The 57,671-nt window shown below is 44.3% G+C and carries 52 protein-coding genes (2 of these 52 only partly in view); 28 read left to right on the top strand and 24 right to left on the bottom strand.

The features are described 5' to 3' along the window. The 6 genes from rpsA to gyrA all read right to left on the bottom strand — a co-directional run. Positions 1 to 851: the 5' portion of a 30S ribosomal protein S1 gene (gene rpsA, locus AC0VYG_RS08650; RefSeq protein WP_475431909.1), read on the bottom strand. Its footprint begins 832 nt before the window's first position; the window shows 851 of its 1,683 coding nt (coding positions 1–851); its start codon is at positions 849 to 851; the stop codon falls past the left edge of the window. A 174-nt stretch (positions 852 to 1,025) separates the two neighbouring features. Beyond that, positions 1,026 to 1,712, bottom strand: a complete 687-nt coding sequence (cmk, locus tag AC0VYG_RS08645) for a (d)CMP kinase (protein ID WP_475431908.1) — start codon at positions 1,710 to 1,712, stop codon at positions 1,026 to 1,028. Positions 1,713 to 1,731: 19 nt separating this feature from the next. Next, positions 1,732 to 3,939, bottom strand: a complete 2,208-nt coding sequence (locus tag AC0VYG_RS08640; RefSeq protein ID WP_475431907.1) for a prephenate dehydrogenase/arogenate dehydrogenase family protein — start codon at positions 3,937 to 3,939, stop codon at positions 1,732 to 1,734. A 55-nt stretch (positions 3,940 to 3,994) separates the two neighbouring features. Further along, positions 3,995 to 5,116: a prephenate dehydratase gene (gene pheA / locus AC0VYG_RS08635; RefSeq protein WP_475431906.1), complete on the bottom strand. Its 1,122-nt coding sequence runs from the start codon at positions 5,114 to 5,116 to the stop codon at positions 3,995 to 3,997. A gap of 2 nt (positions 5,117 to 5,118) precedes the next feature. Next, positions 5,119 to 6,201: a 3-phosphoserine/phosphohydroxythreonine transaminase gene (gene serC / locus AC0VYG_RS08630; protein WP_475431905.1), complete on the bottom strand. Its 1,083-nt coding sequence runs from the start codon at positions 6,199 to 6,201 to the stop codon at positions 5,119 to 5,121. A gap of 71 nt (positions 6,202 to 6,272) precedes the next feature. Beyond that, positions 6,273 to 8,972, bottom strand: a complete 2,700-nt coding sequence (gene gyrA / locus AC0VYG_RS08625; protein WP_475431904.1) for a DNA gyrase subunit A — start codon at positions 8,970 to 8,972, stop codon at positions 6,273 to 6,275. Between the two features lie 383 nt (positions 8,973 to 9,355). Here gyrA and ubiG point away from each other — a divergent pair, with 383 nt between their 5' ends. Beyond that, a complete protein-coding gene (gene ubiG / locus AC0VYG_RS08620) occupies positions 9,356 to 10,081 on the top strand; it encodes a bifunctional 2-polyprenyl-6-hydroxyphenol methylase/3-demethylubiquinol 3-O-methyltransferase UbiG (protein WP_475431903.1) in 726 nt (241 codons plus the stop codon). Between the two features lie 31 nt (positions 10,082 to 10,112). Further along, positions 10,113 to 10,865: a YciK family oxidoreductase gene (locus AC0VYG_RS08615; protein ID WP_475431902.1), complete on the top strand. Its 753-nt coding sequence runs from the start codon at positions 10,113 to 10,115 to the stop codon at positions 10,863 to 10,865. An 87-nt stretch (positions 10,866 to 10,952) separates the two neighbouring features. On the opposite strand, the gene AC0VYG_RS08610 is transcribed toward AC0VYG_RS08615, so the two are convergent. Beyond that, positions 10,953 to 11,585: a hypothetical protein gene (locus AC0VYG_RS08610; protein WP_475431901.1), complete on the bottom strand. Its 633-nt coding sequence runs from the start codon at positions 11,583 to 11,585 to the stop codon at positions 10,953 to 10,955. A gap of 136 nt (positions 11,586 to 11,721) precedes the next feature. Then, on the bottom strand, positions 11,722 to 12,924 hold the full coding sequence (fabV, locus tag AC0VYG_RS08605; protein WP_475431900.1) for an enoyl-ACP reductase FabV: 1,203 nt from the start codon (positions 12,922 to 12,924) through the stop codon (positions 11,722 to 11,724). A 180-nt stretch (positions 12,925 to 13,104) separates the two neighbouring features. Here fabV and AC0VYG_RS08600 point away from each other — a divergent pair, with 180 nt between their 5' ends. Continuing rightward, positions 13,105 to 14,343 (top strand): glycosyltransferase family 4 protein, encoded by a 1,239-nt coding sequence (locus AC0VYG_RS08600; protein ID WP_475431899.1) that lies wholly within the window; start codon positions 13,105 to 13,107, stop codon positions 14,341 to 14,343. A 27-nt stretch (positions 14,344 to 14,370) separates the two neighbouring features. Here AC0VYG_RS08600 and AC0VYG_RS08595 read toward each other — a convergent pair whose 3' ends face one another. The 4 genes from AC0VYG_RS08595 to AC0VYG_RS08580 all read right to left on the bottom strand — a co-directional run bounded on the left by AC0VYG_RS08595 (position 14,371) and on the right by AC0VYG_RS08580 (position 16,862). Further along, on the bottom strand, positions 14,371 to 14,565 hold the full coding sequence (locus AC0VYG_RS08595; RefSeq protein WP_475431898.1) for a DUF1289 domain-containing protein: 195 nt from the start codon (positions 14,563 to 14,565) through the stop codon (positions 14,371 to 14,373). A gap of 5 nt (positions 14,566 to 14,570) precedes the next feature. After that, positions 14,571 to 14,732, bottom strand: coding sequence for an oxidoreductase-like domain-containing protein (locus AC0VYG_RS08590; protein WP_475431897.1), 162 nt, complete (start codon positions 14,730 to 14,732; stop codon positions 14,571 to 14,573). Between the two features lie 93 nt (positions 14,733 to 14,825). Beyond that, positions 14,826 to 15,542 (bottom strand): YebC/PmpR family DNA-binding transcriptional regulator, encoded by a 717-nt coding sequence (locus tag AC0VYG_RS08585; protein ID WP_475431896.1) that lies wholly within the window; start codon positions 15,540 to 15,542, stop codon positions 14,826 to 14,828. Between the two features lie 147 nt (positions 15,543 to 15,689). Then, positions 15,690 to 16,862, bottom strand: coding sequence for an aminotransferase-like domain-containing protein (locus tag AC0VYG_RS08580; RefSeq protein WP_475431895.1), 1,173 nt, complete (start codon positions 16,860 to 16,862; stop codon positions 15,690 to 15,692). A gap of 381 nt (positions 16,863 to 17,243) precedes the next feature. On the opposite strand from AC0VYG_RS08580, the gene AC0VYG_RS08575 reads away from it, so the two are divergent. From AC0VYG_RS08575 to AC0VYG_RS08565, 3 genes are read left to right on the top strand one after another with little or no spacing between them, the layout of a single operon-like run. Further along, positions 17,244 to 18,569 (top strand): ATP-binding protein, encoded by a 1,326-nt coding sequence (locus AC0VYG_RS08575; RefSeq protein ID WP_475449904.1) that lies wholly within the window; start codon positions 17,244 to 17,246, stop codon positions 18,567 to 18,569. Between the two features lie 21 nt (positions 18,570 to 18,590). Beyond that, positions 18,591 to 19,268, top strand: a complete 678-nt coding sequence (locus AC0VYG_RS08570; RefSeq protein WP_067016176.1) for a response regulator — start codon at positions 18,591 to 18,593, stop codon at positions 19,266 to 19,268. Positions 19,269 to 19,328: 60 nt separating this feature from the next. Beyond that, positions 19,329 to 20,279 carry an AEC family transporter gene (locus AC0VYG_RS08565; protein ID WP_475431893.1) on the top strand — a complete coding sequence of 317 codons (951 nt, stop codon included), beginning with the start codon at positions 19,329 to 19,331 and terminating at the stop codon, positions 20,277 to 20,279. Between the two features lie 86 nt (positions 20,280 to 20,365). On the opposite strand, the gene AC0VYG_RS08560 is transcribed toward AC0VYG_RS08565, so the two are convergent. Beyond that, positions 20,366 to 20,998, bottom strand: coding sequence for a YiaD family glycine zipper/OmpA-like lipoprotein (locus tag AC0VYG_RS08560; RefSeq protein WP_475431892.1), 633 nt, complete (start codon positions 20,996 to 20,998; stop codon positions 20,366 to 20,368). A 245-nt stretch (positions 20,999 to 21,243) separates the two neighbouring features. Between AC0VYG_RS08560 and AC0VYG_RS08555 the strand changes: the two genes are divergently transcribed. The 4 genes from AC0VYG_RS08555 (at position 21,244) to AC0VYG_RS08540 (ending at position 25,393) form a co-directional block, all read left to right on the top strand. Further along, entirely contained in the window at positions 21,244 to 22,131 is an 888-nt protein-coding gene (locus AC0VYG_RS08555; protein WP_475431891.1) for a helix-turn-helix transcriptional regulator, read from the top strand. A gap of 21 nt (positions 22,132 to 22,152) precedes the next feature. Further along, positions 22,153 to 22,689 carry a flavodoxin gene (locus tag AC0VYG_RS08550; protein ID WP_475431890.1) on the top strand — a complete coding sequence of 179 codons (537 nt, stop codon included), beginning with the start codon at positions 22,153 to 22,155 and terminating at the stop codon, positions 22,687 to 22,689. Positions 22,690 to 22,921: 232 nt separating this feature from the next. Beyond that, on the top strand, positions 22,922 to 23,236 hold the full coding sequence (locus AC0VYG_RS08545; RefSeq protein WP_475431889.1) for a DUF3301 domain-containing protein: 315 nt from the start codon (positions 22,922 to 22,924) through the stop codon (positions 23,234 to 23,236). Between the two features lie 261 nt (positions 23,237 to 23,497). Continuing rightward, entirely contained in the window at positions 23,498 to 25,393 is a 1,896-nt protein-coding gene (locus AC0VYG_RS08540; protein ID WP_475431888.1) for a methyl-accepting chemotaxis protein, read from the top strand. Between the two features lie 133 nt (positions 25,394 to 25,526). On the opposite strand, the gene gltX is transcribed toward AC0VYG_RS08540, so the two are convergent. Both gltX and xni read right to left on the bottom strand, forming a co-directional pair. Beyond that, the gene (gltX, locus tag AC0VYG_RS08535) at positions 25,527 to 27,008 is read right to left on the bottom strand and encodes a glutamate--tRNA ligase (RefSeq protein WP_475431887.1); all 1,482 of its coding nucleotides are present in this window, start codon (positions 27,006 to 27,008) and stop codon (positions 25,527 to 25,529) included. Positions 27,009 to 27,191: 183 nt separating this feature from the next. Continuing rightward, a complete protein-coding gene (gene xni, locus AC0VYG_RS08530; RefSeq protein ID WP_475431886.1) occupies positions 27,192 to 27,971 on the bottom strand; it encodes a flap endonuclease Xni in 780 nt (259 codons plus the stop codon). Positions 27,972 to 28,098: 127 nt separating this feature from the next. Here xni and AC0VYG_RS08525 point away from each other — a divergent pair, with 127 nt between their 5' ends. Both AC0VYG_RS08525 and AC0VYG_RS08520 read left to right on the top strand, forming a co-directional pair. Then, a complete protein-coding gene (locus tag AC0VYG_RS08525) occupies positions 28,099 to 29,352 on the top strand; it encodes a hypothetical protein (protein WP_475431885.1) in 1,254 nt (417 codons plus the stop codon). A 194-nt stretch (positions 29,353 to 29,546) separates the two neighbouring features. After that, positions 29,547 to 30,887 carry a TolC family outer membrane protein gene (locus AC0VYG_RS08520; RefSeq protein WP_475431884.1) on the top strand — a complete coding sequence of 447 codons (1,341 nt, stop codon included), beginning with the start codon at positions 29,547 to 29,549 and terminating at the stop codon, positions 30,885 to 30,887. A 115-nt stretch (positions 30,888 to 31,002) separates the two neighbouring features. On the opposite strand, the gene AC0VYG_RS08515 is transcribed toward AC0VYG_RS08520, so the two are convergent. Further along, positions 31,003 to 32,301 (bottom strand): M18 family aminopeptidase, encoded by a 1,299-nt coding sequence (locus tag AC0VYG_RS08515; protein WP_475431883.1) that lies wholly within the window; start codon positions 32,299 to 32,301, stop codon positions 31,003 to 31,005. Positions 32,302 to 32,426: 125 nt separating this feature from the next. Here AC0VYG_RS08515 and AC0VYG_RS08510 point away from each other — a divergent pair, with 125 nt between their 5' ends. The 5 genes from AC0VYG_RS08510 (at position 32,427) to AC0VYG_RS08490 (ending at position 38,052) form a co-directional block, all read left to right on the top strand. Beyond that, the gene (locus tag AC0VYG_RS08510) at positions 32,427 to 34,496 is read left to right on the top strand and encodes a carboxy terminal-processing peptidase (protein WP_475431882.1); all 2,070 of its coding nucleotides are present in this window, start codon (positions 32,427 to 32,429) and stop codon (positions 34,494 to 34,496) included. Positions 34,497 to 34,758: 262 nt separating this feature from the next. Then, a complete protein-coding gene (gene ybfE / locus AC0VYG_RS08505; RefSeq protein ID WP_475431881.1) occupies positions 34,759 to 35,121 on the top strand; it encodes a LexA regulated protein in 363 nt (120 codons plus the stop codon). Between the two features lie 96 nt (positions 35,122 to 35,217). Then, positions 35,218 to 35,796 (top strand): thymidine kinase, encoded by a 579-nt coding sequence (locus AC0VYG_RS08500; RefSeq protein ID WP_475431880.1) that lies wholly within the window; start codon positions 35,218 to 35,220, stop codon positions 35,794 to 35,796. Between the two features lie 3 nt (positions 35,797 to 35,799). After that, the gene (locus tag AC0VYG_RS08495; protein ID WP_475431879.1) at positions 35,800 to 36,702 is read left to right on the top strand and encodes a recombination-associated protein RdgC; all 903 of its coding nucleotides are present in this window, start codon (positions 35,800 to 35,802) and stop codon (positions 36,700 to 36,702) included. A 174-nt stretch (positions 36,703 to 36,876) separates the two neighbouring features. Then, complete coding sequence (locus tag AC0VYG_RS08490) at positions 36,877 to 38,052, top strand: cation diffusion facilitator family transporter (RefSeq protein WP_475431878.1); 1,176 nt, start codon at positions 36,877 to 36,879, stop codon at positions 38,050 to 38,052. A gap of 76 nt (positions 38,053 to 38,128) precedes the next feature. On the opposite strand, the gene AC0VYG_RS08485 is transcribed toward AC0VYG_RS08490, so the two are convergent. Further along, positions 38,129 to 39,556, bottom strand: a complete 1,428-nt coding sequence (locus AC0VYG_RS08485; protein ID WP_475431877.1) for a DNA recombination protein RmuC — start codon at positions 39,554 to 39,556, stop codon at positions 38,129 to 38,131. Between the two features lie 53 nt (positions 39,557 to 39,609). Between AC0VYG_RS08485 and AC0VYG_RS08480 the strand changes: the two genes are divergently transcribed. Genes AC0VYG_RS08480 through AC0VYG_RS08470 form a run of 3 tightly spaced genes read left to right on the top strand, consistent with a single transcriptional unit; the run spans position 39,610 to position 43,679 of the window. Then, on the top strand, positions 39,610 to 40,227 hold the full coding sequence (locus AC0VYG_RS08480) for a YigZ family protein (protein WP_475431876.1): 618 nt from the start codon (positions 39,610 to 39,612) through the stop codon (positions 40,225 to 40,227). Positions 40,228 to 40,229: 2 nt separating this feature from the next. Further along, positions 40,230 to 43,055 (top strand): RNA polymerase-associated protein RapA, encoded by a 2,826-nt coding sequence (gene rapA, locus AC0VYG_RS08475; protein ID WP_475431875.1) that lies wholly within the window; start codon positions 40,230 to 40,232, stop codon positions 43,053 to 43,055. Between the two features lie 6 nt (positions 43,056 to 43,061). Further along, the gene (locus AC0VYG_RS08470) at positions 43,062 to 43,679 is read left to right on the top strand and encodes an RluA family pseudouridine synthase (protein ID WP_475431874.1); all 618 of its coding nucleotides are present in this window, start codon (positions 43,062 to 43,064) and stop codon (positions 43,677 to 43,679) included. 325 nt (positions 43,680 to 44,004) lie between these two features. On the opposite strand, the gene AC0VYG_RS08465 is transcribed toward AC0VYG_RS08470, so the two are convergent. Beyond that, entirely contained in the window at positions 44,005 to 44,304 is a 300-nt protein-coding gene (locus tag AC0VYG_RS08465; protein ID WP_475431873.1) for a type II toxin-antitoxin system RelE/ParE family toxin, read from the bottom strand. Between the two features lie 8 nt (positions 44,305 to 44,312). Continuing rightward, positions 44,313 to 44,555, bottom strand: coding sequence for a type II toxin-antitoxin system Phd/YefM family antitoxin (locus AC0VYG_RS08460; protein WP_475431872.1), 243 nt, complete (start codon positions 44,553 to 44,555; stop codon positions 44,313 to 44,315). Between the two features lie 185 nt (positions 44,556 to 44,740). On the opposite strand from AC0VYG_RS08460, the gene AC0VYG_RS08455 reads away from it, so the two are divergent. Next, a complete protein-coding gene (locus AC0VYG_RS08455) occupies positions 44,741 to 45,295 on the top strand; it encodes a GNAT family N-acetyltransferase (protein WP_475431871.1) in 555 nt (184 codons plus the stop codon). Positions 45,296 to 45,370: 75 nt separating this feature from the next. On the opposite strand, the gene AC0VYG_RS08450 is transcribed toward AC0VYG_RS08455, so the two are convergent. From AC0VYG_RS08450 to AC0VYG_RS08440, 3 genes are all read right to left on the bottom strand, one after another. Continuing rightward, on the bottom strand, positions 45,371 to 47,155 hold the full coding sequence (locus AC0VYG_RS08450; RefSeq protein WP_475431870.1) for an ArnT family glycosyltransferase: 1,785 nt from the start codon (positions 47,153 to 47,155) through the stop codon (positions 45,371 to 45,373). Between the two features lie 196 nt (positions 47,156 to 47,351). Then, entirely contained in the window at positions 47,352 to 48,092 is a 741-nt protein-coding gene (locus tag AC0VYG_RS08445; protein WP_475431869.1) for an alpha/beta fold hydrolase, read from the bottom strand. A gap of 22 nt (positions 48,093 to 48,114) precedes the next feature. After that, positions 48,115 to 49,128 carry a DUF2817 domain-containing protein gene (locus tag AC0VYG_RS08440; RefSeq protein WP_475431868.1) on the bottom strand — a complete coding sequence of 338 codons (1,014 nt, stop codon included), beginning with the start codon at positions 49,126 to 49,128 and terminating at the stop codon, positions 48,115 to 48,117. A gap of 160 nt (positions 49,129 to 49,288) precedes the next feature. On the opposite strand from AC0VYG_RS08440, the gene AC0VYG_RS08435 reads away from it, so the two are divergent. Further along, complete coding sequence (locus AC0VYG_RS08435) at positions 49,289 to 49,720, top strand: hypothetical protein (RefSeq protein ID WP_475431867.1); 432 nt, start codon at positions 49,289 to 49,291, stop codon at positions 49,718 to 49,720. A 9-nt stretch (positions 49,721 to 49,729) separates the two neighbouring features. Here the strand turns inward: AC0VYG_RS08435 and AC0VYG_RS08430 are convergent, their stop codons facing one another. After that, positions 49,730 to 50,650, bottom strand: coding sequence for a histone deacetylase family protein (locus AC0VYG_RS08430; RefSeq protein WP_475431866.1), 921 nt, complete (start codon positions 50,648 to 50,650; stop codon positions 49,730 to 49,732). A 72-nt stretch (positions 50,651 to 50,722) separates the two neighbouring features. After that, positions 50,723 to 51,832, bottom strand: a complete 1,110-nt coding sequence (locus tag AC0VYG_RS08425) for an HD-GYP domain-containing protein (RefSeq protein WP_475431865.1) — start codon at positions 51,830 to 51,832, stop codon at positions 50,723 to 50,725. Between the two features lie 132 nt (positions 51,833 to 51,964). Between AC0VYG_RS08425 and AC0VYG_RS08420 the strand changes: the two genes are divergently transcribed. From AC0VYG_RS08420 to lnt, 6 genes are all read left to right on the top strand, one after another. Continuing rightward, positions 51,965 to 52,456 carry an EVE domain-containing protein gene (locus AC0VYG_RS08420; protein ID WP_475431864.1) on the top strand — a complete coding sequence of 164 codons (492 nt, stop codon included), beginning with the start codon at positions 51,965 to 51,967 and terminating at the stop codon, positions 52,454 to 52,456. A gap of 127 nt (positions 52,457 to 52,583) precedes the next feature. After that, a complete protein-coding gene (gene miaB / locus AC0VYG_RS08415) occupies positions 52,584 to 53,939 on the top strand; it encodes a tRNA (N6-isopentenyl adenosine(37)-C2)-methylthiotransferase MiaB (protein ID WP_475431863.1) in 1,356 nt (451 codons plus the stop codon). Positions 53,940 to 53,951: 12 nt separating this feature from the next. Next, positions 53,952 to 55,061, top strand: coding sequence for a PhoH family protein (locus tag AC0VYG_RS08410; RefSeq protein ID WP_475431862.1), 1,110 nt, complete (start codon positions 53,952 to 53,954; stop codon positions 55,059 to 55,061). Further along, entirely contained in the window at positions 55,061 to 55,525 is a 465-nt protein-coding gene (ybeY, locus tag AC0VYG_RS08405) for an rRNA maturation RNase YbeY (protein WP_067016088.1), read from the top strand. The genes AC0VYG_RS08410 and ybeY overlap by 1 nt, the downstream gene beginning before the upstream one ends. A 12-nt stretch (positions 55,526 to 55,537) precedes the next feature. Further along, positions 55,538 to 56,404 (top strand): HlyC/CorC family transporter, encoded by an 867-nt coding sequence (locus tag AC0VYG_RS08400; RefSeq protein WP_475431861.1) that lies wholly within the window; start codon positions 55,538 to 55,540, stop codon positions 56,402 to 56,404. 1 nt (position 56,405) lies between these two features. Then, positions 56,406 to 57,671 carry the 5' portion of an apolipoprotein N-acyltransferase gene (lnt, locus tag AC0VYG_RS08395; RefSeq protein WP_475431860.1) on the top strand. 303 nt of this gene lie beyond the right edge of the window, so 1,266 of the gene's 1,569 nt are visible here — the first part of the coding sequence; its start codon is at positions 56,406 to 56,408; its stop codon lies beyond the right edge, outside the window.

The raw sequence follows: 57,671 nt of genomic DNA, 5'->3' as shown, positions 1-57,671 counted from the left end.
ACTTTAGCAGTAACTTTGGTACCTTCTGGGTAACGTGCTTTGATAGCAACCCATGGATCTTCACCCAATTGTTTAAGACCTAAAGACACACGGTTACGCTCGCGGTCAAACTTAAGTACTTTAACATCGATTTCATCGCCAACAGCAATGATTTCACTTGGGTGCTTAATGCGTTTCCAAGCCATATCAGTGATGTGTAGAAGACCATCAACACCACCAAGATCAACGAACGCACCGTAATCTGTAAGGTTCTTAACGATACCTTTAACTTCTTGACCTTCCTCAAGAGAAGCAAGAAGTGTTTCACGTTCAGCGCTGTTAGTCGCTTCCATAACGGCACGACGAGAAACAACAACGTTGTTACGTTTTTGATCAAGCTTGATAAGTTTGAACTCTAGATCCACACCTTCCAAGTGAGATGTATCGCGAATTGGGCGAACATCTACCAAAGAGCCTGGTAAGAAAGCACGGATATTAGCGATATCAACAGTGAAGCCACCTTTAACTTTACCATTGATAACACCATTGACGATGGCACCTTCTTCGTAAGCTTTTTCAAGAACCGCCCACGTTTCAGCACGTTTCGCTTTTTCACGAGACAATTTAGTCTCACCGAAACCATCTTCAACAGCATCTAGTGCAACTTTAACTTCGTCGCCGATGTTAAGGTTGAACTCACCACTTTCCGTTAGGAACTGAGAACGAGGAATTACGCCTTCAGATTTAAGACCTGCATGAACAGTTACCCACTCGCTGTCGATGTCAACAACAATACCAGTAACAATTGAGCCAGGCGCCATTTCGACGCTTTTTAGGCTTTCTTCAAACAGTTCTGCGAAGCTTTGAGTCATTGTATTTCCTATATAGTCGGCCAAGAAACCTTAGCCTTATCCGTATCACCAGCAAATACGGGTCAATTTTTAAGAATATTGCGATAAAAGTATGCTGGTCTCTTATCGACTTGTATAAAACCTAATCCATTCTAGCACATTCTTGTAAAAACAGTACACGCACAAAAGAACAGGCTATGCGAGACCTGCTTTTACTACTTCAGCAAAAACTATCTCGACAACCTGTTCTATTGTTAAATCTGTACTGTCAATCACTAAAGCGCCAGCCGCTGGCACTAGAGGCGCAATGGCTCTGTTGGCATCGCGTTCATCCCTTTCTTTAATCGACTGAACCAATTCATTAAGATTAACAGTTTCCCCTTTTTGCTGCAATTGTTGTAAACGTCTTTGCGCGCGCTCTTCAGCCGACGCCGTCAAAAAAATCTTAATCGGGGCATTAGGGAAAACAACTGTCCCCATATCACGCCCATCTGCTACCAAACCTGGCGCTTGTGCAAACGCTCGTTGACGCAACAGCAAACCTTCTCTAACTTCCGGAATAGCAGCCAATTTCGAAGCATTATTTCCCACATCTTCCGTTCGAATTGCTTGTGTGACGACCTCACCTTCCAACACAATCTCAACCTTTCCCTCATCATCACCTTGCTGGAACTGAATATCGAGATGCTCGGCCAACACTTTTAGCGTATCAACCTCATCTACAGACATTCCATGATGGGAAACAGCCAACGCCAACAATCGATATAAGGCACCACTATCAAGCAAATGCCATCCCAGCTTCTCTGCGACTAATTGGCTAACAGTTCCTTTGCCAGCACCACTTGGACCATCAATCGCGATGACTGGGGCTTGATTAATCATAAATCTTCCTCTTTCAATGCTATTGAGCAACAGCACAGTGGAAACCCACCCGCGCCGCTACCTCTTGTAATTCTGTAAACTCGTTTAATAATTTTTGACAATCATCAACCTTCGTTGCTCCAGAGCTCCGTACGGCAATGGCTAACATCGCTAGCGCAAGATGATAATCACCGGCACAATCCATTTCTCCGCCAGTAGGAGAACCACCCACAATTTGCAAATGTCCTGAATGGTACTCACATTCAACCCCCACTTGCACAAACGCATCCACTAAACACTGGACTCTGTCCTCATGATAATAAGGCAATAAATTAATACCACTAAGAGAACTGGTACCATTAGAATAGGCCGCGACAACACACAGCAAAGGTAACATATCTCGCACCTCATACACTTGCTCTGCATTAAGCGTCAAAGGGGACAATTGAGCAAAAGACACAACCAGCTCTCCAACATCAAAGCCTCCCTCTTTACTTTGCTGCACAGAAAAGTTCGCACCAGAAGCCTTTAGAACAGGCCAATAAGCCTTCGCCAATCGCTCACAAAATACGTTTTTTAACGTCAGCTTTGACCCTGGTGACAAACTTGCTAGCAACATCCACCAAGCGGCTTTCCCCCCATCACCAGGCAAAGTAATCTCATTACCCTTGGGAGGTAAGCTAGAAAGGGCCACGCCGCCTTCTTGAATCTGTAAACGAATGGAAAAATTCGCAAACACATCTCGATTGACATCTAATGTCGAACCACCTTGCAACCTAGCCCCTTCAGGCATAAAAAGTAAAGCAAACAAGGCCGTCGTATCCAATAATTCCGCCCCATATGGGGTAACCAGCTTTTTACCCTCTAATTCACTTGGCTCAAGCTCAACAGGCAAACAGTCAGCCGCACTCGGCGTCAAATGACTTCCCATAGAGCGTACCAAGTCAAACAAATTTCCCATGGGGCGATTGAGTAATATACCCTCAGCAATCACCTTAGAAGAAAAGCTCTGAGCAGCCAAAACTGGCAACAAAAGATACAAACTCATGATCGATTCATAAACATTAATCGGTGCAATCGGGGCCTTTAACCCCCGCAGACCCACACCGTGAATGCGCAATTGATTTGCTGCCACCTGTTCAATCACTACCCCCATATCTCGAAAGGCTTGCAAGGTAATTAAAACATCGCCACTCAAATCAACATTGCGCAATACACTAAGACCCTCTGACAGGCAGGCTAGGGTAATCGCCTTATGTGACAAAAATTTGTCACCCAACAAAGAAATTTCCCCCTTTATTGAGGAAACAGGAGACACATTGAGCGAAATGGGCTTTATTTCTTGAGAGCGTCCAGAAGTTCGGTGCTCCAACAAACGCAAAAAGTGATCTCTGGCAGACTTGGCCCGTGTAAAAACACCAAACATGCCAGCGCCATCGCCTTGCTCTATGGCTTCTCTCATCACCGCTAGACGCTCAGTAAATTGATCTAACGTCGCTAACGTCGCTTTTTTATTCGAAAGAAACACATCACGCCACATGACAGGATCACTCGAAGCAATGCGTGTAAAGTCACGAAAACCACCCGCTGCAAACTTAAACACATCTTGACTACGATCACTGTTCGCCAATGCATCGACCAAAGTATACGCCAAGAGATGAGGTAAATGACTGGAGGAGGCAAGAACATAATCGTGATGCTCAACATCCATGCTCACAACCTCCGCCCCAACAGCCATCCATAATTGATGCAAACGATCTACCAACACAGGATTACTGACTGGCAGCGGCGTCACAATCGCCATATGTTTTTCAAACAAATGCGAATTGGCCGCTAACACCCCACTTTTTTCTGCGCCAGCAATCGGATGCCCAGGAATAAAATTTGCGGGCATATCGCCAAAGACCTGCTTAGCGGCTTCAACAACACTGCCCTTTGTCGACCCAACATCTGTCAACAAGGTAGTAGGTTTTAGATAAGGTTTTATCTCAGACAGGACTGACTCCATCGCCCTCACAGGCGTAGCCAGTATGATGACATCCATCTTTTCAATAAACTCGGATGAAAGCATTGCCGGATGATCAATGACCCCCGTAGAAACACCAAGTACCAATTCAGACTCACGTCTATCAACCCCATACAGGGTTGCCAAACCTCTCTCTTTTAGTGCCTTAGCGAAAGAACCGCCAATCATGCCGAGACCGACAACTAATACATTCCCAAACAGAGGCACTTCTTTTGTATCCATATCCAACACGCTTATAAGACCTTTATATCTAACGGCATTCGCCACATTATCAAGCTCACAGCACAGCCACTGGATAAGACCCCAGCACCCTCACTTCCGACGCTCTAGCCTTTAATTCCTCAATCACAGACTGGCAAGCTTTATCTTGATGGTGACCAACAAAGTCGATATAAAAAACATAATCCCAGCGACTCACAAGAGATGGTCGCGTCTCAAGCCGTGTCATGTCGACACCATTACGATCAAAAGCGGCCAACAGATGGTACAAAGCCCCGGGTTCATTTTTTGCGCTGATAAGTAAGGACGTTTTATCACAGCCACTTGGCTCAACATCCTGCTTACCTACCACCAAAAAGCGCGTGGTATTATCTGGTCGATCTTCTATATTCGCCGAGACTTTTACCAATCCATAAAGCTCACAGGCAATGTCACCTGCAATCGCCGCAATCGCTTTCGCTGACATTCCCGCTTCCGAGACAAGGCGTGCTGCCTCGGCATTAGACGAGACAGCAATACGCTCAGCATGAGGCCAGTATCGATCCAACCAAGCACGACATTGCGCCAATGACTGTTGATGAGAGTAAATATGCGTCACATCAGCAGGATCAATATTCGGGCTCACCAACAGATGGTGATGAATACGCTCTTCAACTTCCCCGCAAATTTTTAAGTGGGTATCACGAAAACTGTCTAATGTATGATTCACAACGCCTTCAGTGGAATTCTCAACGGGCACCACACCATAATGCGCCGCCCCAGACTCTACCTCGCGAAACACCTCATCGATGGCCGCCATGGGAGAGCTAATAATGGACGCACCAAAATGCTTTAATGCGGCCTGTTGAGTAAATGTTCCCTCAGGTCCGAGAAACGCAATGCGCATTGGCCTCTCAAGCGCCAAACAAGAGGACATAACTTGGCGAAAGATCTTCGCCATTTCTTCGTGACCAAGTGGCCCTTCATTACGTTCCATCACACGGCGTAATACTTGCGCCTCGCGTTCAGGACGATAAAACACCACCGACTCTTCGCCTTGCTCATGAAGTTTCACTTCCGCCACTTTCTGAGCACAACGCGCACGCTCATTAATCAGTGCTTGAATTTGCGAATCTATCGCGTCGATACGGTCTCGCAACAATGGCAGAGTATCTGGGATGGTTTGAATAGAATCTGACATTATTATTTACCGTAACGCCCTTCAAAATCGCGCATAAAACCAATCAGAGCCTGTACACCTTCCATCGGCATGGCATTATAGATACTGGCACGCATACCACCAACAGAACGATGGCCCTCTAATGTTCGTAAACCTGCTGCTTTAGATTCTTCTAGGAATGTCCCCTCCAAAGATTCATCAGCCAATGTGAATGGCACGTTCATCCGAGAGCGATAGCGTGGATCAATGGGGTTAGCGTAGAAATCACTGCCATCAATGGCGGCATACAATGCATTGGCTTTGGCAATATTTTGTTGCTCAATCGCAGCAACACCACCTTGAGCCTCTAACCATTCAAACACCAAATCCGCCAAGTAAATGGCAAACGTTGGCGGAGTATTAATCATGGAATCATTGGCAGCAAGGGTGGCAAAATTCCAAACGGTCGGTAATGTATCAGAGCTACGGGCAAGCAAGTCTTTACGAACAATACAAATCACGACACCAGCTGGGCCTACGTTTTTCTGCGCGCCTGCGTAGATCATACCGTACCGACTCACATCTATTTGGCGAGACAAAATGGTTGAAGATAAATCAGCCACAATCGGCAAAGACGTGTCTGGTAAATCCGCAAACTCTAAACCACCAATCGTTTCATTAGGACAAAGGTGCAAGTAAGCCGCGCTATCATCCAAATTCAGCGTCGCGAAGTCTGGCACAGTATGATAGCTCTGCTCTTTAGAAGAGCCCGCTAAAACGACGTTAGTGTATTTCTTTGCTTCTTTGATAGCCTTCGACGACCAAGCCCCTGTATCTAGATAGCAAGCGGAGTTAAAGCCATGGGTAAGGTTGGCAGGAATCTGAGCAAATAGCGCCGATGCGCCACCTTGTGCAAACAAAATTTCATAGTCGTCGCTAATATTCATCAAACGCGACAAACGCGCTTTAGCCGATGCTAAGATTGACTTAAACTCGGAGCTACGATGACTCATTTCCATCACAGACACACCAGCACCGTGCCAATCTAATAACTCAGACTGTGCTTTTTCAAGAACCGCTTCAGGAAGCGCTGCTGGACCAGAACAAAAATTGTATACTCGACTCATCCCGCCTATTACCTCTAAAAAAATCAGGACTTATAACAGAAAAACGACGCACCTAAGTGCGCCGTTGCTTTTTACTCTGCACCGTCTTCCCGGGCATCAGGGTCTAGACCTGCTTTTGGCTCTTCACCATCACCCTCGAGCGCATCTTCATCTTTTGGTTCGACATCCGCAAGCGCATCGTCGATAGCCAGATCACTCTCATCATCCTCAACCACACGAACCACACCTACTAAATGCTCATCGTTGGTTAAGCGAATCAAGGTCACACCTTGCGTGTTACGCCCTTGACAAGACACTTCAGAAACACGGGTACGAACCAGAGTTCCTTGATCGGTAATCAAGATAATTTCATCCGTTTCATCGACCTGAGTAGCCCCAACAACTGGACCATTTCGCTCAGACACCTGAATACCAATAACCCCTTGACCTCCACGGCCATACACAGGGAAATCATCAATCATAGTACGCTTACCATAACCGTTCTCACAGGCCATCAAAACCGCTGTGCCCTGTTGAGGAACGATCAAAGAAACCACTTTGGCACTTTCTGCCAAACGGATACCACGAACACCAGCTGCAGTACGCCCCATGGCACGGACATCCCCTTCATTGAAGCGGATCGTCTTACCAGAACTAGACACCAACATAATGTCATCGTTACCACTGGTTTGAGCCACACCAACCAAGGCATCCGTCTCATCCAAACTCAAGGCAATCAACCCTGTTGAGCGTGGGCGGGCAAAATGTTCCATCGCCGTTTTCTTAACCGTACCATTCGCTGTTGCCATAAAGATGTAGCTGCTTGCCTCTTGGGTAGCCTCTTCATCATCCGCTTCAGAGTCGCTTTTTTCTGGTGCGGTTAACGGCAATAAGGCCGAAATATGCTCACCCTCTGCCAATGGCAATAGGTTTACGATAGGACGCCCCTTAGAGTTACGGCTAGCCACTGGAATTTCGAATACACGCAACCAATACACTTTGCCGAAATTAGTAAAGAGCATCACAGTATCATGACTACTGGTTACCAACAGATGGCTAATATGATCTTCGTCCTTCATCGCAGACGCCGACTTACCACGACCACCACGACGCTGGGCTTTATATTCTTCTAACGGTTGAGATTTCGCATAGCCAGTATCTGAAATCGTGACAACCATAGGCGCTTCATCGATCAGATCGGCAATGGTCAAATCTTGGCGAGAAGTCAAAATCTCAGTACGGCGAACATCACCAAAACTGTCTCGAACGTCTTCTAACTCTTCACGAATAACTTCCATCAAGCGCTCAGGGTTAGACAGGATATACAGCAACTCGGCAATCACGTCGATCAAAGAGCGGTATTCGCCCATCAACTTCTCATGCTCAAGTCCCGTCAAACGATGTAAGCGCAGATCAAGAATGGCTTGAGCCTGTTCAGGAGAAAGATGATAAATACCGTCCACAAAACCATAACGCTCATCCAAGTCATCTGGACGACAGGCATCCGATCCGGCGCGCTCCAACATTGCGACCACATCACCTGGCTGCCAAGCTTCCGTCACCAATTTTTCTTTTGCCTCAGCCGAAGTGGGCGACGTACGAATCAGCTCAATAACACGGTCAATGTTCGCCAAAGCGACCGCAAGACCTTCAAGGATATGACCACGTTCACGGGCTTTGCGAAGCTCGTAAATCGTGCGACGGGTCACCACTTCACGACGGTGTTTAACAAAACATTCAAGAATTTGTTTGAGATTCAATAACTGTGGGCGCCCATCGACCAAGGCCACCATATTAATACCAAACACTGACTGAAGCTGAGTTTGGGTAAAGATATTATTAACCACAACATCGGGGTTTTCACCACGACGCAGTTCCACAACGATGCGCATGCCTTCTTTATCAGACTCATCACGCAGCTCGCTGATGCCTTCCAGCTTTTTATCTTTCACAAGCTCCGCAATTTTCTCAATCACTTTTGCTTTGTTAAGCTGATAAGGAATTTCTGTAAACACAATCGATTGGCGATTGCCTTTTTCCATGTCTTCAATATGGTGACGGGCACGCATGTAAATACGCCCACGGCCTGTCTTATAAGCTTCAACAATACCAGCACGGCCGTTGATAAACGCAGCCGTTGGAAAGTCTGGCCCAGGAATGTGCTCCATTAACTCTTCAATGCTCACATCAGCATTATCAATTAACGCTAAACAGCCATCGATCACTTCACCTAAATTATGCGGTGGAATGTTTGTTGCCATCCCAACCGCGATCCCCGCAGAACCATTGACCAACAAACCGGGGACACGTGATGGCAAGACAGACGGCATAAACTCAGTGCCATCATAGTTAGGCACAAAATCAACCGTTTCTTTCTCTAAATCCATCAATAAATGATGAGAGATTTTCTCCATGCGGATTTCTGTGTAACGCATGGCGGCCGCACTGTCACCATCCACCGAACCGAAGTTACCTTGACCGTCAATCAAGGTGTAACGCATTGAGAAAGGCTGCGCCATACGAACAATCGTGTCGTACACCGCCACATCGCCATGCGGATGGTATTTACCGATGACATCACCGACAATACGTGCCGATTTTTTGTAAGCTTTATTCCAATCGTTCTTCAGCTCATTCATGGCAAACAAGACACGACGGTGGACAGGCTTAAGCCCATCACGCACATCTGGCAACGCTCGCCCAACGATTACGCTCATTGCATAATCAAGGTAGGAACCCTTTAGTTCATTTTCGATACTGACGGGAATAATTTCTTTGGCTAATTCACCCATAGATACAACCGATCCTTATGCCTCGGAGTCTGACAGACGCCCTGATATCTTTTTATAAGCGCAGTATTGTACCATAAGGAATTAAATAAGACCTCTGCGGTGTCATGTTTTGTTCATCATTTATCAAGTAAAAAAGACCGCCTCTATCCCTTATTTTTTTATTGATCCCCATCACATATCGCACACACCCCATAGCAAATCTCCCTTACCTTTCTATAGTTCCACTTTTTAACCTTGGTCAGCTTACAGGTTGTCGTTATAATGAAAGTACACGTAAGTCATTTACATTTAGCTCAGACTAAGAACATATCAGGCTCTATTGCTTTACATCCGCGTAGAGATGACTAAAAAAACATCCATGAAACTCTATTTTGGAACCCAACATGACAGACAATACCGAACACAAAGCCAATGTCGACCTAACTGAAGTGGCGAAGTTTGAAGCACTTGCCAGTAAATGGTGGGATACCGAGAACGAATTTAAACCTTTACACGATATCAACCCACTACGAGTAAATTACATTAATGAGCACGCACCTCTTAAAGGTAAAAAAGTCATTGATGTTGGATGTGGTGGTGGCATTCTATCTGAAGCCATGTCCAAGCTAGGCGCACAAGTAAAAGGCATTGATATGGGAGAAGCCCCTCTTGCTGTAGCAGAACTGCACAAAAAAGAATCAAAACTGAACATTGATTACGAACGCATCACCGCAGAAGACATAGCAGAGCGCGAAGCTGGTCAATACGACGTTGTCACCTGTCTAGAAATGTTGGAACACGTTCCAGACCCCTCTTCTGTTATAAAAGCCTGCATGACATTAGTGAAACCAGGCGGCGATGTATTCTTTTCCACCATAAACCGCAACCCCAAGTCCTATCTGTTTGCCATTATTGGCGCCGAATACATTCTCAACATGCTTCCCAAAGGAACCCATGACTACGCAAAATTCATCCAACCCTCTGAATTAAACAACTATGCCCGACAAGCAGGTTTAGAGGTGCAGCACATGATAGGCATGACTTACAACCCAATTACCAAACACTATAAGCTGACTACAAAAGATGTATCCGTCAATTACATGATGCATACTCAAAAGCCAAACGCATAAAATCATTATGTTAAAGAAAGAGGGAGTTGCTATGTTCGATTACAAAGCCCCAGAACAATTATTAAAAGATAAAGTGATTTTGGTCACTGGCGCAGGCGACGGCATTGGCAAGGCAGCAGCAATCACCTATGCTCAATACGGCGCCACCGTTATTTTGCTTGGAAGAACAGCCAAAAAACTGGATACGGTCTACGATATCATTAAAGAAAAAGGCTACCCTGAAGCGGCTATTGTACCTCTTAACTTGGATGGCGCTGGGGAACATGACTACTCCGAACTTGCCAACACCATTAAAAACGAGTTTGGGCAGCTAGATGGCATACTCCATAACGCAAGTCTACTGGGTGAGCGCACCCCTCTTTCCGCTTACAATGCCAATACCTTTGAACAAGTTATGAAGGTCAATGTTCATAGTCAACTTCTTATCAATCAGGCACTTTTACCTCTGTTGGAAAAAGCACCCAATGCCTCCATCGTTTTTACCACGTCAAGCGTCGGCAGAAAGGCAAGAGCATACTGGGGCGCTTACGCAATTTCTAAGTTTGCTACGGAAGCCATGATGCAATTACTGGCTGACGAATTAGGCAACATCTCCAACATTCGATCGAACGCCATTAACCCTGGTGCAACCAGAACCCAAATGCGCGCCGCCGCCTACCCAGCTGAAAACCCTGAAACATTGCCCACTCCAGAAGAAATCATGCCTGTTTACTTATATTTGATGGGCAATGACAGCCTTGATATCAATGGACAATCCCTAGACGCACAGGCACAAAAAGCCTAAAAGGCAAAAAAAAGAGACGGTCAGCATCTTCCGCCACCGTCTCTTTTTTAGCAAACACCACCCTTCCACCTTCAATACAATGGGCTACTAGCCACCACCAATCAACTGGTTCAATTTCTCTTCTTGTGTTTTTTTCGAGAGGGGTGTCGACCCATTATCTGTAGAAGCAGGCTGTTTTTCAGCTTTATCTGCAGAGGCTTTGCCGCCCATTGTCTTACTTCCATCATCCGGCGAAATGGCCGAAAACTCTCCCGCATCGGGGTTAATACCTTGAGACTTTTCGGCAGTCTTTACAGACTGCTTTTCATCTTCATTTAGTTTATTCAACTGATCACCAAAAATTCCGACTTCCGGCATCATACGCAGCCGTTTTTCTTGAATTGCTTCAGGGATATGCCCTGTAAACAACACAGTAAAAGGCGCCTCTTCTGTACGACGATTGATCTCGTTATATATCTTGTTTTCTTTTGCCGCGACGTCATTTTCCTCCAAATAAGCCCAAGAGGAACCATTTGGAGACACCACAACATCTGGCTCCTTTACAGAAGGCTTAGATTTTTCGACAGGAATAACATCCACTTTATTGGGAGAATCGAGCACAACTTGATGCTGGGCATGAATAATCTTATTACCATAAATAATATTGACAGGCTTCTCGACCACCCTTTGCGCCCAAACCGTCAGCGGCAAGAATAAGACAGCCCAAACAATGCTTTTCATGACAACCCCAAATTACGCACTCAGACACTCCAAAAGACAACCTCACATAGACTATAAAATATATCATCCCATTAAAAAAGGAGACCAAGCAAAGCTCAACCTCCTTTTCGTAACTCGACGGTACTAATATGTAAAATTACAGCGTGATCACATCAAACTCGACAACTGGCTCAGCATCTGCCTCATAATCCACACCTTCAACGCCGAAGCCAAACAACTTCAAGAACTCATCTTTATAAAGCTGGTAATCCGTTTCTGCGAACAAGTTCCCATCGTTAATTTGCGGCCAAAGATCACGACAAGCCTGCTGAACGTCTTCACGCAGTTCCCAATCATCCAGACGCAAGCGGTTACTGTCATCCACAAGCTCTGCTGGATTATGATTGTTGTACAAACGTTCAGCAAACATACGGTAGATTTGATCCATACAACCTTCGTGAAGCCCTTTTTCGCGCATTACCTTGAATACCATGGCAAGATACAGGGGCATCACAGGAATCGCAGAAGAGGCCTGAGTCACAACCGACTTAAGTACAGCCACGTTTGCACCGCCTTCAAATTCAGCAAGCTGATCATTGATTGCATGCGCCGCACGGTCCAAGTCTTCTTTTGCTTTACCTAGCGCACCGTGCCAATATATTGGCCAAGTGATATCAGAACCGATGTAAGAGTAAGCAACGGTACGAACGCCTTCCGCTAGTACGCCAGCCTCTTTAAGAGCAGACATCCAAAGTTCCCAATCCTGACCGCCCATAACCGTTGTTGTCGCTGCGACTTCTTCTTCCGTTGCCGGCTCAATTTCCGCTTCAATAATCACATCTTTATTGGTATCAATCGCAGTAGAGCGGTAAGGCTGACCAATAGGCTTAAGTACAGAGCGAACCACCTCCCCTGTATCTGGTAACTTACGAACAGGAGACGCCAAGGAGTACACCACCATATCCACTTCACCCAGATCTCGCTTGATCAGCTCAATAACTTGATCGCGCGCTTCATTTGAAAAAGCATCACCGTTAATACTTTTTGCGTACAAACCTTCTTCTTTTGCCGCTTTATCAAAGGCGGCCGCATTATACCAACCTGCGGTACCGGTTTTCTTTTCTGTTCCAGGCTTTTCAAAAAACACACCAATCGTCGCAGCACCAGAACCAAATGCAGCGGCAATACGAGAAGACAAGCCGTAACCGCTAGACGCCCCAATCACAAGTACTTTTTTTGGCCCATTCTGAATTTGACCTTTACTTTTTGTGAAGGCGATCTGATCCCTTACGTTTTGCTCACAGCCCACAGGGTGAGTTGTCGTACATATAAATCCGCGAATTTTTGGTTTGATGATCATATATAATCTCTCAATGACATGTTTTCCTTACGCCTTGTGATCCGCCAATCCTAAGAATCAACCACACAAGACAAATTTGCCCACCATGATACAATAGCTCAATGAATATGTCCTGACCTTGAATCAAAATTCAACGATTCAACCTCAGTCTTAACCCTTTTAAAAATCAAAGAGATCAAGGTGCATTTACTTATCATCGGCTACGTTTGGCCCGAACCCAACTCCTCTGCAGCGGGTAGCCGCATGATGCAGCTACTTAGCACATTTCGCAAACAAGATTGGCAAGTCACCTTCGCCAGTCCCGCACAACCAACTGAACATATGGCCAATTTAGAGGTCATTGGCGTTCAGACTGCGCAGATTCTTCTTAATGACGAGTCCTTCAACCAGTTTATCCTCGATGCCACTCCCGACGCAGTCATCTACGATCGTTTTATGATGGAAGAACAATTTGGCTGGCGTGTTGAAACATACTGCCCAAACGCCTTGCGCATTCTAAACACCGAAGACCTCCATTCTCTTCGCCACGCCAGACACCAAGCCGTCAAACAAAAGCGACCATTCCAGTTAGAAGACATGTATAACGATCTTGGCGTTCGAGAAATCGCCGCCATTCTTCGCTGCGACCTAACCTTGATGATTTCAGAAATGGAAACCAAACTATTAATCGATGAATTCCAGGTACCAGAAACACACCTTTTTCACCTACCCTTTATGCTCCCATCACCACAGGAAGCAGGCTCGCTCCCCAGCTTTGAAGCACGCCAACACTTCATCAGTATCGGCAACTTCCGCCATGCACCGAACTGGGATGCAGTATTACAGCTAAAAACAGAAATCTGGCCCCGCCTTAGAAAACGACTCCCCCAAGCAGAGCTGCATATATATGGCGCCTACCCACCCCCTAAAGCCACTCAACTTCATAATGCAAAAGACGGTTTTCTTGTAAAAGGCTGGGCAGAAGATGCTCAGGCCGTCATGCAACAAGCAAGACTCTGTTTGGCACCATTACGCTTTGGTGCGGGCATCAAAGGAAAGTTGGTCGAAGCGATGCAGATGGGCACACCAAGCATTACCACACACATTGGCGCAGAAGCAATGCATGGGACACTGCCATGGAATGGCGTCATCACTGATGCGATTGACGCATTTGTTGAAGCAGCAGCTTCCCTATACGAAGACAAAGCCAATTGGGAATTAATGCAAAAAAACGGCGCGACGATTTTAAACGCACGTTATTTGGAAACAGAATGGGCACCAAAGCTTATCGCTAAAATCCAACAGCAATATCAACAAAAGGAAGACTTAAGGAAAAAGCATTTTTTCGGTAAAATGCTCAGACATCACTCAATGAAAAGCACTCAATATATGTCTCAATGGATTGAACTGAAAAACCAACGCGATGCAAGCAAGAGCTAGCAAGAAACCATCAGCACCAGAAGCAAATTAGCCAGACACTAATTTGCTTTTAGCTTCTCGTTCTCGCACTTTTTTCATAACCGCCAACTGGGACGCTTTATTCATGCCACCCCATAAACTAATTTCTCGACCACTCCGGTAGCAGCCAACGCAAATATCCTCTTCATTCAATAAGCAAATGTTAACACAAGGAGACTTGACTTGAGGTTTTGGTCTACTCATAGCAATCACTTACCCTCATCATTGTGGGATGAACTCTGACTCTCTTTTATCTTTTTCTGTTCCGCATTCCAAGCTCTAAGCTCTTCATAATAAGTGTCCCATACACAAGGGGAACACTCACTTTCACAACATTCCCAGTCCTCTGGCGGTGTTGGACGCTCAGACATAAACAACCTTCTACTTACCTTTAAGACTACTAAAAAAGAAAAACTCTGACGAAAGACCCTCTCGCCAGAGCTATCATAACGTTTCTCTGTCAACTACAACTCAGCGTTATGGTAAACACGCTGAACGTCATCCAAATCGTTTAGCAAATCTAAGAAGCGCTCAAATTGCTCAACGTCCTCACCTTCAATCGGCGTTGTGTTTTGAGGGACAAACTGAATTTCATCCACATCAAACTCAATCTCACCAAACACCTCTGTCAGTGCTGTTTTTGCTTTATTATAGTCTGTATTAGGAGCAAATACGGTCACTTTACCGTCTTCTAGCTCAATATCAGTAACATCGACGTCCGCCATCATCAGCGCTTCCAGTACCGCTTCTTCATCGTCACCAGAAAAAACAAAAATGGCGCTGTGATCAAACATATGACTCACACTACCTTGACTGCCAATTTTACACTTCACTTTGTTAAAGCAAGTGCGGACATCCCCAAAAGTACGGTTGGGATTATCAGACAAACAGTCAACGATCACCATGGTGTTACCAGGACCAAAACCTTCGTAACGAGCTGTATCAAAATCTTCCCCGCCACCGCCTTTCGCTTTATCAATTGCTTTATCGATAACGTGCGTTGGCACCTGATCTTTTTTCGCGCGCTCAATCAAAGAACGCAGTGCTAAGTTGCCATTTGGATCAATACCGCCGGATTTTGCACAGACATAAATCTCACGGCCATATTTGCTGTAAACCTTGGCTTTTTGATCAGACGTTTTTGCCATGGACTCTTTGCGGTTCTGGAAGGCTCTGCCCATTACATATTCCTATTCTATTCGTTCTTAAAAGTAAGATTCTAACGTGTCCCCCAAAAAGAAGGAACTCTTTCACCATTATAAAGACGATAAAAAGCCTGTCAGCCTAACCTGTTATGGAATAGCAATCAGCAAAGAGTAGGTACCCTTCTATTTTGTTAGCAGTCGCTTAATCACGCCAGCAAGGACCGCCACCGCCTTATTAATATCATCCAGCGAGACACGGGCAAAACTTAATCGTAAAAATGAATCCTTTAGTGGGCTTTCAGTAGGGAAAAACGGCACGCCTGGCAGCACCAGCACGTTTTCTCGCAAGGCCTCCTCCAATACTAGTGTCGATGACACACCGTCCGGTAAACGTAGCCAAAAAAACATACCACCAGCAGGAAGGGTAAATGTCACCAAATCGCCTAACTCCGATGACAATGCTTGCGCCATCACATCCCTCTTATGCTTATAAACCTCTTTCAATGTCACCAAATGAGCAGGAAACCCACCGGAAGACAAGAAATAAGACACCATCTCCTGCCCAAGACGGTTCGTATGAAGATCAATCGCCTGTTTCACCTTAACCAAATACGGCGAAAAAGCCGGGCACGATACCGAATACCCAGTACGCACACCTGGCCATAGTACCTTAGAAAAACTGCCTAAATACAACCAAGGCGCCGTTTTCAACAACGAACATATCGGTGTTAAGTCAACCTGCTCGTAGCACAAATCGCGATAAGGGTCATCTTCAATCAACAATATCCCTTTCTCATCCAGCAAGGCTGCTATGTCTCGTCTACGCTGCAGGCTATAGCAATGACCAGCGGGGTTTTGAAAATTAGGGATTAAATACAGGGCTTTGGGATGATAAGCATCAATCGCCTGACGCAATGCCTCTAATGACATCCCTTGTGCATCAGAAGCAACATCTTGAATCGTCGCCCCCTGTAAACTAAAGACCTGACAAGCGGCCAAATACGTCGGCTGCTCAGTCAAAATTGTCGAATCACCATCCAATATTAAGCGGCTAATAATATCCAACCCTTGTTGCGATCCGGTGGTAATCAAGACATCGTCCGCCACAGTCGACAAACCACGACCCGCAACAATAGAAACTACTTGCTCACGAAGTCTTATTTCCCCTTCACTCGGCCCATATTGACGGCTGTCCGCTAACACATCCAGACTTGGGTAGGCAGGCATGTATTTTTCATCAGGCAATCCCCCTGCTAGTGACAAAATGTCTGGTTGTTGGCTATAGTGCAGCAACTCGCGCACCAAAGACTTTTCTATTTTTTGAGTATGAGATGTAAGCAAGTGAGAGATCGTCATCGCAATATCCTGCATATAAAAGGAGAAGAGTAAAAATAATCCTCTACAGCATCACAAGAAAAAAGACACAGATTTTAATTAAATCGGGAATACAGATCTCTCATTTAACACAACGAATAATAAAAGTTTGTTATTCCTCATTTATTACACGCCTCAAAAGTAGCTATAATTTCCATACGGGCCTTATAATCGACTATAAATTTTTCTTTTTTATAAAAGCAGACATGCAAAGACGTTCTCAATGCGAAGACGATTAAAGCTGTTCTTTTGCCTGAGCCAAAGGATTCAACATACTTTATTATGACCTTCACCAAAAAAATTAAAATTCGACACAAACTCTTTGTCGTTTTCGTCCTTAGCAATATTTTGGTCATTGTCTCCATGTGGCAAGTCTTTCAGTGGAGCTTCGACAAAGGCTTTGTGTCCTACGCAACCACACGCGATCGTGATTTTCTAGAACAAATGGCCAATCGCACGGCAAACCTCTACGCTTATTACAAGGATTGGTACTTTCTCGTTCAAGAAAGCCGAATGGAAAAGAAATGGAATCAAACTCGATTAGAAAATCTGCGAGACTTGATTCCACCACCAAGCACACCTAACCTAGACCTTATTTATCCATCTCAATACTATCGTCAACGTTTTTTATTATTTGATAAAGACCAAAAAAATCTGATTGGTCATGTGCCATTTGATAAAGCCGAAACCCATGCAGTCATCGTCAATAAGAAAATTGTTGGCTATGTCGGCCTTAGATCCATGCGCGCCGTTGTTCAAGACCAAACCCTGCGCTTCGTTCAGCAACAAGGGGAAGCCTTTTTATTAATTTCAGCGTTTATTCTCGCTATCGCCGCTTTATTAACTTGGCCTCTTGCTCAATGGTTAAGTCGACCCATCTGTACCATAAGAGAAGCCACCAGAAAATTAGCGACAGGAAAATTTGATACTCGAATTAAAATACAAGGCACCGATGAACTCGCGGATTTAGGCACCGACTTTAACCACCTAGCAACGACACTGGAGGATACACGCGAATCTCGTAAACGCTGGGTTGCAGATACTGCCCACGAGTTGCGTACACCCGTTGCTATTTTGCGTGGTGAAATAGAAGCCATGCAAGACGGCATCATTAAAGTTTCACCGGAAAGCCTAGAGTCACTGCAACAAGAAATTGTTCATATAGCTCGCTTAATCGATGATTTAAACCAGCTATCCATGCATGACATGGGCAACTTGAACTATGAAATGGAAGAGGTCGATTTGGCAGACACGCTTGAACAAACCTCCCAATCCATGTCTTTGATTTATAAAGAAGCAGGATTAGACTTAGAACTTGAAGTTGTCACAAAACACCCGATATTAATTAATGGTGATGAAAATCGCCTTCATCAACTCTTTGCTAATTTGATGAATAACTCATTAAAATACACAAATACGCCAGGAAGACTTAAGATCACCTTGCGAGAAGAGAAGAATTTAGCCATTGTTCTATTTGAAGACACACCGCCGGGTGTCAACGAAGAAGAAAAACAACGAATTTTTGAGCAGTTTTATCGCGTTGAAAATTCACGTAATCGAGCAACTGGGGGGAAAGGCTTAGGTCTGGCCATCTGCACCAATATTGTCAATGCCCATCAGGGTACGATAAAAGCCTATCACTCCCCTGAAGGCGGCTTAGGCATAAGAATAGAGTTTCCTTTACATTAATAATATGGAATAACAAATACTATGAGCAAAATACTGATTGTTGAAGACGAACCAAAATTAGCAGAATTAGTTGCAGCCTACTTAGATCAAGCTGGCTATGAGAATCACCATATTGACCGTGGTGACCAAGCCGTTGACTATGTAAAAAACAACCAAGTAGACCTTATTCTTCTTGATCTGATGCTACCTGGTTTAGATGGCATTGAAATCTGCAAGCAAGTTCGTCAGTTTAGCGGTGTTCCTATTATTATGGTCACAGCAAAAGCCGAGGAAATCGACCGCTTAATTGGTCTTGAAATGGGGGCAGACGATTATGTTTGCAAACCGTTCAGCCCTCGCGAAATTGTCGCGCGTGTTAAAGCCAATCTACGTCGTGTTGAATTAGATCAAACCGAATCACCTCGTACTGACGGCTTTGACTTAGACGTTGATCGTCTTCGGGCTACTTACAAAGGCGAGCTGATCGACCTAACTACCGTCGAATTCCAGTTGCTACAGCTTCTAATTAAAGAGCCAGGACGTGTATTTGGTCGTGATTTGATCATGAAAAGCATTTATGCGGACAGCCGCGTTGTTAGTGACCGTACAATCGATAGTCACATCAAAAAATTACGCAAAAAAATCTCTGCCGTCGCACCGGAACTTAACGTCATTCATTCTGTTTATGGCGCAGGTTATCGTTTCGAAAACAACGACTAATTTGACTATCATCGAGACGAGCCTTCCAGTGGGAAGGTTCGTCTTCCATAAGGAACCACGTTGAATAACTTTTGGGAGATATTGGGCTTTTCACTCTCTATCACAATACCCATTTTTTTAATTTTGGTATTAGGAGTGGCTCTTTATCGAGTACGTTTAATCAATGATAACTTCGTTGATGTCTCTTCCAAGCTCGTCTTTAATATTACACTTCCAGCTCTTCTGTTTATCAGTATTTCCAGAACAAACATCACTAAAGATACCGATTTTTCTTTAGTACTTTATGCTGTTGGTTCAGTGATTGTCGTCTATGTCCTACTGGAACTCCTTGCCTCCCGAATCATTGCCACAAAAGCCGACAGAGGGGTGGTTATCCAAGGCGCTTTTCGGTCAAACATGGGCATTATTGGCTTGGCTTATTGCGTCAATGCTTATGGGGAAAGCGTTTTTTCGGTCGCCTCCATCTACCTTGGTAGTGTGACGATTTTATTTAATATTCTATCGGTTATTTGTCTAAATCGCTCTATGAACGCCCAAAAGAGCATCACATATACCCTAAAAAGTATTGCAAAAAACCCACTTATCATCGCGATTGTAGCCGCCTTACTATCGTCTTACTTGGGGTTGCATATACCATCTACCCTTCACAAAGCAGGCAGCTATTTTGCACAAATGACTCTCCCCTTAGCATTAATATGCGCTGGGGCCTCATTAAACTTCGGTGCACTAAAAAAAGACATGTCGACCGCCCTCCTCTCTGCTATAGGAAAACTGGTCATTGTCCCCTTATTAATTACACTAGGCGGCTATTTTTTTGGCTATCGAGGCATGCAACTTGGTGTGCTTTTTCTTATGTCTTCCGCACCTTCGGCGTCGGCTGGCTATATAATGGTCAGAGCAATGGGGGGTAATTCCGCCTTAGCGGCCAACGTGATTGTCTTGACAACCATTGCCTCAGTATTCAGTACGAGTATTGGTGTCGCAATACTAAGCAGTCAGCATTTAATGTAGCCGTTATGGTACAACGCAAACACCATAAAAAAGGGTTTCATACCCACAATGAAACCCTTTTAAATATTACTAATACAACAAATAGACTAGCGAGTAATCGGTTGGATTTTTAGCTCCACTCGACGATTTTCTTGGCGGTTGGCCGCAGTCGTGTTAGGCACTTTGGGTTGGAACTCTCCCATACCAATGACGGTTAAACGCTGAGCATTTACACCGTCTATAATCAGCAAGTTTTTCACTGACTGCGCCCGTCGCTTGGACAACTGCAGGTTATACTCTTCAGGCCCAGTATTATCGGTATAACCTTCTATTAACAACACGGTTTTGGGGTAATGGTTCAGAATTTTCGCAACACCGTTTAATACTGGATCAATACTAGGGTTAACAGCGGCACTATTCGTCGCAAATGTAATGTCCCCTGGCATAATCAAACGCAGATTATTTCCTTCACGCACCACTTGGACACCCGTTCCCGCTAACTCGTTTTTAAACTCCTGCTCTTGATTATCCATATAGCGACCAATCGCGCCCCCAGCCAACGCCCCTACCGCGGCCCCCCAGACGAGACGGCTATTGTCATTGTCCCCTGTGGCTTTTCCCAAAAGCGCCCCGATTGCCGCCCCAATTCCGGCACCTTTCTGGGTATTATTAGGATTTGTCGCACAACCACTTAATGCAATAGACATCGCCACAGTACCGATAACTAAAGTCTTTTTCATGTTTTCCTCACCCGTTTATTTTATACCAATGTCAAAGTGCCGGACGGTGGAACAAGAACCCGACAACTAGGCCTCAACCGTACTTACACACATCATACCACAAGGAAATCACCACTAAATCGTCAATACGTCGAAAAAACACCCTGCAAAACAGCCAAAATAAACTTTTAATGATAACCACTTGCATTTGAGAAAAAATAATACTTAAATGATAACCACTATCAACAAGAAGGAAAGGGCAAACAATGCAAATTGATCTTCATCATGCCTACAACCACCAAGGCGATATAAAAGACCACTACGCATCAGTGATATCTGGCTATAAACGCCATATTGCCCTAATGCCCAATCTAGAGTTAATTGAGCAGCACATTACTTGTCAGCAAGATTGCATCCTGTCCGAACAAGCAAAGCGTGGACTCTATTTCACCATTATCAGTGATGAGCCGATTAAAACCACAAACGACATTCATTCTATCAGCATAAGTTATTTACCTAAAAATTGGGCGGGGGATTTTTATCTAGCACAAGGCGATCAAAAATCACTGATTCAAATGCATATTCTCCCCGAACAATTAGCGCACGCTTTGGGAGAAACAGAAGATCAAACCCTTCAATACTTTAGTTGTCTTTTCCATGCGCTAGAAGCACAAGACAATACAGTCAATCTACCCGTCACCGACACGAGTAAAACTGTATGGCAAGCTATGTTAGCGCACACAGGACAGAACCTAAGCCTCACTGGACATGCCTATGCCTGTATTTTTACCCTTATAGAACAATTAAAGATGCTTAAGCATATTGCTCAATGCAACGACTGCCAAAGCAAAATTTTCCATGCACAAAACTTGCTTGAAGTACCCAAGAATTTAAATCTAAAACCTCAACTCCTTGCTCACCAAGTTGGTCTTAACGAGGAAGCGCTTACACTCGGTTTTCATTATCTTGTCGGCCAATCCATCTCAAGCTATAGCGAGCACCGCCGCATACAATACGCTGCCGAACAGCTACGCAAAAATCCTAATGCCAAAACCAGCATTGTTGCCGATAGTGGCTTTTCCGAAGCCCAATTCGAAGCCATTTTTATTCAACACTTTGGCATTAGCAGCCAGCATTACGGACAAATACATTAGGCAATAGGAAAATAAACACTAATGAACACATCATCCATTGCACTGATTTATGGCACAGATACCAACAACACCGAAGAAGTAGGTATTAAAATTGCTAAACAGTGGGAAGACTTAGACGAAAACATTGCTATCTATAACATTAAAGACGTTGATTTAAGTGTCTTTGAAATGTATTCAACGCTCATTTTAGGCATTCCAACTTGGGACTTTGGAGGGATTCAGTCCGACTGGGAGGAACTAACTGACACATTAAGCACCTTGCCTCTTGCTGATAAAACCATTGCACTATATGGGTTAGGTGATCAATTTGGCTATGCCGACTATTTTTTGGATGCAATGGGATGGCTATATAACAAGTTACAACCCACTGGTGCGACGTTTATTGGCCAGTGGCCAACAGAAGGCTATGAATTTGAAGCCTCTCAAGCCTGTACGGAAGATAAAAGGCATTTCGTCGGTTTAGCCATTGATGAAGACCAACAATTTGAACTCACTGATCAACGAATTGAACAGTGGGTCATACAACTTTACGCTGAAAGAGCACTATTGATGGAATAAATATCACTGACTGGTCCACCTGTTATCGGCAACTCAACAGCATTTGGACGACTGCTCATTCGCTGCCCCGAATGGCCAAATGCGTCAATAACAGGTGGGATATTTATCACCAAGCTCTTCGGTGTGAAGCGCGTGACCGCCCTCTTTTTCTCTCCTGCTTGGGGGCGGTCACGAATTTCTTTTTGTCGATAATTTCGATAAGATGGAATCCCCTTTCGTTAATAGAGACACCATGAATTTCAACCTGTCTGATATTGCCTTTATACTGCTTTTGATCACTCTCATCTGGGGGTGGTGGCGCAACAGCGCGGTGCACGAGCAAGCTATCCGCCTCGCTAAGCAGCATTGTGCAAAGCACAATCTACAGTTACTGGATGATAGCGTCTCTGGAAACCGCTGGAAAATCACATGGCAACGTGGTCAACCCAATATTCAGCGATCTTATCAATTTGAATTCAGTTCAACTGGACGCTCAAGATACCCAGGAAGCATTACCTTTGTAGGAAACACACTCACTGACATTTGGTTAAGCCCCCACGATATTTAGACCAACAAATCGACCCTTTACCTTCAAATTTCCCATCAAAAGAAGATTTATCGTGACAAATTCGCCCAATAAAGACTATATTTTATTACAGTTTTAACAAATGCTTACGAATAATTTGCTTTTCGAGACAAACTAAACATAGAATGAAGATTAGAGCTGTTCCCGATAAGGATTAATAACTTACGATTGAAATAAATTGGCACGTCATGTTAGACATAAAAAATATTTTTCCAAATAATAAAATGTATGCAGGTATCTCATATGTTGGCAAACCTCAGCTTCCGTTCTAAGCTCATCTGCTTGTTATCCGCCACAATCATTGGCTTTGCTGCCGTTACAACCGTTGCATTGTATGGCATTAATACACAGAATAACGCCTCCCAACGTTTCGAAGTCCTCACTAGTATCGACAAAAATTTAGACTCTCTTGTTATTACACTATTACAACAGTATGAACAGATCGATAATCTCAACGATAAGTCATACAAAAGCTTCTTAAATGGGGTAGAAAAAGAATATAAGTCAGCGTCTTCTGAACTTTCATTTGATATAAATAATGCTTCTTCTCCTGCCGCTAAGTCCTTATTAGGCAAGGTAAAAAGTGCATTTACAGATTATAACACCGCGCTGGTTGCATTGATTGCACAAAAGAAATTGGTCGGTTTTAATAGTAGCTCAGGTCTCAAAGGTGACATTTCAAATAACGGGCAGAAACTAACGGATGAAATTTCGTTTCTTAGCCTCATTAAGCAAGAGTTTTTGCCCGTGAGGGAAGCGGAGAAAAACTTTATTTTTGAACCAACAGCCGCTAACAAAGCCGTCTTCCTCAGTAAATTCGCTAAATTCGAAACCCGAGTCAATAATTTTGGTCTAAAAGAGCGGTTTAATGATCAAATTCAAGCATATATAAATTCCGTAAACACCTTTGATAAGGCAACTAATAAACTCAACAAACTCCAAGCAGATTATGAGAAAAACAGCAAATCGCTTAATAATTCGCGCCTGAATGCGGCAAAATTTCTTCAAAAAGCCGTCTCTGACGCTCGAAATAAAGCCGACGCCAGTTCACAACAAGCTGTCGTACTGTTAATTATTGTCAGTATTGGGGTGGCCGTTTCATCGGGATTACTGCTACTCGGCATTGGTCGCAGTGTGAACAAAACCCTTAATCAAATCATTCGAGATCTAGTCAAGGTCAAAAGCGGGGACCTTACCGCTCAACTACCCATCAATACTAAACGCAATGACGAATTTGATTCGCTTTGTGGCTCAGTGAATGAAATGACAGACGGCCTTGGTTCCGTCATTGGAGACGTTGTTGGCACTTCCGCAGAAGTAGCCAGCATGATAACCGAACTCAATGAGTCCATTCAAAACATTGCAGGCAGCAACCGTTCTGTCAGCGAGCAAACCAATTCCCTTGCTGCTGCAACAGAGGAAATCTCTACTACAATCCACAGTATTTCCAATACCACAGAGGAACTCAGCGCCCAATCTAAAAATACTTACGACTCCGCTAAGGTAGGCGCGAATACAATCAAATCAACTATATCGAATTTGGCCAATACCATTTCGATCGTCAATGAAACGAGTACACAGCTGAACGAACTCGGAAAATTATCGAAAGACATCGACAATGTCATTGGCATGATCAATGACCTTGCCAACCAAACCAACCTACTCGCTCTGAACGCCGCGATTGAAGCCGCCCGGGCGGGCGAAGCGGGCCGAGGCTTCTCAGTGGTGGCGGATGAAGTGCGTTCCTTGGCGGAAAAAACGGTTGAAGCAACATCCAGCATTACGGATATTGTAAACACCATCCAAAGTTCCACACAGTCGGCCATTTCCACCATGGAAAGTGGTCAAGAAAGCCTACATGCCATTGAAGAATTAAGTGGAAAGGCCGAAGTAGCCATTCAAGAGATTGAAAAAAATGCTCAGACCAGTTCTCACTCTTCTGTTGATATGGCGCAATCCATTCAGGAAGTGGCAAAGACAGCCGTGCACATGAGTGAGGAAATGGACCGTATAGCCCAACAATTACAACGCGACAACAGTTACATCGTTAATATTGAAGGCAACACACGAGAAATTCATGATCATGTTGCTAACTTAGATAGTAAAACTCGCGTTTTTACGACGAAAAAAAGCAGTTGAATATGCCCCAATAGTAGAGCCGTCAAACGCCTAAAACAGTACATACCTAAAACAGTAGTGCACACATAAAAGCCGATCATCAGATCGGCTTTTTGTTATCTAAACCTCTACAATTCTAGCATCAAGGATTAAATCACAAAGCGGCGTATTCTTTTTCCCAGCGCTTTGCTTCTTTTTTAGAGGGGCCACCCAGCACATTGACCGCCGTACGCATACGAGCTCGAGAAATATCTGAGCCAAGGATATCCATAGAATCAAACACCGAAACCGACGCCGTCGTACCTGAAATAGCCACAAATATAGGAGCAAAAAAATCCTTCGGTTTAATATCCATAGCTTGAGCTAATGTTTTCAGTTCATTAAAAATGGCATCTTTATTCCAAGTCTTTAATGCTTCTAGTTTCCACAAGGCAAACCGCATGGCTTTACGTAATGTCTCTTCTTCCATCTTTACGGACTCAAAGTCTTCTTTCGTAATGGGCAACATACCTTTCAAAAAGAAGCCAGCAACATCAGCCACATCGGAGAAAGTTTCCACACGAGGGATAATCAAGGGTAAGATCTTCATTAAATACTCAGGATTTAATGCCCACTCAACGTACTTTTGAGCAAAAGCCTCTGGTGTAAGATCTTCACGAATCCACACGCCATTTAGCCAACTCAATTTTTCAACATCAAAAACGGGGCCACCCAAAGAAACGCGCTGAATATCAAAGTGCTCAATCATCTCCTCTAAAGAGAACTTTTCACGTTCATCCGGCATGGACCATCCCATACGTCCAAGATAGTTAATGACCGCTTCCGCCATATAGCCCATGCGTTGATAATACAAAATACTGGTTGGGTTTTTACGCTTAGATAATTTCGACTTATCAGGGTTACGCAACAATGGCATATGACAAAGTGTCGGCATTTCCCAGCCAAAGTATTGGTACAGCAAAATATGCTTAGGTGCAGAGTTAATCCATTCTTCCCCACGAATAACATGGGTGATCTTCATCAAGTGATCATCCACTACATTTGCCAAGTGGTAAGTCGGCATGCCATCTGCTTTTAAAAGCACTTGCATATCGACCTGCGCCCAATCGATCTCTATTGAGCCTCGTAACATGTCTTGTACTACACAGGTTCCCTCTTCTGGAATCTTCATGCGTACAACATAAGGCACACCAGCCGCTAATTTTGCTTGAACCTCTTCCTCACTCAGCAATAGCGCACGGCCATCGTATTTTTGCATCAAACCTTGTTCTTTTTGTTCAGCGCGCATTTGCTCCAGCTCTTCTGCTGTTTCAAATGCATAAAAGGCATGACCTTTTTTCACTAACTCATGGGCATATTGACCATAGATATCGCCACGCTCACTCTGGCGATAAGGGCCATATGGACCGCCTATATCAGGTCCTTCCGACCAATCAAGACCTAACCAATGTAACGCGTCTAAGATCATTTTCTCAGATTCCGGTGTACTACGTGCTTGGTCAGTATCTTCAATACGTAAAATAAACTTGCCACCCATTTTTTTGGCAAAGGCCATATTAAACAAAGCAATATAAGCCGTACCTACATGAGGGTCTCCAGTTGGCGAGGGCGCAATACGTGTTCTTACCTCAGACATAATGATCTCTTTTATCCGGTTCGTGAAAAATGCGACCATTATAATCCCCTTAACTCCAAGGAGTAAGGGTGATTTAATATCTTTTATGATCAGAAGTTTGATGACAGTAAAACATCCCTTCTATCTGCATAATCTGCTAGTGATAGAAAGGGAAAGTGACCCAATTCAAGCAAGGAAGGTCCATTACGGAAGATAGGCTAACTGCGAAAGGCGCACACCGATATTAACATCCACCCTTAATGCCACAAGCTGACGCGATAACAGGCATTGTTCGTATCCTCCTGAAAGAAGACTTTGAATACGCGCTGAGTAATCCTCTAAGTGGTTGTATATTTCTTCAATGGTCCCATGCTTTTCCATTACAGAGAGTGCTGTTTTTGGACCAATCCCTTTCACTCCCGGCACCCGATTGGTCGTATCTCCAACCAATGCCCAATAATCCGTCAACATAGACGACTCAACTCCATATTTGCCAGGCACCCAAACTTTGTCATAACCCAGCTTAGCAAAATAGTCGTATTGCAAAATAAACTCGTTATCTAATAGCTGTGTAAAACCTTTGTCCGTCGAAACAATATAGGATTTCACCCCTTGCTTAGCAGATTTAAACGCCAGCGTCGCAATGACATCGTCCGCTTCCCAACCTGCCAAACGAAGACAATGGATGCCGTTATATCGAAACACCTTAGCAAACCCATTGAGCGAATCAAGCAAAGCATCATCCATCGGCACACGCCCCAGCTTATACTCTGGATAAAGTGTGTGCCGCCAAGTTTTTCCACTGGAATCAAACACAACCACCACATGGGAGGGAGAAAACTGCTGCATTAACTTCGCTAAAGCATCAATACTAATACTTTGCGTTCTCTCTATACGCCTAACCACGTCTTGCTCAGACTCAAGTGCAGCATACAGGCGTCGAATCAGGTTTAAACCATCGACAATCAATAATCGCTTTTCCACGCCAAACCCTTTATCTTATCCACAAAGTCGTTACTATTTACGAGGGCAAGGTTAGCACGCTCTGCATTTGAGCACGACCTCTTACCTAATAAGTCCATGAACCATAGAAGCAAACAAGAAGGAACTTATGAAGAAGCAAGTCATTGTTTTAGGTATCACTTCACTACTGACACTAGGAACAACGAACGCCATTTCGGAGCCTCTAAGGGCGGTCATTGGTCTTAACAAGAGTCAAGTGACAGAAAACACGCAAAACTCATCGGGTCTATCCCTTAACCCAATTGCGGGTTCATTGCTCCCTTTGGACGAGAATTTTCACCCTATTATTCAACCCATTCAATCAAACCTACCTAATTGGTCCAAATCGCTTGGTCAAACGGTACGGGTAGATAACAAACGACGCGCTCTTTCCTACACGGGCAAGCTCACTAAGATAAATACCAACCACCTAACCTTTACGTTAGACATGGAGGGCCACAAAGCCCAACTGCCTATTAATGATTTTTACCTCATTCCACTGCAAAACCCTCACGATCCAGTCACAAAGGAAGACCGTTATCGAGGCAAAATAAGCTATCAGTCTAATGAACTGAGCTGGTCACCCAAACGAGTGTTGATCATCAATAAAGATCACATTTCCATTATTAATATGGCAAACATTGAAAACCACTCGACGAATAACATCACGCTTACAAACAGTCTGTTGCATTATGCCCACTCAAAAGTGCCTCTATTTAAAACTGAGCGCAGTCCCACCTTAATGATGAATGCCAGTACAGATAAACACGTGGATTATTCAGATAGCGAAGTGACTTATCCAATTAAGAAGCTTACATTACCTGCCAACACCCATTTACTCACACAAATTAGTAGAGAGACGGTTAGCATTGATAGAAGCGTCAGCGAAGCGACTGTTTATAACACCGCAATGGCTGACACAACAGAGCTGCGATTTCACAACAATTTGACGTTTAAGCTTAAGCAAGCAAGCTTACCCGGTATCTACCAAACCTATTGGCAACGAGACGGTCTTTTGATTCCAGGTGATACCGTCTCAATCCCGTTGGCCCGAGCCAAGCAAACACTTCATGTCACCACCAATAACAATCTTGATATAACGGGTCAGTTGACATTGATTCACGCCTCATCAAGAAAACTGCCAACCACACAAAAGTGGAAACTCACTCTTAAAAATCATTCCAATGAGCCCAAATTATTTTTACTAACACAACACACACAAGGAGTCATTAACAACGTGGAAGAAGCAACCCCATCAACCGGAAAGATTAAAAAACACAGCGCAAACAGTGTTCAATTGACCGGAACCTTAACAGCAAAGGAATCCAAAACGATTCTCTATACTGTTAAGATCAATGAGTAAAATTCTAAAAAGAAACGGACAACAACCTTATATACTTCAAAAAGTCCTCACAATATCGCATATTGATCGATTAATTGTGGTATCACTTCATGATATGGTGATGGGTAATAATAGATATACTATTTCGCCCCTGCCATCTTATGATTGCTTAGGATAATATAACTGTATTTCATACTACGAGCCTACTAAATTCCATGAAAAAGCATATTATTACATCTCTGATTACCGTTGCCACTTTAAGCAGTACCGCTTCTCATGCAGAAGGTCTGTATGACGTCTATAAACTTGCTCTGAGCCATGATCCAGGTCTTCGCGCCGCTGAAGCCACTTACCGAGCCGATAAAGAACAAGTTACAGTCACTAAAGGCAACCTCTACCCAAGCATCAAAGCGACTGGCAGTCTTGGGTATGCTAAAACCAACCCACCTTCTGGCAATACTGTAGATACTCGCTCAAACAGCGTCGGATTAGATCTAAGCTATCCAATCTACTCACCTGCCCTTAACTATGGCGTTAAAAACACCGAACTTGGTTACCAAAGCGCCGGCGTGAGTTATGACAACACCAAGGAAAACTTGGTACTGACCACCATGACGGAGTTTTTTAACTTATTAATTGCTCAAGCCACTCTTGAGACAACCGAAGCACAAGTAAAAAGCACCAAAAGTCAGCTAGATCAAACACAGAAGCAATATGATGTGGGCTTAAAATCCATTACCGATTTACAAGACGCCAAAGCGGGCTACGATGCAGTAAAAGTACAAGAGCTGACCGCTAGGTCGGACGTTGCTTATGCACAAAAAGCCTTGCTGCAACGTACCGGCAAAGTCATTACTGACATTCCTGAACTGTCCAAAGACTACCCTATCAAGCTGGATCCCAACATCACGGTTGACGAACTGATTCAAAAAGCGATCAAAAATAACAAAGAACTCCACATTTTAGATATTGCTGTTGAGAAAGCACAAAACAATATTGACCTGAAAAAAGCCAGCGGCCGTACGCCAGTAGTGAGTCTTGTCGGCTCTATTTCTCGTAGCGATGCCAATAACGACCCTGAAAGTGTTCAATCACCGAATGGCGCAACCAATACCTCTTCTGTTGGCTTGCAAGTCAGCATCCCTCTTTACTCAGGCGGCGCCATCAACGCCTCTGTACGCCAAGCGTCAGAGCAAGCGAATGCTGCCATCGAGAATCGAGCTAGCCAATTACAAAGCATTGAACTGAATATCCGCAATACCTTCTTAAAACTGCAAACGTCGGTGGCTCAAGTTAAAGCACAGAAAGAGCTTATTAAGTCTCGTCGCAGTGCACTACAAGCCAGCAGAGCAGGCTATGAAGTAGGAACTCGTAACCTTGTTGAGCTACTACAAGCACAATCCAACTTATACACAGCGATCAGTGATTACCAAAAATACCGTTACAACTTCGTGATCCAAAAATTGACGCTAGATGAAGCCGTGGGTGATCTGAACGAAAGCAAAATCGTTTCGCTTGATAAATGGTTAGTAGAAGACCCTTCTAGTCTAAAATAGACATCAGCAAGCGATAATGTATAAAGCCTCGCTTTACTAAGTAAACAAAAAAAACGCCGCAAAATCATTTCTGCGGCGTTTTTTTATACATTATGGTTTAGTGGATCAAATCCGCTTATTTAGCAATCAACTCTTTACGTCCCGTAAAGCGAGCCAATACCTTGTACAAGCCATAGGCATCATGGCTGCCCGCTAATTCGCGAATCGAATGCATACCGAATGTTGGCAACCCGATGTCTAAGGTTGGCACACCGATTTCTCCCGACGTAATAGGTCCAATGGTAGTCCCACAGGCCATGTCACTACGGACAACAAAACTTTGTACTTCAAAGCCCTCTTCAGCGGCAATATCACGATAAATACTAGCGGTTTCACTATTTGTCGCATAACGCTGATTACTATTCACTTTGATAACAGCACCATGGTTAATGCTTGGAGCATGGTTGCCATCGTGCTTACTAGCATAATTAGGGTGCAATGCATGGGCATTGTCTGCCGAAATCATCATAGAACGCTGAATAGACTGCACAAAATGCTCAGTGGTTGGAGACAAACGGCGCAGCACATCTTCTAGGAAGGGGCCATTTGCCCCACAAGCTGACATACTGCCCACTTCCTCATGATCGGTACAAACCAACAAACTCGGACAAGCCTCTTGAGAATCCAACAAGGCTTTCATACCAACAAAACAACTCAATAAATTATCTAAACGCGCGGAACAGATGAATTCTTTATGCAATCCCACCAAAGCAGGCGGCTGCGTATCGTATAAACTCAACTCAAAGTCTAAAATCGACGCGACATCAGACTTCGGGTACTGGTTTTCCAACTGCTGAGCCAACAAAATGTGAAAATCCAACTCTTGATCAACACCACATAAAATCGGCAAAAGCTCTTCTTGAGGATTCACCTTAAACCCTTCATTGGCCTGACGATTAAGATGAATGGCCAAATTCGGCACTACAGCAATCGGCTCTTTAAAATCAATCAGACGACTTACAATGTCGCCACTGTTGGTTTTAAAAGTAACACGGCCAGCAAGCGATAAATCTCGATCCAGCCAGGTATGCAGCAAAGCACCACCGTACACTTCCACACCTAACTGATGATAACCATGGCGCTTAACATGGGCATTGGGTTTCAACTTCAAACATGGGCTGTCTGTATGAGCCCCTATCATACGCCAACCAGTTCGGTTAACATTCTGATGTGGCATAGTAAACGCAATCAAAGAAGACTCGTTACGAGTAACAAAGTATTTTCCGCCTAAATCGATAGACCAGTCGTCTTGCTCAAATAGCTCAATAAAACCATTCTCAAGTAACCCTTGTCTCATACTGTCAGTAGCGTGAAAAGGAGTGGTAGAAGACTGAAGAAAAGATAACAGTGACTGATTAAAACTAGAATGTTGCATAAATTCTCTAAAGGACAATACCTTAAAAAAAAGTGACTTTATTAGCGGATAGGCTAGCCTTACTGCTCCGTGTCTAATATGATTTTGATCAATGACGTAAAACAGACTAAGAGAACCCACACCGGATGAATTATAAACGCCTTTTGTCTTGCCTATTAACAGCTTTTCTCTTTGTGTCAGTGCAAGCTTCTGCTTATACAGAACTGAAGCCTCTACCAGTATACAATGAAGTAGCAAAGCAACTGTTTAACAAACTTGAAACCGAACACTATAGCAAACCGATAATCGACAATCGAATCTCGGAAATGGCATTCAAGTATTATATTGATGATTTAGATCCAACAAAAAGCTTTTTCTTAGAAAGCGATGTCAAGTCGCTATCTCGCTACAAAGACAGCTTTGATGACGCCCTACGCGAAGGCAACACACAAGTCGCTTACACGATTTACAATCTATACCAAAAGCGTGTTGATAACCGTTTGAACTATCTAGAAAAACACATTCCGGACATGGTTAAACACTTCAACTATACCAAAAACGAAACACTCTCGAACGACCCCGATAAACGCAAATGGGCAAAAACCGAAAAAGAGCTGAATGCGTATTGGTATAAACGTATCAAGAACAGCGCTCTGACATTAAAAATGAATGGCGATGACAACAATAAAATCGTCAAAACCTTAACTCGCCGTTATAAAAATCAGCTTCATCACCTTGATCAAACCGACTCGACAGACGTCTTTCAAATTTTTGCTAACGCGATTACTGCCACCCTCGATCCTCACACAAGCTACTTTGCACCACGTGCTTCTGAGACGTTCAACATCAATATGAGCCTGTCCTTAGATGGTATTGGTGCGGTTCTTCAAGGCGATGATGACTACACCAAGATTGTTCGTCTGATTCCTGGCGGACCAGCGGCTAAACAAACCAAATTAGCACCGAACGATAAAATCATAGCTGTGGGCCAAGAAGGTAAACCCATGGTAGACGTGGTTGGTATGCGTCTTGACGATGTGGTAGACATGATCCGAGGCCCTAAAGGCACTAAAGTAAGATTGGAAATCATTCCAAGCAAAGGCAGCCAGGCCAGTAAAATCATCACCATTGTCCGCGAAAAAGTGAAACTGGAAGACCAGTCTGCCAAAAAAGACATCATTGATGTCAAACGCGACGGTAAAACCTATAAAATAGGTATCATCCACCTTCCAACTTTCTACTCGGATTTTGCCGCCATCCAAGCGGGCGATAAAAACTATAAGAGCTCAACCCGTGACACGAGGAAGCTTATTGAGGAATTGAAGAAAGAAGGCATTGTCGGGTTAATTTTGGATCTGCGTAACAATGGCGGTGGCTCTCTGCAAGAAGCCGTTGGTATTGCTGGGCTATTCATTCCTGCTGGTCCGATCGTCCAAATCCGTGATAAAAACGGTCACGTCACCGTACTGGGTGACACCGATGGCAAAATCGCTTACGGTGGCCCAATGGCTGTTTTAACAAACCGCATGAGCGCATCGGCCTCTGAAATTGTGGCAGGTGCATTAAAAGATTATGGACGTGCACTCATTATTGGTAGCCGCACTTTTGGTAAAGGCACCGTCCAAGTCCTACAAGACATGGATAAAGGCCAGCTGAAAGTCACCCAAGCCAAATTCTACCGCGTGTCTGGCGAAAGTACGCAGCACCGTGGGGTTATTCCCGACATCGCCTTCCCTTCTTTAATCGATACTAAAAAGATTGGTGAAAGCGCGCTGAAAAACCCACTACCTTGGGATAAGATTCACGCCACTCGCTACCCAACTTACTGGGACATGGCAGCGTATGATCCGCTTCTAGAAAAACGTCATGAAGAGCGAATCAAGCATGATCCAGACTTTATCGCCCTTGAGGATCAGATCAAAGCGTATAAAGAGCAGGAAAAACGCTACAAAGTAATTTCTTTAAACGAGAAAACACGTGAGGCAGAAGAAGCTGCGATTAAAAAACAGGATCTAAACATCGAAAACACACGTCGTAAAGCCTTGGGCTTAAAACCTGTGAAATCCCTCGATGATATCGATTCCAAAAAAGACAAACGTGACCCTTACGCACGAGAAGCGTCTAATATCTTGCTGGACTTTATCGCTATCAACCAACAAGCGGCTAAAGAAGCCCAAGAAAAACAAGCCCAAGCAAAACAAGCGAGCAACAACTAACATTACTCGCGAAGTTAACGCTTAAACTTAGCAACAAAGGGCTTATCAAAGGCAGTCTGTTATTCGGACTGCCTTTTTATTATTGATATGCTGGGTTTCTTTATGACCATCCCGCTCGTTTGTTTGGCGACGACTTTTGCCTTAGATGACAAATTAAAAGATAATAGCGACCCAATGTTTAACGTCCGGTGTTTGCGTCTTTGCGTCAATCGTTAAACAATCATACACACAGCAACCACCCAAAAATGAATGAAGTAGAAGCATGGCAAAAGCGTCGTCCGATCGTAATACCATTGACTTGTTCGGCTCTTCACGAGGACGCCCGAGAAAGCAGCCTCTCAATCGAAAAGATCAATTAAAACGAAATAAGCGTATTCAGAGAGAAAAAGAGAAAGCACTGGGGTTCAAACGTTTGGAGCTGGTCATCGATCAAGACACCATCGACAAGTTGGATCAATTGTGTGAATTAAATGAGGTAAAGCGTGCAGAATGGCTTACGATGCAGGTTGCTTTGTCTTTTTCTAAGGCAAAACTCAGTAAAGCCAAAAAAAACAACGAAAAAAAGAGCAAAACCGATAAAACAGCGACACTCAACGAACAAGTCATACAGCAAATCGCTGAATAACTTTTACGTTACTTTTTTACGCATAGCAGCGGATTCAGCCTCGCTGTTTGTTATACTCCATCGCCCACTAAACAAGACGAAAACGACTGACGATCCATGGCCAAACTGTATTTTTATTATTCTGCGATGAACGCAGGCAAATCAACCATTCTCTTGCAATCTGCGCACAACTACCAAGAGCGGGGAATGCAAGTCATGCTATTAACCGCCGCCATCGATGACCGCTATGAACAAGGTCAAATTGCGTCGCGTATTGGTATTCAAGCCGACGCAGCTGTGTTCAATCAAAAGTCTGATTTATGGTCTCAGATCCAGCGCACACACCAAGAGCGGCCATTGAGTTGCGTATTAATCGATGAGGCTCAGTTTCTCAGTAAACAACAGGTTCAGGCCCTTAGCGATGTAGTCGATGAACTTAATATTCCTGTGCTCGCCTTTGGGATTCGCACCGATTTTAAAGGTGAGCTGTTCGAAGGCAGCCAAGCTCTCCTCGCTTGGTCAGATAAACTGATAGAATTAAAAACCGTTTGCCATTGCGGCAGCAAAGCCACCATGGTGATTCGTCTTGATGCACAAGGCATCCCAGTAAAAGAAGGTGCCCAAGTAGAAATTGGCGGCAATGACCGCTATCTTTCTGTGTGCCGTAAACATTTTAAAGAAGCCGTGAGAGACTAATTTATGTGGTTCAAAAACGCCCAAATATTTCAGCTAAAAGACACAGAATCACTGGATACCAATGAGCTTATCGACAAAATCCCTGAATTTCCGTTAAAAGAATGTGGATCACAAGAAGAGTTTTCCTTCGGCTGGTTGCCACTGATTCGAAACAGTGAACAATGGAGCCTGGCCAGTGACCGTTGCCTATTATTCCGTGCTGGAAAGGAAGAAAAAGTCCTACCCTCTGCGGTGGTTCGTGAAGAGCTGGAAGCTAAAGTGGCTGAGGTGGAATTAATCGAAGGTCGCAAAGTCGGTCGTAAAGAAAAGTCCGACATGAAAGACGAACTGGTTTTTACCCTTCGCCCTAAAGCCTTTTCTAAACGTACTGATATTTGGGCTTACATTGATTTACAAGCTAAAATCCTAGTTCTCAACAGCACCAATGCCAGCATGACTGAACAGCTGTTTAAACACTTGCAAACCACCTTGGGCAGTTTCCCAATGACACCATTGCAAGCACAAGTCTCTCCTGCCTCCTTAATGACGGAGTGGCTGACAACCAATGCGGTTCCAGCCAGCCTAGAAACAGGCGATGAATGCGAGATTCAAGACAGTTCAGAAGACAAAGCCACTATTCGCTTTAAAGCGCTAGAGCCCTTGTCTGAAGATGTAACTCGCCACCTTGAGAACGGCATGGCCGTTAAAAGTCTCGCCCTACGCTGGTCAGATAAATTAAGTTTTGTGCTTCACGAAGACTTAACACTGCGTAAGATAAAATTCGACGACGCCTTGAAAGAAGCCGCTTTTAACGACTCCCAAGGTGGTGGATTATCAGACATGGATGCAAATTTTTCCCTTATGTCATTGACCATGAGAGAGTTTTTTGATTCATTCTGCTTATGGTTTGAAATTCCACGAGACTAGGTGATTACTGACCTGCCCAACCTTTTCCACAGATTTCGTGGATAAGGTTGGGGAGAACATTCGCCAAGCTAGACATCATGGCTATTTGCAAAAAAATACACCAAATCGCCATACTGTTCACGACGGAATGCTACTCACTCAGCCTATTTGTCAACCGATCTACATGGATAATCTATGTCAGAATTATTGCAAGAACAGAGCATTGCTAAGCGCGTCACACTCATCGGTGCCGTCTGGGATTGTCTGCTTGGCATCGCCAAAATCATCGCTGGATACTTCTCACAATCACAGGCCTTAATCGCCGATGGCATTCACTCCTTATCTGACTTAGTCACCGATGTGTTTGTCTATTTTGCCTCATCAAACGCACGCCAAGGTCCAGACGAAAACCATCCATACGGCCATCTACGCTTTGAAACCGTTACCACTGTCTTTCTCGGTATCGTGCTGATCGTCGTGGCGTTTGGCATTGGCTATGAGTCCATCAGCTCGCACACTAAGGCCGAGTTTACTTGGTACGGATTAGCCGCACTGCTTACCACAATTGTCGTTAAAGAGATTATCTTTCACTACACCAAAAGCGCAGGTGAAAAGATTCAAAGCAAATTGCTGATTGCCAATGCTTGGCACAGTCGCAGTGATGCCCTATCTTCCGTAGCGGTGTTAATCGGTTTAATCGGCGTGTACTTTGGCTATGCTTGGGCCGATATGGTCGCTTCCATCGTTGTGGCGTTACTGATCGGTAAAATGGCCGTAGAAATGATTTGGGAAAATCTCGCTGAATTAGTGGACACAGCCCCCGACCCTAAACTCATCGCACAAATAAAAGACACAGCAAACAGCTTAAAAAACGTCATGGCGCCACACGACGTGCGAGCACGTTCCATGGCTGGCAAAATTTACTTGGACATGCACATACATGTACCAAGCTACGCCAGTGTTAGTGAAGGTCATTACCTTGGGGATTTGGTCGCTTACACCATCCAAAAAGCTCACCCTCAAGTGGCGGATGTTATGGTACATATCGATACGGACGATAAAGTTCAAACCGATAGTTTTCAAAATACCGACAATAAAAAACCACCTCATTTAAATTTGCCTGCTCGTCATCAAATCATGGCAGACCTGGGCTTTTTACTGCGCCAACATAAGGACTACTTAGATATTGAACACACTAAGCTGCATTATCTGTCCGACGGTCTAGACATTGAACTGATTGGCTTACTTGATAAGGTTCCAGAAGGACGTCAACTTCATCACATTACCCAGGCTATTTACCTAGACATGCAAGCAGCACCATATGGCAACAAGGTAACAGTATTGTGGCAATCACCGGAAGCGAACAAATAGAAGCACGTAAGGCTTAGAACAGAACCACTAAACAGAAAACCTTGCTCGTGACAGTACGAGCAAGTTCTACCTAAGGTTACTTGCCCCTTTCAAATTCAGACTCAGCCGTAAAAGTGTGATGGGGCTGTGTTTGCTCAGAGGCACCGTCCTCTATCGACGACAACCCCTCTTCTTCGTAAAATTCCTCTTCATCGGGTCCTTCTATAGGCAAAGTGTCTTCTTTATTAAGATGTCCTTCTGGCAAGGATTTGGTTGTTTTCGCTCCCATCTGTTTTAACTTCTCAGCACGAGCTAACAAATTACCACGTCCCAGTGTGAGCTTCTTCAGCGCCGAATCATGGCTGCGATTTAGCGCATCAATTTTACCGCCGATATCGTCCATATCCTGAACAAAACCGACAAATTTGTCATACATTGCCCCCGCTTGACGAGCAATTTCAATGGCATTCTGACTTTGTTTTTCGTTGCGCCAAATATTTTGAATAGTACGAAGTGTTGCCAACAAGTTGGAGGGTCCGACGATAATAATATTATGCTCAAACGCCTCACTGAATAAGCCGTTATCACCTTGTAACGCTAGACCAAAAGCCGCCTCAATTGGAATAAACAAAAGCACGAAATCCAGCGAGGTGATTCCTGGCAATTCATGATACGCCTTGGCACTCAACTCCTTCATATGGCGACGTACGGCATCCATATGCTGTTTCAAGGCTCGATTACGCTCCTCCTCGGTTTCCGCCTCCATATAGGCCAAATAACTGACCAATACCATCTTCGAATCCACGACAATTTGCTTACCTTCGGGCAAATAAATCACCACATCCGGTTGTAAACGTCGCCCTGTCTCCGATTGAAGAGAGACTTGAACCTCGTATTCTCGGCCTTTCTCAAGACCGGACTTTTCTAAGATGCGCTCAAGAATCACCTCTCCCCAACCACCTTGTAGCTTGTTCTGTCCTTTCAAGGCGGACGTCAAACTGACCGCATCATCGCTAATTTTCTGATTCAGTTGTTGCAAGCTTTTTATTTCTTTCACCAATGAAAAGCGTTCCCGCGCCTCTTCTTGATAACTCTTATCCACACGCTCCTGAAATTTTTGAATCTGCGACCCCAAAGGCTGTAATAACGACCCTAGTTGACGCTCATTTTCCTTTGCTAAATGTTGTCCCTGCTGCATCATGATCTCGTGCGCTAACTGCTTAAACTCTGTCTCATTTTGGCGCTTTTGCTCACGATAGAAGGACTCTTTTTCCTGCCATACTGTCTGTGCCGCAGCAAACTGCTGCTCTAAAGTCAGAGATTCTTTCTCTAAATAATGAATATGATCCTTAGATTGTTCCAAAAGTCTCACTAATTCATCATTTTGTTGCTGCATTTTTGCTTGAGTGAGGTGCCACTGGCGACGCATAGCCTGTACAATGTAGCCAGCAACACAAGAAACCAACAGGGCGCCGATGCAAAAGCCCGATAACACCAAAACGGATTGCCAAAGCCAATCTGACATAGAAAATAAAACCCACTATTTTTATAGAGAAAACAAGAATTAAGCCAGTTTACATGGATTACTACTTAAGCCCAACACACACACAACGCTTTGATCTTGAAATTAAAAATAGCCAGTTTATTACCACGGTCAGCCGGACCAAAGGCCGTGAAGCGGCGAAAACCTTTCTTGATGAAATACGCCAGCGCTACCCAGATGCCAACCATCACTGTTGGGCATTTGTTGCAGGCGCTCCAAACAACGCACACCTGTGGGATCAAAGCGACGATGGCGAGCCTAAAGGCACAGCGGGCAAACCCATGTTAAACGTCTTACAGCACTCCAGTTTTGGTGAAACCACCGTTGTCGTTACCCGCTATTTTGGTGGTATCAAATTAGGCGCTGGTGGCCTTGTGCGAGCGTATAGTCAAGCCGTACAAGAAGCACTCAGCCAAACAGAATATGAAAACATTTATCCGCGTTCACCTGTGCAATTAGTTATCTCCTACCCTTTACTGGGCAAGGTTGAATACTGGCTAGAACAAAGTGATATCGAGATAAACAACAAAACGTTTAGTGACAATATTGTCATGGACCTCGCCGTTATTGAACGAACTTGGCCTGAACAAAAGCAAACGCTAACAGATTTATGCCAAGGCAGCCTAACATTAATCGAATCGGACAAAGAGTAACTATGTACAAAATTGGACAAAGATGGAGCAGCCGCAACGAACCTGATCTGGGCGTCGGTATAATCACAGAAAGACAAAGCAAATCCTTTTTATTGCATTTTCCCGATGCGGAAACGGATCGCCAATACTCAAATGACCAAACCAGTCTTGTGCGCCGCACTTTAACCCCAGGGGATCAACTTTCTTTTCAGGATGAAACCTTCACGATATTGGAAGTAGAAGAGATCGACGGACTGGTGGAGTATCGTATCAGCGACGACGATGACTGGTTAGAAGAGTCTGTCATCCAATTCCCACGTAATGACAAAAACGAATTGGACTATATTCTGTCTTTATCACCTGCACGCCGTATGTGGTTCGACCTACGCCGCCATACACTAGAACACCAAGCCGACAACGCCGCCTCTCCTGTGCGTGGCTTAATGGGCTTGAAAGCCGAACTGCTACCACACCAGATTTACCTAGCACACGATATTGCTAATCGTCCAAAAGCGCGTGCTTTGTTGTGTGATGAAGTTGGTATGGGGAAAACCCTAGAGGCGGGTTTGATTTTACATCAGCGTTTATTAAACGGCCTTTGCAAACGCGCCTTAATTTTGACCCCCACCAATCTACAACATCAATGGTTGGTCGAAATGCTACGCCGTTTTCATCAGCCCTTTAGTTTGATCAATGAAGCCGTCTACGAAGATTTCATGGAAGGCGATGACAATCCATTTGAGCAGCAACCCTTTGTTATCGCCCCAATTGATTGGGCCAGCCAGCATCTACATGCGACACAACACATGCTAGAAGCAGAATGGGATATGGTGATTGTCGACGAAGCTCACCACTTGGCTTGGCACCCAGAAACACCCAGTATTAGCTACCAAGTGGTTGCCCGTCTCGCGGCAACAACGGAATCCCTATTGCTGCTAAGCGCCACACCAGAACAAACCGGTGAGCGAGAACACTTTTCTCGTTTGCAGTTATTGGATGCAGATCGTTACCACGACTTTGAACAATACCAGGCTCAGCAAAAAGAGTTTAAACAAGCGGCCGAACTGGCTGAAATGTTGCTCCCTCTAACGGAAGAAGAAAACAGTGACCTGTCAATAGACTGGGATAACGCCTTCGCCCCCTATTTAGATCAGGTTAAATCGAAAGAGTGGTTTGCCAATCTAGATCAAAGCGGTGAAGCACGGATGAATGGGGCACAAGAAGCCATTAGCTGGCTGATTGACCGTCATGGCACGGGCCGCGAAATGTTCCGCAATACACGGGCTGCCGTGGGCGGTTTTCCAAATCGTTACCTGCACGCTTATCCGCTCGACAACAACGAGCACTTTGCTTCTGCCAACCACCATGTTCAGCCCGAGACCGATGTGCAAGACGGACTCTGGGAACTCGACCCTCGCTGGGTTTGGCTAAAAGAATTCCTAGAATGTCAGGCCGATAAAATACTGGTGATTTGTCACACCGCTGATATGGCCCAATGGCTCAATGATCAGCTCACCTTTGCTGGCTTCCAAAGTGCCGATTTCCACGAGCAGATGCCACTAATCCACCGTGATCGTGCAGCGGCTTACTTTGCCGACGAAGAAGGGGCACAAATTCTTGTCTGTTCAGAAATTGGATCCGAAGGGCGTAACTTCCAGTTTAGCCATCATATCGTCATGTACGATCTGCCAGAACACCCCGACTTGTTAGAACAGCGAATTGGTCGCTTGGATCGTCTTGGACAACTTCATGACGTGCAAATCCACGTCCCTTACCTGTCCAATAGCGTTCAGGAACGCTTATTCCATTGGTTCCATAACGCTCTTAATGCTTTTTGTCGCACAACCAGTGCGGGCGATAAAGTAGAAGAAGCCTTCCGTGAAACCCTGCACGCTTACTTACGAGGAGAAGACGACGATCTCAGCTTACTGGACGAAGCCAAGGTCTACCATGAAGCGCTATTACAGCAAATGGAAGAAGGCCGTAATCGCCTATTAGAAATGAGCTCGTGCCGTCCAGAACAAGCTCGCGCTTTGATCCAACAGATCAACGAGCAAGCAATTCACGGCCTGCATCACTATATTGAAGATGTCACCCATGCCTTTAATATTCATGCGGAATGCATCAACAGTGACCCAGATGAAAGCGCTTGGTTTATTCGCCCCTCTACCGACATGATGCTAGAAGCCCTCCCTGGTATCGAAGAAGAAGGCAAAACGCTCATGTTAAATCGTCGTCAAGCAAGTCAGCGCGAAGATGTCGCCTTTGCCACCTGGGAGCATCCGCTGATCACCATGCTAATGGATGAAGTACAAGGCTTTGATTCTGGCAAACTGACGTCTGCCATCTTACCCATCGCCGCCCTACCAGAAGGCACGGTGTTGGTAGAAAGTATGTTCGTCATTGAAGCGACGGCTCATCCGCGCCTGAAACTCGCGCAATCGCTCCCCATGACACCTATGTGGCAATTGTCCGATTCCAATGGAAAGTTCCTACATCAACAGTTTACTGCGGATAAATGGGCAGAAAAACTCAAAGGCGTCCCCAATCGTGTCGCCGAACAATGGGTAGCTGCACTTCGCTCTAACTTGATTGAAGTGCTACAAGCTCATCAACTCAATGCACAAGATCAAGCACGTCCTATCGTGCAAGCTGCGAAAGTGTCTTACCAACACCGCTGCCAAAATGAAATTGAGCGTTTGGGCGAGCTAAAAGCCTTTAACGATGCCATTACAGAAGACGATATCCAGCGTCTTGAAACAAACATGCAAGAAGGTTTAACTCGTATCGACGAGCATCAAATCCGCTTAGATGCCATTCGTATCATCTTGACCACCAAACCGGAATAATCGTCTGTGTTAGAGATACTCTACGAAGACGATTGGTTCGCCGTCATCAACAAACCTGCTAACTGCTTATCTGTGCCCGGTCGGGGCCCAGATAAGCTAGACTCTATATTACATAGAGCCGAATTGCAGTTTGGCGAGGCATTCGCTATTCACCGCTTAGACGAAGCCACTTCTGGCTTAATTCTGGTCGCTAAAACTCACGAATGCCAAAAGCGAATGTACGCCCACTTTCGCGAACGGGACGTTAAAAAGGAATACCGTGCTACCCTGCGCGGTCATCTTCTTGGTGAACGCGGCGAAGTGCGCAAACCACTACGCTGCGATTGGCCCAACCGCCCCAGACAAATTGTCTGTACCGACGAATGGAGCAAAGACTCCATTACCTATTGGGAAAAAATCGCCTATGAAGACAACACGACTCGCGTTCGACTCGTGCCTTTTACCGGCCGTTCTCACCAATTGCGCGTCCATATGCAAAGCCTAGGGCACTCGATCATCGGCGACGAATTCTACGACCCAGAGTATGCAAATGACCCTCGCTTGTTATTGCATGCTTATCGCTTAGAATTTCGACATCCGTTTACCAAGGCTTGGGTAGCCTTTGTGGCCCCCTGTCCTTTTTAAATTTGATGACTAACCTCCTCTCACTGGTTTTGAGCTGCTAGCTTATTCCGCTCTGCTGAGCGGGTAACTTTTATCCAGAGCCATAAAAATTACCAAAAGGTCTCTTATCGGGCTTTCGCCCAAACGTCTCCTTCATTTTGTTTAATACTGGTTTAGCAAGACGATTTTTATCGTAAGGCATAGATTGGTTTTTTGGATATATGAGAAGGTATTTTTTACTGACTCTGAAATTCCATAAAGTCGCGCAACTTCGTTTTGTCGAACTGGCTTATTTGGGATCTCAAAGCCAGAAAGTAAAGTATTAACTCTTAGGATGAATTAAGGTCTATTTGAGGTGATTTTGCGGTAGTTGTGACTGGCCTAAAACGGCAACAACTAAAATGAAACCACTCTCCTTGATGAAATAAGCATTGTGCTTACCAATAGGGAAATAAAAGCCATTGAGGTATATCTCGTCACAGCTTCTGCCTAATCCAGGGTTATCCGCTAACATCTGAAAACCAGATAAGAGGGTTTCTCTATATTTTTCCCACTGCGATTCGGAAAAATTATCGATAGTATAGTGTCTAATTTTACGTAGGTGTTGTTGAGCCAAGCTACTCAGTTTGTATTCTTTGCTCTGCATATCAATAATTATAGCGTACTTAAAAAGCTTTGACCGTCAACGACATTGCCTTTAGCCAAGTCTTCTTTGGCAGATTCAAAGCAATGTTTTAGGTATTCCACCTTCATCGCTTCAAGCTCTTCATAGTCTCTGATAGACATTACAACTACAGCATCTTTGTTGTTCTTGCTAATCTTCACGGGCCCTCGTTGGGCACTCATAAGTAACTCCCCAAAATTTCGTTTAGCATCATTTGCTGTTAATGTGTTCATGTTCAATTCTCATATTTGAAAGTACAATAGAATTATAGTCTTTCGAGCGAATAGATCAATATGATTAAATCGTGTGATTTAAACAAAAGCGCGACAAATCATTTAAAACGCTTTATAGCGGAATTAGACACCCGAGTCAGCTGAAGCTGTATGTTCTAAGGATTAAGTAAAACTAAAGAGAAGCTATGTTTTCACTAGAAGTAGAAAAAGGATTAGAGTTAGCGCTTGTTCACCCCAAGTTCGCTAAAGCGTATCTACGGATAGTCACGCAGCAACGTGACTATCTTGGGCAGTGGTTGGCATGGCCACCTCATGCGCACAGTGAGGATTTTTTCCTCACTTTTATTAAACAAGCTCTTCACGATTACGCAGATGGTAAGTCGTTAAGTTGTGCTATGTTGTTTGAAGGCGAAGTGGTCGGCAATATTGGTTTCAATACAATTGACCATAGTCTCAAGCGGGTGGAGATCGGTTACTGGCTCAGTAAGGATTATCAGAAAAAAGGCATTGTCACGAAGTCGGTTGCTAAGCTGATTGAGTTGGCTTTTACCGATTTTGATATGGAGAAAGTGCAGATTTCCGCAGCAGAGGAAAATCAGTCAAGCCGATCTGTTTGTGAGCGTTTAGGTTTTACACTTGAAGGCATTATCACTCGAAAAGAGAATCTCAATGGTAAAGTGGTAGATCATGCCGTCTATGGCTTAAGCCGAGCCAGCTGGCTGATGGATCATGAAAACTAGAGCTATCCATTTGGCTGATGGTGACGACAAGTTCGCCCCAACAGCCAATGATGATCGCTTAAGCTTTCAGCTATTTTAATTCAGCTTAGCGGGTTGTTTTACCGCCTTTTCAGATACCTCCATTACTGGAGGTGTTTTATTTTCGTTCCCTGTTAACCATAAAATAGCACTGCGTTTTTTATCGCTACGCGGATGCCCTATCAATAAAAGACGGTAAGGGGTGCTTGAAGGCAATCCCATATAACGGATAGGGTCTTGAGTGGAGTCCGTTCGATCAAGGATCAAGTAATCATATTGGCTGTCTTTCCCCTCGAGAATGCGTTGTGCTCGGGCTTTATCTACCATAGGCACGGACCAATCGTCATATAAATAAAAGATAGACGACATGGTCTCTGAAAAGCCAATGCCTGCAGTTCGCTCCCTTTTATCCTGCGGGATTTGCTTCACAAAGGTGTTAAGGTCATGCCTCATGTCTTTAGCGATGTCTACGGCGATAAACACATAATGAAAAATGGCAATAAAAAATAAAGATGAAATGAATGATAACTTAGTCCAGCCAGGCCACTGAGTGACTTCGACTTTTATCATTAAAATAATAGCAAATAGCACCCACAGCGCCGTCACCTGCCAACTGGAAAGCCACAACATAAGAGGTTGTGGCACTTTATTGTTTGGTAAGAGCTGGGCCCACAAAGGCGTTATAGCAAATACAGCTATAATGACAATCATCATTACCAAAAAAGCACGTCGATACCAGTCGGACCATCTACCTTTTAGTGTCATTAACGCAGAAGCTATCATTAAGGCAAACAAAGGCATTAAAGGCGCAAGGTACATGGGTCTCTTGGTTGCCGAATAGGACAAAACAAAAACGGCAAAGCAAAACCAAAAGAGAAAAAACCCATCAAGCCAATTCGCTTGGTGCCGAGTCACGGCTCTTTTTACTGAAGAGGCCAAACCAATAATAAAGAAGACAGACCAAGGTAACGTATATTCTATAATACTACTAACGTAATAAAACGGTTTGCCCTGATGGTTATGACCTAAGGTTTTCGTCGAGGAGCCGGTTAAGCGCCCTATCTGATTATCCCAAAACCAGGCATGCCAAAGCGCTGGAGACGCTTGTTTATAAAAAGGATACACCCAAGCAGCGATCACTAAGCACATTATGATGAGTCCCATCACATGGAAGAACAACGCACGTCCCCATGTTGCACTTTGATGGGCACCTCGCTGTCTTAGATAGACGTAACGAATAAAAAGCACCAACCAAGCAGGCCCAACACATAGGATAATGGCAATAGGGCCTTTGCTTAAAAACGCCAATCCCGCTAACGCTCCCGCCAGTAACACATAACGTAATTGAAGACGTAAGTAAGCTTCTGCAAAGGCCCAAATGGCGGCAATAGAGGTAAACATCATCATGGCATCCACTCGTAGCCAATGAAAGTTCAGCAAAAAACCCTCGCTGGACGCCAATACCCCAAGGGTTAGCCAAGCATACTCCTTCCCTTTAAGCAGCCATGCTAAACGAAACGTGACCACTAAGGACGCTAAACACAGTAGACCTAATCCTAATCGAGCCGCCATCAAGGCGCCCAACCCTGTAATATGCATCAGTGACACACAATAGATAAAATACAACGGCGGCTTTTCAACAAAGGGAATACCCGCAAAATGCGGTATGATCAGATTATCAGAGAGGTACATATCCTTAATAATAGCAACCACTCTGGGCTCATCTGGCGTCCAGACGGTGTGGTTGAACAGTCCGCTAAATACAACAAAAATGATGCTAAGCAGCAAAAAGACCTTCCAAGAATCTTTGCTATTCCATTCCATTAAGGTGTTACGGCGCACACTTATCTCCGGTAAATCGATGTATATAATCAAACAACAGGTTAAAAAATCATGAAAATATAAAACTAAATTGAAAATACTTTTAAATTATTCCAACTCATCTAAACAAAGACTTTTTCTATTTAAGGAATACTGACCATTGGTGTTTGACAAAATAAGAGTCATCATCCTTAAATAGCGATAAGTCTCTAATGGATCATTTATCCTTTTGCTCCATTAGCAAATCAAGGATCCATTGCGGATCATCTAGAGGTAGGTCGTGGCCTGCTTGGGGATGTTCTATCAGTGGCACTTTCCAACGTTCTGCAATTCGGCGTGAGGCACTGCTATTTACCAAATGATCATAGGAACTGGCAAGTAATAAAAGTTTTTTGTGGTGCGTCAAATGGGCTATCTCAAAATTCGCTGCCGCCCAAAGCTGACGAATAAGGTTGAAAAGTCCTGGGGAGGCTGCTTTTGCCCACTCACACCATTGTCGCTCCAAGGTTTGTGGGCTTGATTGCATATTGGTCGTTAATAAACGAACTTGATGCTCTTGTTGTGTTTTAGAAATCAGTCCGAATAACAGTAAACGCAGCATGGCGTTTAGACGCATTCGCTGCCAAGGCAAACTACACCCTTTCATGCTGGTATTGATCACATAAGCAAATGAGATCTCTTCTGGGAAACGATTCAACCAGTCAAGGGCAACCATGCCTCCCATGGATAAACCAATTAACGCTATTGGGCCTATGACAGTCTGTTCTTTTACCCATAGTCGATAATAGTTAGTCGCCTGGGCAATGCTGGCAGGGCTTTTCAAGTGCGCTAATGATCCATTTCCTGGTAAATCTGGTGTCAAAACGCGATGCTCAGGGAATGCTTGTTGCAATAGCTTCGGAAACGCCCCCCAGTGACGCTGATCTCTCCCTAAACCTCGCAACAAAAGCCAGTTCACGCTATTGCTCTTGAACCTCTGCTCAGTCATTTTGATACCAATGCTTTAAGGCTATCTTATGCATTCGTTGGCGTTGCGACTCTTTAGGCAACCATTGCGCCATATTGGCACTGGCACGCCAAAGAATCTCAATAAGAAACAGGTTTTCTCGTAACACTCGTTTTACTCGATGGGGCTTAATCGGGTGAAACATTCCTAAAAAGGAGCGTAATTGCAATGGGTTTTTCTTGACCCAACGCCAAGACCCCAGCTCCAGAGTCAGTGGCAGCAATGTCTGCTGACGTGAATTTGCCTTAAGATACAAATAATCCCATAGGTCACCATGACAAAGATAATGGTGGGACTGAGGCTCAAGCAAATAACGATGATTCGGATGGCTATGCTTTAACAATTTTTTCAGCGCATAGTAATCTGCGATATGAGGCACTGGCTGTCGAGTACCAGCCATAGGAAACCAAAGCCGATCTTGAGCTCCAAAGCCCGAATGTACATCCAAAGCCATCACAATTGGGCTTTGCTCACAAAGACGCTCTACTAGATCACATAGGGCCTGGGCTTCCATTTCTAACGGCTTCCCTAAACCACCACGAAACCAAGGTAAATGCCGAGTCAATCGCTGACCACCAAAAGGCCAAGTTATGGGATCCAGTGCATCAATCGGCGCATTTCTCATCAAATCCACACCATTGCCATTACCACGATGCTGACGAGCCATTCCCACTGGATTTAATATTGGCAAACAAACAAAACGCACATTTTCCAATGCCATCTGCAACTGTTGATCCCAAATCAATCGATGCAATAAAGAATTGAGATAGGCGAGTACCACTTGCGAGCCAATACGTTCAACACCATGCACCCCGCCCACCAGCAGGAAGGTAGGCACATTGGGACGATCACTGCCAAGAAATACAGCATCCACGGGATACTGCTCAGGGCCATCAGAAAGTTGAGCCAGTGTTTCACGATGTACGCTGGGAATATCCAAGCGCAACAAACGTTGTAGTTCAGCCAATTCAGATAACATGCTTTGCATAACTGCCCACTTCCTGCTTACCTTTGTAGACAGTAAAAGAGAATCATGGCAGTTATATGACAATAGAAAATAATACTTTTTCGGTAGGAGCACCTTGCAGCTAAATTAAATTCATATACCCTACGAAAAAGATCGCCCATTAGGAATTAAGCCAACAGTCATGGATTTAGTATTCGACATTTTTGCATTCTTGATAATAATCGCATCGATAGCAGGGATACTCCAGCATTTACATATCCCTATTACCTATACAGACATTTTAATAATACTCGTATCTATACTAGGTATCCTCGTTTTATATAAACTTAAGAAATGGAAGATTGCCGATAATATTGGCGCGTACTTTTCTCTACTTCAACTCATTGGCGCCACCATAATCAATATCCTCTGCTTAGTATTTGGGGCAGCCTGTGCTTATTTTGGTTTTAAGCATCCGTTGCTGCTACTAAAAGGGGAAAGCCAAGTGTGGGGTCGCGGATGGGGACCCATGCACGGCTATTCTGCGGCTATTTTTGGTGTCGTTGTTGTTTTGTTAATAGTAGCATTTATATATTTCTCTATAGCCAACCACAATAGAACCAAAAAACGTTAAGCGGTTACTCTATAAACATCTTTCCCAAACCCAATGAGCTGCTTGATGTACTAGACTATGCCGCCATGCCACCTTATCTTCTTGTCGGTCGTAACCGCCGCCAATAACACAAGCGACGGGCAAATTTTGTTTAATACACGTTTGGATAACGTATTTATCCCGTTCTAGAATGCCCTCGTCCGTCATATTGATATGCCCTAACCGATCATCTTTATGCACATCGACACCCGCATCGTAGAAGATAAAATCCGGCTGATGCTCGGCAAGCGCCTTTGGCAAGGTTTCCCTTAAAATGGACAAATACAAGTCATCGTCAGCCCCTTTAGGAATGGCTATATTAACGCCATCAGTTTGCTTAAGAGTGGGGTAATTTTCTTCACAGTGCCAAGAAATTGGCACAATATCGGTTCGGTCTTTAAAGAAGGCGATGGTGCCATCTCCTTGGTGTACATCGCAGTCTAAAATTAACACCTTTTTTGCTTTACCTGAATTCACTAGCGCTAACGCTGCGACGGCTAAATCATTAAAAATGCAAAAACCTGCACCACGTGCAGGCTGAGCATGGTGCGTTCCACCTGCAAGATGGCACGCCAAGCCATGCTCTAGCGCTAACTCGCTGGTTAAGATAGTGCCAGAAACGGCACGTAATGTTCGTTCAACCAACCATTCGGACCAAGGTAGACCAATGTCTTTCTCTTCTTGTTTGGAGAGTTTCCCCCGAATAAAGCGTTGCACATAACCTTTGTCGTGGGCCTGCATTAAGGTCGTTAAGGATAATGGTGAGGGTTGATATTCATTCTTTTCCGTGAGAATCCCTTGCGCTCTTAACGTTTGTGCCAAGAGCCGAAATTTATGCATAGGAAAGCGGTGCCCTGCTGGAAAGGGGATGCTGTAATGGGGATGAAAAACAAGTGGAAGTTGTGCAGCCATAGTCTTAATAATCCATAATAGATAAGACTATGGTAGCAATTTTTGGTGGGATTAAAAAAAGCGTCGTAACAATTATTTTTTCCGCGCCACCAACACCTTGCGAATGGCAGCATTAAAAGAATCGACAATATGAGGAGGAAAGCCTTTGCCACTTTCAAAGTTCACTTTTTGGATGGCGCGCATGGAACTCTTTCGATATTCTTCGCCCGATTTACCCCAAACGATATCAATAAACATGACCGCCACAGCCAAAATAAACGCCCCTTGTGGAATCATTGAGCCGACAAGTTGCTCAGGAAACCCTGAGCCGTCAAAGCGTTCTTTGTGGGCCATTACCATGGAAACCGCCTCGTCCCAGCCTTCGTGTTTACTCAATAATTGAGCCCCCACCATAGGATGATTCCATTCAGCTTGTTTGCGCGCCTCTTCATCATCTTTGCAATTTAAGATCACCGCCATCCCCATATTATGCATATAAGCTGCCGCGCTTAATTGGGCGGGATCTTCCTGTTGTTTGCATTCAATATTAATCAACTGGCAAAGCTTTAATATACGCTCACTACGTTCGGGGGAATAACCTAACAAACGATTTAACTTGGAACTGAATGCCTTAAACTGTTCGATATCAAACTCTTGCTCTTTGGTATACTCCACCTTGACTAAAAGATCGACTGTTCTGGCCGGAGCCTCAGCTGCCTCAGACTCTTTTTTCTCCGTTGAAATATCATCCAATAAGGCCTTTGCCAAGGAAGAGCGCTGCTCATCGTCTTCACAGGCATAAAGCGTATCCAAACCATTTTGTAATACATTTAACGTAGCGGTTTCTGCGCCATGAAATTTATAAAGTTGCATCAGCAAATTACCGATTTGCTCAACCACAACATTAATTAACTCACCAAGATGATAATGATACTGGATATAACCGCCTCGCATACCGTCGACGATTTCTTCAAGACGATGCAGTGCCCCCACAAGTGGATCTAAAAAGCACACTGAACAATTGCCCTTCATGCTATGCAAAGAACGAAACAAATTATCTAACTTATCAAAGGAAAAACCATCATCTTCGATGCTATTGATGATTTCTTCGATTTCTTGCTGTGCTTCCTGATAGCACTCGAGAAGGTCATCCTTAAGTTCCTTTTCCAGTGCGGAAAAATCTTTACAGGCGAATTGACTCATATATCCTCATCCATATGAAGAGCATCACAACCCAAGACATCGAGAGATAAGCAACTCATTGAGGACATTGGGTAAATTTTCTTTAATTGTAGATACAATTTTATAAACCATATACTAAGAGTATGTATCATTATGCAAACGGATAATAGTATGCCTAATTACTGGCTCATGAAGTCTGAACCCAGTGCTTTTTCCATTGATGATTTAACACAACAAGGCCCCTCTCCCTGGGATGGCGTTCGCAATTATCAAGCACGTAACTTTATGCAAAATATGCACATTGGCGACCTCGTCTTTTTTTACCACTCAAACTGTAAGCCAGCGGGCATTGCTGGCGTGGCGAAAGTGGTACGCGAAGCCTATCCAGATCACACAAGTTGGGACCCTACCAGCCATTATTATGACCCTAAATCCTCCCCAGATCATCCTCGCTGGTTCATGGTGGATATTGAACTGGTCGAAAAATGGCCCAGTGTCTTACCCCTTAGCACCTTAAAACAAGACCCAGCACTTAGTGACATGTTACTTACCAAAAAGGGCAACCGTTTATCAGTCATGCCAATTAAGCCAAACGAATGGCGGCACATCAATACACATTTAAACTCAAATAATAAACCAAGATGATCGAAGGAAATAAGGACTATTTTCAGTTTAATGGGTTCGAATGTTCATCACCCCTGTGATTCAGAGGCAAAGCCAAATATAATAGCGCCAAAGTCGATAGACGAATAATTTTTAGGTTATAAGTGACATGGCAAAAAAACTCTTTATCCAAACTCACGGCTGCCAAATGAATGAATACGATTCCTCTCGTATGGCAGATTTACTCGGCGAAAGCCATGAGATGGAACTCACAGACAATGCGGAAGAAGCGGATGTGCTTCTTTTGAACACCTGCTCTATTCGCGAGAAAGCGCAAGACAAGGTGTATCACCAACTTGGCCGCTGGAAAAAACTCAAGCAGAAAAACCCCGATTTAGTCATTGGTGTGGGCGGATGTGTGGCGAGCCAAGAAGGCGATGCCATTCGTAAGCGGGCCAAACATGTTGATATGATTTTCGGACCTCAGACATTGCACAAGTTACCTGAGATGGTGAACTCTGCGGGCAAACACATCCCCATTACGGATGTAACCTTTCCCGAAATTGAGAAATTCGACCACTTGCCCGCACCGCGTGTGGAAGGAGCAGAAGCCTTTGTGTCTGTCATGGAAGGGTGCAGTAAATACTGTACTTTCTGCGTGGTCCCTTATACCCGTGGTGAAGAAGTCAGCCGTCCATTCGACAGCATTTTGAAAGAAGTCATACAGCTTGCAGAGCAAGGTGTACGCGAAATTCATCTATTGGGGCAAAACGTCAACGCTTACCGTGGCGAAACCGTAGAAGGTGATGAAGCAGACCTTGCCGATATTATTCACGCTGTGGCACGCATTGATGGCATTGAGCGCATTCGTTTTACCACTTCTCATCCGGTAGAGTTTACCGACAGTTTAATCGAAGCTTTCCGCACTGAACCCAAACTGGTTAGCCATCTTCACTTACCGGTTCAAAGTGGTGCCGACAACATCCTTAGTGCCATGAAACGCGGTCATGATCGCCAATATTATATTGATAAGATCAATCGCATTAAGGACGCGCGACCTGGCATCAGCCTGTCCTCAGACTTTATCATTGGCTTCCCAGGCGAAACCGACGAAGATTTTGTCGATACGATGAACTTAATTCAGGAAATCGGCTTTGATCACTCATTCAGTTTTGTTTATAGCCAGCGCCCAGGTACGCCAGCAGCAAGTCTGGAAGACGACACACCAGAAGCATTGAAAAAAGAGCGTTTAGCCATATTACAACGTCGTATCAGTCAACAAGCATTCGACATCAGTTTAGCAATGGTTGGTGAGGTTCAGCGCATTTTGATCAGCGGTTATTCACCCCGTGATCCTGGGCAGCTTCAAGGCCGAACTGAAAACAATCGCATTGTTAACTTCCGTGCTTCCGATCCTCAATTGATCGGTAAATTTGCAGACGTGGTGATCACAGATGCTTATTCAAACTCGCTACTAGGTGAGTTGATCAGCTCTGAACTTGACACCGATTTTATCCTTCACTAAGTAAGGTAACTCTTGGAAACGACACAGACAACTCAACAAATGCGCCTTGCACCAGCCGAAGCCGATGCTTTGGCTGTTTTATGTGGGCAACTAGACGAAAACATCAAACTGATTGAAAAGCGTCTTGATGTCACCATTCGCTACCGTGGTGATCTGTTTGATATTTCAGGCGAAAGCTCTGACAATGTCGCGGCCACAAAAATTCTACTGGAAAACTTGTACCGTGAAGCGCGGGCACAAGGGGTTCTTTCAGCCGAAACCATTCACTTGTATTTGCAGGAATCGGCCATTGAGTCTTTGAGCAAACACTCAAAAGACAAAGGCGATCAGTTGGTCATCAAAACACGTAAAGCTTTTATCAAGCCAAAAGGTAAAAACCAGCAAAGCTATGTAAAAGAGGTGCGTAAAAACGACATTAACTTTGGCATTGGTCCCGCTGGAACAGGAAAAACCTATCTGGCAGTGGCTTGCGCCGTCGAAGCGCTAGAAGCAGATCGTGTTGAACGCATTATGTTAGTTCGTCCAGCGGTTGAAGCAGGTGAAAAGTTAGGCTTTTTACCTGGGGATTTATCACAAAAGATCGACCCTTATCTACGCCCTTTATACGATGCACTTTATGAAATGCTGGGCTTTGAACTGGTCGATAAACTGATAGAGAAAAACGTTATCGAGATCGCCCCACTGGCCTTTATGCGTGGTCGTACTCTAAATAATGCCTTTATCATTTTGGATGAAAGCCAAAACACCACTCGCGAACAGATGAAAATGTTCCTGACGCGCATTGGCTTTGGCTCCACAGCGGTGATCACGGGGGATACATCTCAAGTGGACTTACCTCGAGGCACATCGTCTGGTTTGGCTCACGCTATGCATGTACTTCGTGGCGTCAACGGCATTAGTTTAACGCACTTTGCGGCCTCCGATGTGGTTCGTCATCCACTGGTTCAACGCATTGTTGAAGCGTATGAGCGTTTTGATACAGAAGAGGAAGAAGCGAAAAAGGCGCGAACTGAAGCGCGCTTACAAGCACAGGCTGAACAGACGGCGCATGCAAGTGACTCCACGTCTAAGAACGAAGCTAGTCCTTCCCACTCAGCCACTAATCAGGGTAACAAAAGCTAATGGCCCACTTGGAATTAGATTTACAAATTGCCTGCGAAGCAACAGACAATGTGCCAAGTAGCGATGAGTTCAAACAATGGGTAACCACCGCCTTACCATTATCTGGCGATGAATACGAAGTCACTATCCGCCTAGTTGATGAAGAAGAAAGCCAAGCGCTTAATAACGAATACCGAGGAAAGGACAAACCAACTAATGTCTTGTCTTTTCCTTTTGATGCGCCCATGGAACTTGATATTCCCTTATTAGGTGATTTAGTCATCTGCGCACAAGTTGTTGAGCGTGAAGCCATTGAACAAGAAAAACCCTTATTGCATCATTGGGCTCATATGACCATACACGGCATATTGCATTTACGTGGCTATGATCATATAAATGATGATGAAGCAGAAGAAATGGAAGCCTTAGAAACTCAGTTATTGGCTTCTCTTAATATTCCAGATCCCTATTTGATAAAAGAGTGAGTTCATAACCCCATGAGCGAAGACCGATCGAGTAACACCAACGATCAACAAAAATCTTGGTTTGAGCGTTTAACGCAAGCATTTAACGATGAGCCCCGCAGCAGAGAAGACATTATCAAACTGCTGGAGGCGGCCGTTAAATCAGACATCATTGATCGTGATGCCTTTACGATTGTTGAAGGTGCATTAGAGGTGTCTGAGGTACAGGCTAGAGATATTATGATACCGCCTTCCCAGATGGTGGTGATCAGATCAGAAGATGATCCAAAAACCTCAATTCGTAAAGTCATTGATTCATCACATTCACGTTTCCCTGTGGTCGGTGAAGAGCCAGATGAAATATTAGGTGTGCTGCTGGCAAAAGATCTTCTGCCGCTCCTATTTAAAGACGAAGACATTGTTATGGACGATATTTTGTCCTGCCTTCGTCCCGCCAACTTTATTCCTGAAAGCAAGCGCCTCAATGTGCTACTCAATGACTTTAGAACTAAGCGCTACCACATGGCCTTGGTTTTAGACGAATACGGTAGTGTATCAGGCTTGGTGACCATTGAAGATGTTCTCGAACAAATCGTTGGTGAAATTGAAGATGAAACCGATCGGGAAGAAAGCGAAGAGATCCAAACAACAGACGAAGACAACGTCTTCTTAGTACCTGCTTTATGTCCAGTTGAAGATTTTAATGAATACTTTAAAGTCAGCTTTAGCGAAGAAGAGTTCGACACCATTGGCGGCATTTTGGTACAACAATTTGGCCATGTTCCTGTGCGCGGTGAAGAGATAATCTTTGGCGACATGAATTTTTACGTCTTAAAATCCGATGGGCGGCGCGTTAAAACCATCAAAGTTTCACGATTAAATATAGAAGCGATAGAGTAGTATGTCCCACTCCCACCCCAAATCAGCCACAAGCAAGCAGGCGGGGTGGAAACGCCCTTTTTTTATCAAATTATCTTCTCCCCTCGCGCTATGCATAGGTTTCTTAGCAGGCGCACTGGGAGTGACAAGTTTTTCGCCCTTTAACTTTTGGCCCAGCTATTTTATCACCATTGTGGTTTTCTGTTGGCTGGTCTTAACGAGTGATAGCGCAAAAAGCGCCGCATGGCGAGGTACCGCCGTTGGCCTAGGCTTTTTTGGCTGCGGCGTCTCTTGGGTATTTGTTAGCATCGATACCTATGGGCATGTAGGCAATATCATTTCTGCTCTCATTACCTTTGGTTTTGTGTTCATTCTTACCCTGTTTTGGACTCTATCCTCTTGGGTCACTTGGCGACTGGTTAAGATATTTACCCGAATCCCGCCCGGACTTATTTTTGCCATCAGTTTATTAGCATTCGAGTATGCACGAAGCACATTTTTTACGGGGTTTCCTTGGTTACTGCCTGGTTACTCTATCCAAAAATCTTGGCTTTACGAATTACTCCCCATTGGCGGCATTTGGTTAACCAGCGCCATTGTGGTACTAACGTCCAGTATCATTACCAGCTGCATCCTCAGCCGTCATAACCATGCTGTTATGATCATTATTGTTCTCCTGGCATGGCTTGGTGCGGCTTATCTACAGTATTTTCCTGAACAATGGGTGAAGCAAACAGGACAGTTCAAAGCCACACTGGTACAAGGAAATGTCAAACAGAGTGAGAAATGGCAAGCAAAAACTGCCAGCTCTTCCTTAGAGTATTATGAATCGGCAACCATACAGCACTTAGACAGCGCTTTAGTAGTATGGCCAGAAACTGCCATCACTTACCTCTATCAACAGATCCGACCGCATTTAAGTCAATTAAATAAATTACTGATAGAAACACATACCACCTTAGTCACAGGCGTGCCAGCTTTCAATAAAGAAAAGAACACCTATTATAACGCCATGTGGGCATTGGGTGACGGAAAAGGTCTTTACTACAAACGCCATCTCGTTCCCTTTGGCGAATACATTCCGTTCTCATCCATCATCGGTCCGGTACTCGATATTTTTGGCATGCCTATGTCAACTTTTTCACCAGGCGGCGCGCATCAGGGCCTCATACATGTTGGTAAATGGAAAGCAGCCCCTTTTATCTGCTATGAGATTGTCTATACAGATCAAGTACGTGACTTAGCAGCCAAAAGTGATTTTTTAATCAACATCAGTAATGATGGCTGG

Source organism: Marinomonas sp. 63XJN7_7_ISO-PGPR-S23-202, from assembly GCF_056173505.1.
Note: the sequence above shows the minus strand (reverse complement) of the source record. Positions and strands in the feature narration are given on the sequence as shown.

Excerpts from the sequence above, each read along its gene's own strand:
- cmk (WP_475431908.1), bottom strand. The coding sequence starts at position 1,712 with ATGATTAATCAAGCCCCAGTCATCGCGATTGATGGTCCAAGTGGTGCT.
- AC0VYG_RS08640 (WP_475431907.1), bottom strand. The coding sequence starts at position 3,939 with ATGGATACAAAAGAAGTGCCTCTGTTTGGGAATGTATTAGTTGTCGGT.
- pheA (WP_475431906.1), bottom strand. The coding sequence starts at position 5,116 with ATGTCAGATTCTATTCAAACCATCCCAGATACTCTGCCATTGTTGCGA.
- serC (WP_475431905.1), bottom strand. The coding sequence starts at position 6,201 with ATGAGTCGAGTATACAATTTTTGTTCTGGTCCAGCAGCGCTTCCTGAA.
- gyrA (WP_475431904.1), bottom strand. The coding sequence starts at position 8,972 with ATGGGTGAATTAGCCAAAGAAATTATTCCCGTCAGTATCGAAAATGAA.
- ubiG (WP_475431903.1), top strand. The coding sequence starts at position 9,356 with ATGACAGACAATACCGAACACAAAGCCAATGTCGACCTAACTGAAGTG.
- AC0VYG_RS08615 (WP_475431902.1), top strand. The coding sequence starts at position 10,113 with ATGTTCGATTACAAAGCCCCAGAACAATTATTAAAAGATAAAGTGATT.
- AC0VYG_RS08610 (WP_475431901.1), bottom strand. The coding sequence starts at position 11,585 with ATGAAAAGCATTGTTTGGGCTGTCTTATTCTTGCCGCTGACGGTTTGG.
- fabV (WP_475431900.1), bottom strand. The coding sequence starts at position 12,924 with ATGATCATCAAACCAAAAATTCGCGGATTTATATGTACGACAACTCAC.
- AC0VYG_RS08595 (WP_475431898.1), bottom strand. The coding sequence starts at position 14,565 with ATGAGTAGACCAAAACCTCAAGTCAAGTCTCCTTGTGTTAACATTTGC.
- AC0VYG_RS08590 (WP_475431897.1), bottom strand. The coding sequence starts at position 14,732 with ATGTCTGAGCGTCCAACACCGCCAGAGGACTGGGAATGTTGTGAAAGT.
- AC0VYG_RS08585 (WP_475431896.1), bottom strand. The coding sequence starts at position 15,542 with ATGGGCAGAGCCTTCCAGAACCGCAAAGAGTCCATGGCAAAAACGTCT.
- AC0VYG_RS08580 (WP_475431895.1), bottom strand. The coding sequence starts at position 16,862 with ATGACGATCTCTCACTTGCTTACATCTCATACTCAAAAAATAGAAAAG.
- AC0VYG_RS08575 (WP_475449904.1), top strand. The coding sequence starts at position 17,244 with ATGTGGCAAGTCTTTCAGTGGAGCTTCGACAAAGGCTTTGTGTCCTAC.
- AC0VYG_RS08570 (WP_067016176.1), top strand. The coding sequence starts at position 18,591 with ATGAGCAAAATACTGATTGTTGAAGACGAACCAAAATTAGCAGAATTA.
- AC0VYG_RS08560 (WP_475431892.1), bottom strand. The coding sequence starts at position 20,998 with ATGAAAAAGACTTTAGTTATCGGTACTGTGGCGATGTCTATTGCATTA.
- AC0VYG_RS08555 (WP_475431891.1), top strand. The coding sequence starts at position 21,244 with ATGCAAATTGATCTTCATCATGCCTACAACCACCAAGGCGATATAAAA.
- AC0VYG_RS08550 (WP_475431890.1), top strand. The coding sequence starts at position 22,153 with ATGAACACATCATCCATTGCACTGATTTATGGCACAGATACCAACAAC.
- AC0VYG_RS08545 (WP_475431889.1), top strand. The coding sequence starts at position 22,922 with ATGAATTTCAACCTGTCTGATATTGCCTTTATACTGCTTTTGATCACT.
- AC0VYG_RS08540 (WP_475431888.1), top strand. The coding sequence starts at position 23,498 with ATGTTGGCAAACCTCAGCTTCCGTTCTAAGCTCATCTGCTTGTTATCC.
- gltX (WP_475431887.1), bottom strand. The coding sequence starts at position 27,008 with ATGTCTGAGGTAAGAACACGTATTGCGCCCTCGCCAACTGGAGACCCT.
- AC0VYG_RS08525 (WP_475431885.1), top strand. The coding sequence starts at position 28,099 with ATGAAGAAGCAAGTCATTGTTTTAGGTATCACTTCACTACTGACACTA.
- AC0VYG_RS08520 (WP_475431884.1), top strand. The coding sequence starts at position 29,547 with ATGAAAAAGCATATTATTACATCTCTGATTACCGTTGCCACTTTAAGC.
- AC0VYG_RS08515 (WP_475431883.1), bottom strand. The coding sequence starts at position 32,301 with ATGCAACATTCTAGTTTTAATCAGTCACTGTTATCTTTTCTTCAGTCT.
- AC0VYG_RS08510 (WP_475431882.1), top strand. The coding sequence starts at position 32,427 with ATGAATTATAAACGCCTTTTGTCTTGCCTATTAACAGCTTTTCTCTTT.
- ybfE (WP_475431881.1), top strand. The coding sequence starts at position 34,759 with ATGGCAAAAGCGTCGTCCGATCGTAATACCATTGACTTGTTCGGCTCT.
- AC0VYG_RS08500 (WP_475431880.1), top strand. The coding sequence starts at position 35,218 with ATGGCCAAACTGTATTTTTATTATTCTGCGATGAACGCAGGCAAATCA.
- AC0VYG_RS08495 (WP_475431879.1), top strand. The coding sequence starts at position 35,800 with ATGTGGTTCAAAAACGCCCAAATATTTCAGCTAAAAGACACAGAATCA.
- AC0VYG_RS08490 (WP_475431878.1), top strand. The coding sequence starts at position 36,877 with ATGTCAGAATTATTGCAAGAACAGAGCATTGCTAAGCGCGTCACACTC.
- AC0VYG_RS08485 (WP_475431877.1), bottom strand. The coding sequence starts at position 39,556 with ATGTCAGATTGGCTTTGGCAATCCGTTTTGGTGTTATCGGGCTTTTGC.
- AC0VYG_RS08480 (WP_475431876.1), top strand. The coding sequence starts at position 39,610 with ATGGATTACTACTTAAGCCCAACACACACACAACGCTTTGATCTTGAA.
- rapA (WP_475431875.1), top strand. The coding sequence starts at position 40,230 with ATGTACAAAATTGGACAAAGATGGAGCAGCCGCAACGAACCTGATCTG.
- AC0VYG_RS08465 (WP_475431873.1), bottom strand. The coding sequence starts at position 44,304 with ATGCAGAGCAAAGAATACAAACTGAGTAGCTTGGCTCAACAACACCTA.
- AC0VYG_RS08460 (WP_475431872.1), bottom strand. The coding sequence starts at position 44,555 with ATGAACACATTAACAGCAAATGATGCTAAACGAAATTTTGGGGAGTTA.
- AC0VYG_RS08455 (WP_475431871.1), top strand. The coding sequence starts at position 44,741 with ATGTTTTCACTAGAAGTAGAAAAAGGATTAGAGTTAGCGCTTGTTCAC.
- AC0VYG_RS08440 (WP_475431868.1), bottom strand. The coding sequence starts at position 49,128 with ATGCAAAGCATGTTATCTGAATTGGCTGAACTACAACGTTTGTTGCGC.
- AC0VYG_RS08435 (WP_475431867.1), top strand. The coding sequence starts at position 49,289 with ATGGATTTAGTATTCGACATTTTTGCATTCTTGATAATAATCGCATCG.
- AC0VYG_RS08430 (WP_475431866.1), bottom strand. The coding sequence starts at position 50,650 with ATGGCTGCACAACTTCCACTTGTTTTTCATCCCCATTACAGCATCCCC.
- AC0VYG_RS08425 (WP_475431865.1), bottom strand. The coding sequence starts at position 51,832 with ATGAGTCAATTCGCCTGTAAAGATTTTTCCGCACTGGAAAAGGAACTT.
- AC0VYG_RS08420 (WP_475431864.1), top strand. The coding sequence starts at position 51,965 with ATGCAAACGGATAATAGTATGCCTAATTACTGGCTCATGAAGTCTGAA.
- miaB (WP_475431863.1), top strand. The coding sequence starts at position 52,584 with ATGGCAAAAAAACTCTTTATCCAAACTCACGGCTGCCAAATGAATGAA.
- ybeY (WP_067016088.1), top strand. The coding sequence starts at position 55,061 with ATGGCCCACTTGGAATTAGATTTACAAATTGCCTGCGAAGCAACAGAC.
- AC0VYG_RS08400 (WP_475431861.1), top strand. The coding sequence starts at position 55,538 with ATGAGCGAAGACCGATCGAGTAACACCAACGATCAACAAAAATCTTGG.